The 57,671-nt window shown below is 43.2% G+C and carries 55 protein-coding genes (2 of these 55 running past the window's edge); 29 read left to right on the top strand and 26 right to left on the bottom strand.

Annotated features, from left to right (window positions below; translation table 11 throughout):
• From ACTUJY_RS08220 to ACTUJY_RS08235, 4 genes are all read left to right on the top strand, one after another.
• Window positions 1-1,349, top strand: the 3' portion of a protein-coding gene (locus tag ACTUJY_RS08220; RefSeq protein ID WP_463615595.1) for an FAD-dependent oxidoreductase. 445 nt of this gene lie to the left of the window's left edge; only the last 1,349 of its 1,794 coding nucleotides appear in the window; its start codon lies off the left edge, out of view; it ends in the stop codon at window positions 1,347-1,349.
• Window positions 1,346-3,190, top strand: coding sequence for a 2-oxoacid:acceptor oxidoreductase subunit alpha (locus ACTUJY_RS08225; protein WP_463615596.1), 1,845 nt, complete (start codon window positions 1,346-1,348; stop codon window positions 3,188-3,190). The genes ACTUJY_RS08220 and ACTUJY_RS08225 overlap by 4 nt, the downstream gene beginning before the upstream one ends.
• Window positions 3,191-3,195: 5 nt before the next feature.
• Complete coding sequence (locus ACTUJY_RS08230; RefSeq protein ID WP_463615597.1) at window positions 3,196-4,248, top strand: 2-oxoacid:ferredoxin oxidoreductase subunit beta; 1,053 nt, start codon at window positions 3,196-3,198, stop codon at window positions 4,246-4,248.
• Window positions 4,249-4,436: 188 nt separating this feature from the next.
• Window positions 4,437-5,666, top strand: a complete 1,230-nt coding sequence (locus tag ACTUJY_RS08235; protein ID WP_463615598.1) for a NupC/NupG family nucleoside CNT transporter — start codon at window positions 4,437-4,439, stop codon at window positions 5,664-5,666.
• Window positions 5,667-5,716: 50 nt separating this feature from the next.
• Here ACTUJY_RS08235 and ACTUJY_RS08240 read toward each other — a convergent pair whose 3' ends face one another.
• On the bottom strand, window positions 5,717-6,553 hold the full coding sequence (locus tag ACTUJY_RS08240; RefSeq protein WP_463615599.1) for an isopenicillin N synthase family dioxygenase: 837 nt from the start codon (window positions 6,551-6,553) through the stop codon (window positions 5,717-5,719).
• 124 nt (window positions 6,554-6,677) lie between these two features.
• Here ACTUJY_RS08240 and ACTUJY_RS08245 point away from each other — a divergent pair, with 124 nt between their 5' ends.
• Entirely contained in the window at window positions 6,678-7,268 is a 591-nt protein-coding gene (locus ACTUJY_RS08245; RefSeq protein WP_463615600.1) for a thymidine kinase, read from the top strand.
• A 332-nt stretch (window positions 7,269-7,600) separates the two neighbouring features.
• Window positions 7,601-9,148, top strand: coding sequence for a phosphoenolpyruvate carboxykinase (locus ACTUJY_RS08250; protein WP_463615601.1), 1,548 nt, complete (start codon window positions 7,601-7,603; stop codon window positions 9,146-9,148).
• A gap of 96 nt (window positions 9,149-9,244) precedes the next feature.
• Here the strand turns inward: ACTUJY_RS08250 and ACTUJY_RS08255 are convergent, their stop codons facing one another.
• The 4 genes from ACTUJY_RS08255 to speE all read right to left on the bottom strand — a co-directional run bounded on the left by ACTUJY_RS08255 (window position 9,245) and on the right by speE (window position 13,759).
• Window positions 9,245-10,081, bottom strand: a complete 837-nt coding sequence (locus tag ACTUJY_RS08255) for an HDOD domain-containing protein (protein WP_463615602.1) — start codon at window positions 10,079-10,081, stop codon at window positions 9,245-9,247.
• Between the two features lie 142 nt (window positions 10,082-10,223).
• The gene (locus ACTUJY_RS08260) at window positions 10,224-11,078 is read right to left on the bottom strand and encodes a TolB family protein (RefSeq protein WP_463615603.1); all 855 of its coding nucleotides are present in this window, start codon (window positions 11,076-11,078) and stop codon (window positions 10,224-10,226) included.
• An 84-nt stretch (window positions 11,079-11,162) separates the two neighbouring features.
• Window positions 11,163-12,887, bottom strand: a complete 1,725-nt coding sequence (locus ACTUJY_RS08265) for a pentapeptide repeat-containing protein (RefSeq protein ID WP_463615604.1) — start codon at window positions 12,885-12,887, stop codon at window positions 11,163-11,165.
• Between the two features lie 11 nt (window positions 12,888-12,898).
• On the bottom strand, window positions 12,899-13,759 hold the full coding sequence (gene speE / locus ACTUJY_RS08270) for a polyamine aminopropyltransferase (protein WP_463615605.1): 861 nt from the start codon (window positions 13,757-13,759) through the stop codon (window positions 12,899-12,901).
• A 365-nt stretch (window positions 13,760-14,124) separates the two neighbouring features.
• Here speE and ACTUJY_RS08275 point away from each other — a divergent pair, with 365 nt between their 5' ends.
• Window positions 14,125-14,913, top strand: a complete 789-nt coding sequence (locus tag ACTUJY_RS08275; RefSeq protein WP_463615606.1) for a TIGR00266 family protein — start codon at window positions 14,125-14,127, stop codon at window positions 14,911-14,913.
• Between the two features lie 71 nt (window positions 14,914-14,984).
• Here the strand turns inward: ACTUJY_RS08275 and ACTUJY_RS08280 are convergent, their stop codons facing one another.
• From ACTUJY_RS08280 to ACTUJY_RS08290, 3 genes are read right to left on the bottom strand one after another with little or no spacing between them, the layout of a single operon-like run.
• Entirely contained in the window at window positions 14,985-15,404 is a 420-nt protein-coding gene (locus tag ACTUJY_RS08280; RefSeq protein WP_463615607.1) for an excinuclease ATPase subunit, read from the bottom strand.
• A gap of 42 nt (window positions 15,405-15,446) precedes the next feature.
• The gene (aguB, locus tag ACTUJY_RS08285; RefSeq protein ID WP_463615608.1) at window positions 15,447-16,304 is read right to left on the bottom strand and encodes an N-carbamoylputrescine amidase; all 858 of its coding nucleotides are present in this window, start codon (window positions 16,302-16,304) and stop codon (window positions 15,447-15,449) included.
• Window positions 16,305-16,316: 12 nt separating this feature from the next.
• Window positions 16,317-17,327: an agmatine deiminase family protein gene (locus ACTUJY_RS08290; protein WP_463615609.1), complete on the bottom strand. Its 1,011-nt coding sequence runs from the start codon at window positions 17,325-17,327 to the stop codon at window positions 16,317-16,319.
• Between the two features lie 165 nt (window positions 17,328-17,492).
• On the opposite strand from ACTUJY_RS08290, the gene ACTUJY_RS08295 reads away from it, so the two are divergent.
• Window positions 17,493-17,852 (top strand): carboxymuconolactone decarboxylase family protein, encoded by a 360-nt coding sequence (locus ACTUJY_RS08295; protein ID WP_463615610.1) that lies wholly within the window; start codon window positions 17,493-17,495, stop codon window positions 17,850-17,852.
• 7 nt (window positions 17,853-17,859) lie between these two features.
• Here the strand turns inward: ACTUJY_RS08295 and ACTUJY_RS08300 are convergent, their stop codons facing one another.
• The 6 genes from ACTUJY_RS08300 to ACTUJY_RS08325 form a co-directional block, all read right to left on the bottom strand.
• Window positions 17,860-18,090, bottom strand: a complete 231-nt coding sequence (locus tag ACTUJY_RS08300; protein ID WP_463615611.1) for an acetyltransferase — start codon at window positions 18,088-18,090, stop codon at window positions 17,860-17,862.
• 103 nt (window positions 18,091-18,193) lie between these two features.
• Window positions 18,194-18,874 carry a DnaA regulatory inactivator Hda gene (gene hda, locus ACTUJY_RS08305; protein ID WP_463615612.1) on the bottom strand — a complete coding sequence of 227 codons (681 nt, stop codon included), beginning with the start codon at window positions 18,872-18,874 and terminating at the stop codon, window positions 18,194-18,196.
• 2 nt (window positions 18,875-18,876) lie between these two features.
• Complete coding sequence (locus ACTUJY_RS08310; protein WP_463615613.1) at window positions 18,877-20,058, bottom strand: AI-2E family transporter; 1,182 nt, start codon at window positions 20,056-20,058, stop codon at window positions 18,877-18,879.
• Complete coding sequence (locus ACTUJY_RS08315) at window positions 20,051-20,617, bottom strand: CDP-alcohol phosphatidyltransferase family protein (protein WP_463615614.1); 567 nt, start codon at window positions 20,615-20,617, stop codon at window positions 20,051-20,053. The genes ACTUJY_RS08310 and ACTUJY_RS08315 overlap by 8 nt, the downstream gene beginning before the upstream one ends.
• Complete coding sequence (locus tag ACTUJY_RS08320; RefSeq protein ID WP_463615615.1) at window positions 20,617-21,852, bottom strand: DUF2066 domain-containing protein; 1,236 nt, start codon at window positions 21,850-21,852, stop codon at window positions 20,617-20,619. The genes ACTUJY_RS08315 and ACTUJY_RS08320 overlap by 1 nt, the downstream gene beginning before the upstream one ends.
• A gap of 382 nt (window positions 21,853-22,234) precedes the next feature.
• Window positions 22,235-23,569 carry a substrate-binding domain-containing protein gene (locus ACTUJY_RS08325; protein ID WP_463615616.1) on the bottom strand — a complete coding sequence of 445 codons (1,335 nt, stop codon included), beginning with the start codon at window positions 23,567-23,569 and terminating at the stop codon, window positions 22,235-22,237.
• A gap of 385 nt (window positions 23,570-23,954) precedes the next feature.
• Between ACTUJY_RS08325 and purM the strand changes: the two genes are divergently transcribed.
• The 3 genes from purM to ACTUJY_RS08340 are packed head-to-tail and all read left to right on the top strand — an operon-like array spanning window position 23,955 to window position 26,445.
• Window positions 23,955-24,998, top strand: a complete 1,044-nt coding sequence (gene purM, locus ACTUJY_RS08330) for a phosphoribosylformylglycinamidine cyclo-ligase (protein ID WP_463615617.1) — start codon at window positions 23,955-23,957, stop codon at window positions 24,996-24,998.
• Window positions 24,999-25,034: 36 nt separating this feature from the next.
• Window positions 25,035-25,679, top strand: a complete 645-nt coding sequence (purN, locus tag ACTUJY_RS08335) for a phosphoribosylglycinamide formyltransferase (protein ID WP_463615618.1) — start codon at window positions 25,035-25,037, stop codon at window positions 25,677-25,679.
• 10 nt (window positions 25,680-25,689) lie between these two features.
• The gene (locus ACTUJY_RS08340; protein ID WP_463615619.1) at window positions 25,690-26,445 is read left to right on the top strand and encodes a DUF3108 domain-containing protein; all 756 of its coding nucleotides are present in this window, start codon (window positions 25,690-25,692) and stop codon (window positions 26,443-26,445) included.
• Here the strand turns inward: ACTUJY_RS08340 and ACTUJY_RS08345 are convergent.
• From ACTUJY_RS08345 to ACTUJY_RS08355, 3 genes are all read right to left on the bottom strand, one after another.
• Complete coding sequence (locus ACTUJY_RS08345; RefSeq protein WP_463615620.1) at window positions 26,388-27,479, bottom strand: NAD(P)-dependent oxidoreductase; 1,092 nt, start codon at window positions 27,477-27,479, stop codon at window positions 26,388-26,390. The genes ACTUJY_RS08340 and ACTUJY_RS08345 overlap by 58 nt on opposite strands.
• The gene (locus tag ACTUJY_RS08350; protein ID WP_463615621.1) at window positions 27,479-28,684 is read right to left on the bottom strand and encodes a carboxylate--amine ligase; all 1,206 of its coding nucleotides are present in this window, start codon (window positions 28,682-28,684) and stop codon (window positions 27,479-27,481) included. The genes ACTUJY_RS08345 and ACTUJY_RS08350 overlap by 1 nt, the downstream gene beginning before the upstream one ends.
• A gap of 75 nt (window positions 28,685-28,759) precedes the next feature.
• Window positions 28,760-29,320, bottom strand: coding sequence for a TorF family putative porin (locus tag ACTUJY_RS08355; protein ID WP_463615622.1), 561 nt, complete (start codon window positions 29,318-29,320; stop codon window positions 28,760-28,762).
• 282 nt (window positions 29,321-29,602) lie between these two features.
• Here ACTUJY_RS08355 and ACTUJY_RS08360 point away from each other — a divergent pair, with 282 nt between their 5' ends.
• Both ACTUJY_RS08360 and ACTUJY_RS08365 read left to right on the top strand, forming a co-directional pair.
• Window positions 29,603-30,319, top strand: coding sequence for a YebC/PmpR family DNA-binding transcriptional regulator (locus ACTUJY_RS08360; protein ID WP_463615623.1), 717 nt, complete (start codon window positions 29,603-29,605; stop codon window positions 30,317-30,319).
• 77 nt (window positions 30,320-30,396) lie between these two features.
• Window positions 30,397-31,002: an outer membrane beta-barrel protein gene (locus ACTUJY_RS08365; RefSeq protein WP_463615624.1), complete on the top strand. Its 606-nt coding sequence runs from the start codon at window positions 30,397-30,399 to the stop codon at window positions 31,000-31,002.
• Window positions 31,003-31,106: 104 nt separating this feature from the next.
• Here ACTUJY_RS08365 and ACTUJY_RS08370 read toward each other — a convergent pair whose 3' ends face one another.
• Together ACTUJY_RS08370 and ACTUJY_RS08375 are read right to left on the bottom strand one after the other, a co-directional pair.
• Window positions 31,107-31,598, bottom strand: coding sequence for a hypothetical protein (locus ACTUJY_RS08370; RefSeq protein WP_463615625.1), 492 nt, complete (start codon window positions 31,596-31,598; stop codon window positions 31,107-31,109).
• A gap of 319 nt (window positions 31,599-31,917) precedes the next feature.
• The gene (locus ACTUJY_RS08375) at window positions 31,918-32,355 is read right to left on the bottom strand and encodes a hypothetical protein (RefSeq protein ID WP_463615626.1); all 438 of its coding nucleotides are present in this window, start codon (window positions 32,353-32,355) and stop codon (window positions 31,918-31,920) included.
• A 629-nt stretch (window positions 32,356-32,984) separates the two neighbouring features.
• Here ACTUJY_RS08375 and ACTUJY_RS08380 point away from each other — a divergent pair.
• Together ACTUJY_RS08380 and ACTUJY_RS08385 are read left to right on the top strand one after the other, a co-directional pair.
• Entirely contained in the window at window positions 32,985-33,527 is a 543-nt protein-coding gene (locus tag ACTUJY_RS08380) for an RNA polymerase sigma factor (protein WP_463615627.1), read from the top strand.
• Between the two features lie 118 nt (window positions 33,528-33,645).
• Entirely contained in the window at window positions 33,646-33,837 is a 192-nt protein-coding gene (locus tag ACTUJY_RS08385) for a YgaP family membrane protein (RefSeq protein ID WP_463615628.1), read from the top strand.
• Between the two features lie 687 nt (window positions 33,838-34,524).
• Here the strand turns inward: ACTUJY_RS08385 and phhA are convergent.
• On the bottom strand, window positions 34,525-35,433 hold the full coding sequence (gene phhA / locus ACTUJY_RS08390; protein WP_463615629.1) for a phenylalanine 4-monooxygenase: 909 nt from the start codon (window positions 35,431-35,433) through the stop codon (window positions 34,525-34,527).
• Between the two features lie 28 nt (window positions 35,434-35,461).
• Window positions 35,462-37,393 carry an ATP-binding cassette domain-containing protein gene (locus tag ACTUJY_RS08395; RefSeq protein WP_463615630.1) on the bottom strand — a complete coding sequence of 644 codons (1,932 nt, stop codon included), beginning with the start codon at window positions 37,391-37,393 and terminating at the stop codon, window positions 35,462-35,464.
• 214 nt (window positions 37,394-37,607) lie between these two features.
• On the opposite strand from ACTUJY_RS08395, the gene ACTUJY_RS08400 reads away from it, so the two are divergent.
• A complete protein-coding gene (locus ACTUJY_RS08400) occupies window positions 37,608-39,602 on the top strand; it encodes a transglycosylase SLT domain-containing protein (protein WP_463615631.1) in 1,995 nt (664 codons plus the stop codon).
• Window positions 39,603-39,791: 189 nt separating this feature from the next.
• Here the strand turns inward: ACTUJY_RS08400 and ACTUJY_RS08405 are convergent, their stop codons facing one another.
• Complete coding sequence (locus ACTUJY_RS08405; protein ID WP_463615632.1) at window positions 39,792-40,991, bottom strand: hypothetical protein; 1,200 nt, start codon at window positions 40,989-40,991, stop codon at window positions 39,792-39,794.
• Window positions 40,992-41,138: 147 nt separating this feature from the next.
• On the opposite strand from ACTUJY_RS08405, the gene ACTUJY_RS08410 reads away from it, so the two are divergent.
• The 4 genes from ACTUJY_RS08410 (at window position 41,139) to ACTUJY_RS08425 (ending at window position 45,240) form a co-directional block, all read left to right on the top strand.
• Window positions 41,139-41,453 carry a DUF6763 family protein gene (locus ACTUJY_RS08410; RefSeq protein WP_463615633.1) on the top strand — a complete coding sequence of 105 codons (315 nt, stop codon included), beginning with the start codon at window positions 41,139-41,141 and terminating at the stop codon, window positions 41,451-41,453.
• 90 nt (window positions 41,454-41,543) lie between these two features.
• Window positions 41,544-42,221, top strand: a complete 678-nt coding sequence (ung, locus tag ACTUJY_RS08415; protein WP_463615634.1) for a uracil-DNA glycosylase — start codon at window positions 41,544-41,546, stop codon at window positions 42,219-42,221.
• 162 nt (window positions 42,222-42,383) lie between these two features.
• Window positions 42,384-43,313: an ABC transporter substrate binding protein gene (locus ACTUJY_RS08420; protein WP_463615635.1), complete on the top strand. Its 930-nt coding sequence runs from the start codon at window positions 42,384-42,386 to the stop codon at window positions 43,311-43,313.
• On the top strand, window positions 43,306-45,240 hold the full coding sequence (locus ACTUJY_RS08425; protein WP_463615636.1) for an ATP-binding protein: 1,935 nt from the start codon (window positions 43,306-43,308) through the stop codon (window positions 45,238-45,240). Before ACTUJY_RS08420 ends, ACTUJY_RS08425 begins: the two co-directional genes overlap by 8 nt.
• Before the next feature lie 122 nt (window positions 45,241-45,362).
• Here the strand turns inward: ACTUJY_RS08425 and ACTUJY_RS08430 are convergent, their stop codons facing one another.
• Window positions 45,363-46,724 carry a formimidoylglutamate deiminase gene (locus ACTUJY_RS08430; RefSeq protein WP_463615637.1) on the bottom strand — a complete coding sequence of 454 codons (1,362 nt, stop codon included), beginning with the start codon at window positions 46,722-46,724 and terminating at the stop codon, window positions 45,363-45,365.
• A 71-nt stretch (window positions 46,725-46,795) separates the two neighbouring features.
• Here ACTUJY_RS08430 and hutI point away from each other — a divergent pair, with 71 nt between their 5' ends.
• The 5 genes from hutI to ACTUJY_RS08455 all read left to right on the top strand — a co-directional run bounded on the left by hutI (window position 46,796) and on the right by ACTUJY_RS08455 (window position 52,106).
• Window positions 46,796-48,049 (top strand): imidazolonepropionase, encoded by a 1,254-nt coding sequence (gene hutI / locus ACTUJY_RS08435; protein WP_463615638.1) that lies wholly within the window; start codon window positions 46,796-46,798, stop codon window positions 48,047-48,049.
• Entirely contained in the window at window positions 48,049-48,684 is a 636-nt protein-coding gene (gene nth, locus ACTUJY_RS08440; protein ID WP_463615639.1) for an endonuclease III, read from the top strand. The genes hutI and nth overlap by 1 nt, the downstream gene beginning before the upstream one ends.
• 8 nt (window positions 48,685-48,692) lie before the next feature.
• Complete coding sequence (locus ACTUJY_RS08445) at window positions 48,693-49,136, top strand: DUF1841 family protein (protein WP_463615640.1); 444 nt, start codon at window positions 48,693-48,695, stop codon at window positions 49,134-49,136.
• Between the two features lie 138 nt (window positions 49,137-49,274).
• On the top strand, window positions 49,275-50,714 hold the full coding sequence (locus ACTUJY_RS08450; protein WP_463615641.1) for an alpha/beta hydrolase: 1,440 nt from the start codon (window positions 49,275-49,277) through the stop codon (window positions 50,712-50,714).
• A gap of 15 nt (window positions 50,715-50,729) precedes the next feature.
• On the top strand, window positions 50,730-52,106 hold the full coding sequence (locus ACTUJY_RS08455; protein ID WP_463615642.1) for a metallophosphoesterase: 1,377 nt from the start codon (window positions 50,730-50,732) through the stop codon (window positions 52,104-52,106).
• Between the two features lie 99 nt (window positions 52,107-52,205).
• Here ACTUJY_RS08455 and ACTUJY_RS08460 read toward each other — a convergent pair whose 3' ends face one another.
• Window positions 52,206-53,177 carry a PKD domain-containing protein gene (locus ACTUJY_RS08460; protein WP_463615643.1) on the bottom strand — a complete coding sequence of 324 codons (972 nt, stop codon included), beginning with the start codon at window positions 53,175-53,177 and terminating at the stop codon, window positions 52,206-52,208.
• 370 nt (window positions 53,178-53,547) lie between these two features.
• Here ACTUJY_RS08460 and ACTUJY_RS08465 point away from each other — a divergent pair, with 370 nt between their 5' ends.
• The 4 genes from ACTUJY_RS08465 to ACTUJY_RS08480 all read left to right on the top strand — a co-directional run bounded on the left by ACTUJY_RS08465 (window position 53,548) and on the right by ACTUJY_RS08480 (window position 55,936).
• Complete coding sequence (locus ACTUJY_RS08465) at window positions 53,548-54,390, top strand: hypothetical protein (protein ID WP_463615644.1); 843 nt, start codon at window positions 53,548-53,550, stop codon at window positions 54,388-54,390.
• A 436-nt stretch (window positions 54,391-54,826) separates the two neighbouring features.
• On the top strand, window positions 54,827-54,967 hold the full coding sequence (locus ACTUJY_RS08470) for a hypothetical protein (protein ID WP_463615645.1): 141 nt from the start codon (window positions 54,827-54,829) through the stop codon (window positions 54,965-54,967).
• A gap of 47 nt (window positions 54,968-55,014) precedes the next feature.
• Window positions 55,015-55,506, top strand: a complete 492-nt coding sequence (locus ACTUJY_RS08475) for a transcription factor IIS helical bundle-like domain-containing protein (RefSeq protein ID WP_463615646.1) — start codon at window positions 55,015-55,017, stop codon at window positions 55,504-55,506.
• On the top strand, window positions 55,493-55,936 hold the full coding sequence (locus ACTUJY_RS08480; RefSeq protein WP_463615647.1) for a hypothetical protein: 444 nt from the start codon (window positions 55,493-55,495) through the stop codon (window positions 55,934-55,936). The genes ACTUJY_RS08475 and ACTUJY_RS08480 overlap by 14 nt, the downstream gene beginning before the upstream one ends.
• 348 nt (window positions 55,937-56,284) lie before the next feature.
• Here the strand turns inward: ACTUJY_RS08480 and ACTUJY_RS08485 are convergent, their stop codons facing one another.
• Both ACTUJY_RS08485 and ACTUJY_RS08490 read right to left on the bottom strand, forming a co-directional pair.
• A complete protein-coding gene (locus ACTUJY_RS08485) occupies window positions 56,285-56,737 on the bottom strand; it encodes a hypothetical protein (protein ID WP_463615648.1) in 453 nt (150 codons plus the stop codon).
• Window positions 56,725-57,671, bottom strand: the 3' portion of a protein-coding gene (locus ACTUJY_RS08490) for an RHS repeat-associated core domain-containing protein (RefSeq protein ID WP_463615649.1). Its footprint extends 4,312 nt past the window's final position; 947 of the gene's 5,259 nt are visible here — the last part of the coding sequence; its start codon lies off the right edge, out of view; its stop codon occupies window positions 56,725-56,727. Before ACTUJY_RS08490 ends, ACTUJY_RS08485 begins: the two co-directional genes overlap by 13 nt.

Here is a 57,671-nt window from a genome sequence, read left to right on the forward strand (position 1 = left end):
GCCAAATCCCATCCTTCCGGCTTCCTGAAACTGTGCTCGATGAAGAAGTCAATTACATTCTCGATATGGGCATTTCCACTCATTTCGATACCTATGTTTCCAGCCTGAAAGAAATTCTAGATAAAAAATACGATGCCATTTTTGTTGGCACTGGAGCACCACGTGGGCGTGACTTGAAAAAGCTTCCCGGTCGCGACGAAGGCAGCGCCAACATTCATGTCGGAATTGAGTGGCTGGCGAATGTCGCTTTTGAACACACCAAGAGTATCGGTGAAAAAGTGCTGGTACTTGGCGGCGGTAATACGGCGATGGACTGTTGCCGAACCTCCAAGCGTATAGGTGGTAAAGATGTGCGCGTTGTGGTTCGTAGTCCTAAATCCGATATGAAGGCATCGCCTTGGGAAATCGAAGACGCCGAGCATGAAGACATCCCCATTTATGAAAACCACGCTCCTAAAGCGTTTGTCGTTGAAAAAGGCAAATTGGTCGGCATGAACTTCGAAAAAGTAGAAGCCGTTTACGATGAAAATGGAAAACGATCTTTGGTACCGACCGGAGAAATCGTATTTATGGAGTGCGATGATGTATTAATGGCAATTGGTCAAGAAAACGCATTTCCGTGGATAGAACGAGATATCGACATAGAGTTTGGTGAATGGGACATGCCAAAAGTAGACAAAGTCACTTTCCAATCCACCAACCCAAAAGTTTTCTTTGGTGGTGATGCAGCTTTTGGTCCGGAAAACGTCATTACAGCAGTCGCACATGGCCATCAAGCAGCTCTGTCCATCGACATGATGCTCAATGGTCTCAATATTAAAGAACGTCCAGCACCTGGGACAAACTTGATTACTCAAAAAATGGGTTTTCACGAGTGGATTTATGACAATGATGTCTCTAATGACGATCGGTTCATCGTTCCTTTAGCGGACAAAGCCAAAGCGTTATCGGATCGAAAAATGGAAGTGGAATTAGGTTTCGATCTGGAACAAGCGTTTAACGAAGCAGAGCGTTGCCTCAACTGCGACGTTCAAACCGTATTTACTGCGGAAAAATGCATTGAGTGCGATGCCTGTATCGATATTTGCCCTACCGATTGCATTAACTTCACCCAAAATGGCGACGAGTCGGATCTTCGCTCTCGGCTGAAAGCTCCAGCCAACAATATGGAACAAGATCTTTACGTATCGACCGACCTAAAAACAGGGCGTGTCATGGTGAAGGATGAAAATGTTTGTTTGCACTGCGGACTTTGCTCCGAGCGATGCCCAACCTCGGCTTGGGATATGCAAAAGTTTTTATATTCAGTGACTAAAGCCGGACAAACCACAGAGGCTAAAGCAAAATGAGCAAAATAGAAGCAGTTAATGATTTTGTAATCAAATTTGCCAACATTAATGGTACCGGCTCCGCCAGCGCGAACAACATGTTTGCAAAATCGATTTTTCGATCCGGTATTCCGGTCAGCCCGAAAAATATTTTTCCTTCCAATATTCAGGGCTTACCCACTTGGTACGAAGTTCGTGTCAGTGAAAAAGGATACCTTGGGCGTCGAGGAGGTGTCGACTTTATGGTGGCGACTAACGGCCAGACGCTCAAACAAGATTTTGAAGAAGTCTTACCGGGAGGCTATTTTCTTTACGATAACACCAAACCTCTGCCACCCGCTTTAAAGCGCAGTGATATTCATCTGATTGGCATTCCCTTGACGGAAATCTGCATTGCTGAATATTCTGATCCTCGCCAGCGTCAATTATTCAAAAACATTATTTATGTGGGCGCCCTTTCTTATTTGTTAAAGATTGATTTTGAAGTGTTTCAACAGCTGGTAAAAGATCAGTTTCGTGGAAAGGAGAAGCTCATTACACCCAATATTCATGCGTTGGAGTTGGGTTATCGTTATGCACAAGAACACTTCACCGATACTTGCGGCTTAAAAGTAGAAAAGCGTGATTTAAATCAAGGCAAAATTCTGGTTGATGGTAATACCGGATCGGCACTCGGAGCGATTTACGCTGGTGCAACGGTTGCGGGTTGGTACCCCATCACTCCATCAACGTCGGTTGTCGATGCTTACGAAAAATATTGCAAGCGACTGCGCATTGATCCTGCAACAGGAAAGAAAAATTACGCTATTGTCCAAGCAGAAGATGAGCTTGCCGCCATGGGCATGGTCATCGGAGCTTGTTGGAATGGTGCCCGCGCTTTTACCGCAACGTCAGGTCCTGGCGTTTCCTTAATGGCAGAGTTTTTAGGACTCGCCTATTTTGCGGAAGTGCCTGCCGTATTAATTGACGTACAGCGTACTGGCCCTTCGACGGGTATGCCCACTCGAACCCAACAGTCCGATATTATGCCTGCCGCTTACGCCTCTCATGGCGATACCAAACAAGTTTGTTTGTATCCAGCAAATCCGAAAGATTGTTTCGATATGTCATTTCAAGCTTTTGAACTGGCCGAGCAATTGCAAACGCCGGTGATCATTTTGAGCGATTTGGATTTGGGCATGAACGATAACATTTGTGATTCCTTTGAGTGGGACGACGCCACCGTTTACAATCGCGGCAAGGTGCTTTCCAAAGAACAACTCGACAATATGTCTGAACGCTGGGGACGTTACCTGGACGTAGATGGTGATGGCATAGGCTATCGAACCATTCCTGGTACGCACCCAACCAAAGGCAGCTTCTTTACCCGCGGTTCGTCGCACGATGAGTACGCAGCTTATACCGAAAGTTCCGCTGCGTATGTTCGTTCTATGGAGCGACTGGAAAAGAAATGGGAAACCGCAAAGAAGCTGGTCCCCGCTCCTATCGAATTCAAAGCCGAGAAAAAGTCGCATGTGGGCGCCATCTTCTTTGGTACATCGACCGATGCATCATTAGAAGCCATCGAACAATTGAAGCTCGAAGAACAAGCCATTGATGCATTGCAAATTCGTGCATTTCCATTTAATGACGATGTTAAACGCTTCATCGACAATCACGATTTTGTTTTTGTTATTGAACAAAATCGGGACGCGCAAATGAAGTCGTTACTGGTCAATGAGCTAGGAGTCAACCCTGCAAACTTGGTTTCCATACTCAATTACGATGGAATGCCAATCACTGCGACCTTTATCCAACAGCACATTGTCAATGTTTTGGATCAGGCTAAAGTTACGCCGCTGCAACAGGCTGAGCGAGGTTAATTGTTATGAGTTTTATTCGCCCTACTATTCGACACCCTCAACTCGCCGTTAATGAAATCGGTTATACACGCGCCGATTACGAAGGCGCACTTTCCACTTTATGTGCGGGTTGCGGCCACGACTCGATTAGCGCTTCGATTTTACAAGCCTGTTTTGAGCTATCCATTGAGCCACATCGCGTAGCAAAAATGTCCGGCATCGGTTGTTCATCGAAAACGCCCGCCTATTTTTTAGGTAATTCTCACGGCTTCAACTCGGTACACGGCCGCATGCCATCGGTGGCGACCGGCGCTAATATGGCTAATCGTGATCTGGTGTATATTGGTGTTTCCGGTGATGGCGATACGGCATCCATTGGTATGGGACAGTTTGCGCATGTCGTACGTCGAAACCTGAACATGGTCTACATCGTTATGAATAACGGATGCTATGGCCTTACCAAAGGGCAAGACTCGGCTACCGCCGATCGTGGATCGGCTGGTAAAAAAGGCGTTCCCAATCCTTACTCCGGTATTGATTTGTGTGAAACAGCCATTCAGTTAGGAGCAGGTTATGTCGCTCGCTCCTTTTCGGGCGATAAAGAACAACTGATCCCTCTGATAAAGGCAGCTGTCTCTCACCGCGGTTTTGCATTAATTGACGTCGTCTCACCCTGCGTGACATTCAATAACACCACGTCCTCTACCAAAAGTTATGATTACGTTCGCGATCATATGAACGCCACCGGCACATTTGACTTCGTTCCACTCAAGCAAGAAATTACCACTGAATACGAGCCCGGCCAAACCGAAGAAATCACCCTTCACGACGGTTCGGCGGTTCGACTTCACAAAGCCTCTCCCGATCTGAACTTTTCCAGCCCCCGTTCAGCCATGAACGAAATTGAGAAACACAAAGAAAAAGGAGAAATCCTGACCGGGTTGCTGTATTTAAATCCACAAACACCCGATACTCACGAGTTAATGGGTACCACCGATAAGCCTTTGAATTCGTTAACGGAATCAGAGCTTTGCCCCGGTACTAAGGTGCTCGAAACCATTAACGACAGCTTTCGTTAACGGCATTTGTCAAAGTGCCCCCTTATTGATATCGACTCGATAAGGGGTGTATTCGTTCGAACTCATGTCAATTTTCACACAGCTTTAGAGTTTTTGGTCATTTAAGGGTATCATGCGGCTCTTTTTTAGCTGAACAGTCAGCTGTTAACAATATCGGCATCACCAGCGAAACAGAAAAAGTAAATCCTATGGAACAAATACTTCGTGGCATTCTGGCCATTGGCTTCATATTTTTAGTTGGCTATTGTCTTTCAAGCAAGCGGAAAAATATTAATTGGCGTACGGTTTCTGGCGCCTTAGGATTGCAGTTGGCGCTTGGAGCCTTCGCACTGTATGTTCCTTTTGGAAAAGACTTATTGGTTTCGTTTTCCGATGCGTTTAACAGCTTGCTGTCTTACACCGCAAACAGCATTAATTTTCTATTTGGTAGCTTGGCCGATAAAAAAAGCATGGGGTTTATTTTTGCTCTCCATGTGTTGCCTGTCATTGTCTTTTTCTCTTCCTTAATTGCTGTTTTGTACCACCTAAAAATTATGGATATTGTGATCCGCGTGCTCGGTGGCGGGCTGCGTAAAGTGCTGAAAACCAGTCGCCCGGAATCATTGTGCGCCACAGCCAATATTTTCGTTGGGCAAACGGAAGCGCCGCTGGTCGTTCGTCCTTTTATATCTCGAATGACACGCTCGGAGCTTTTTGCGGTAATGGTTTGTGGAATGGGCTCCATTGCGGGCTCCATTCTTGCCGGATACGTTGGTATCGGTATCGAACTGAAATACCTCATTGCGGCAAGCTTTATGTCAGCCCCCGGGGGCCTTTTAATGGCCAAACTCATCATGCCAGAAACTGAACAGCCTAAAAATGATGTCGAAGAAATGGCTAAAACGGCTGTTGAAAAGAAAACCAATGCAATTGATGCCGCAGCCGATGGTGCGATTAAAGGAGCGCAACTGGCCTTAAACGTTGGCGCTATGTTAATTGCCTTCGTTGCTTTTATCGATTTAATTAATGGTAGTTTGAGTCATCTCGGGAGCTTTGTTGGCGTTGAAAACTTAACGCTGCAAATGTTACTGGGATATGTCTTCCAGCCCGTTGCCTGGATGATGGGTGTATCTTGGGAAGAAGCCCATCTCGCCGGTAGCTTTTTGGGGCAAAAGATTATTATTAATGAATTCGTTGCTTACTTGGATTTTGTGAACCATCAGGGAGGACTTAGCTTACATACTCAGGTTATCGTCACTTTTGCATTGTGTGGTTTTGCCAACCTTTCCTCAATCGCCATCTTACTGGGTGGTGTCGGCTCTATGGCGCCAGAGCGTCGCGGCGAAATTGCGTCTATGGGTTTCAAGGCATTGCTGGCTGCAACGCTAGCCAATTTAATGAGCGCCTCTATCGCGGGCCTATTTATTTCAATTGCATAAAGTAAAAAAGCGCCAACGTTAAGTTGGCGCTTTGCAAAAACGAAAAACCTTTAGCTTTTAACCCCGAGCTCTCTCAAACGCTCCAATAAATAACTCGCCTGAGTATATCGTTCAGACAACACAACCTCAGATCTCGGATGTAAAAACAGCGGCAATGAAATTCGCGAACGCTTCGCTTCTTCACCTTTCGGGTTGATCACACGATGACTGGTTGATGGAAAGTAGCCACCCGAAGCCTCCTGCAACATGTCACCAATATTAATAATTAAGTTGCCAAAATTACAGGGCACATCCATCCAGCTGCCGTCAGTCTTTTTAACTTGTAACCCTGGTGCATTGGCCGCTGGCAAAATAGTAATTAAATTGATGTCTTCATGAGGCGCAGCGCGTACAGCACCTTCTCGCTCTTGTCCAGACATGGGAGGATAATGCAAAACGCGTAATAACGTGTTGGGGGTATTCTCAATCATTTTGGACAAGGGTTCGGAATATTTTTCAGAAACCTCTTTCGGACTGTGTTGCTCAATCCAGCCCAATAATTCTGCAGCGAAAGCCGAGGTACGATGATAATATTCCATGATTTCGTCGCTTAAGTCAGACGGTATCCGTCCCCAAGGATAGACATGGTAAAACTCTTTCAGATCAGGAATTTCGTGACCTTTTGCAACTTCTGATGTTTCAAAAGGAAAAAATCCATCTTGCTTTTCCTCGTCAAATAAGTATTCATTTTTTTCTTTACCATCGAAGAATTTTTGCCAGTTTTGGTAAATCGAATTAAGTAAACTTTGCTCGATCGGATGGTTTTCCAATACCCCAAACCCAGTTTCACGAAGGGATTCCACAAAAAGTTTCGGTGCATCGGCACTTTTGTAATCGACTATTTGCATAATATTCTATTTCGTTTTGTTCATGGTCTGTTGACCATTGGCGTTTAATCTCTGATCACTGCTTGCATCAAGCAGGGCAAAAGATATAATTCTTGGCCCTGTTTCGTACCACTTGGCTCATCGTATGGCACAACTTTACTTTTACTACTCATCAATGAATGCGGGCAAGTCTACATACCTTTTGCAAAGCGCATTTAACTACAGTGAACGCGGAATGACGGTGGCATTATACTCGCCTGAGTTCGATAATCGCTACGGTAAAAATGTGGTTGCATCTCGAACTGGATTAAGCCAAGACGCATACCCATTCAATAGTGACTTTAATTTTCTTAAACATTTGGATCAATTGGAACATGACGTTCATTGTGTCTTAATCGATGAAGCGCAGTTTTTAACCAAAACACAAGTCTTTGAACTTTCCGAAATTGTCGATAAATGGAATATTCCCGTGCTGACTTTTGGGATCCGTACCGACTTTCTTGCGGAAACATTTGAAGGCAGTGCGGCATTGCTTGCCTGGGCAGACAAATTGATTGAGCTAAAAACCATTTGCCACTGCGGGAAAAAAGCCAACTTTATTGCCAAAGTAGACGCCGAAGGAACACCTATTACCAGTGGCGAACAAATTGAAATCGGTGGCAACGAAAAATACATTTCATTGTGTCGAAAGCATTACAAACATCTAACGGGAACGAGCCACTGGCATGTAAAGTGAACATAAGTAACATTTTTGTAATAAATTTACAGAAATTACCTTTAATTCACCGCCATTTTGTAATAGAAAGATCATTTTTATCCATCTCACATATCCATTAATTGCTTTAAATAGAAGAGGTTAACCAAAAACTTCGGGATATTAACTTCCTTTAACCAGAGTACAAGCCTGTTTCTATTGAAAAATACTGTAAATAAATTACAACATTAAAATCACTAAGCTACTGTTTTAAATGGATTTTTCGGGTAAAAGTCCTCGATCTGCCCCACCTCATCTGCTACAATCGCGCGCACTTTTTAGCCATATGTTTTAAACGTCCCGAGGAAGTCTCAATGTCACAAGCTAAGGTGCATTTAAATCTTTCCACTGATGAGTTAGTTCAAAAAGCAGTGGAACGCGGAGAAGGTCAAATTGCCAGCAATGGAGCCCTCTCTGTAGAAACTGGAGTAAGAACCGGTCGATCACCCAAAGATCGATTCATCGTTAAGGAAGACACCACCGAGCAAGAAATCGACTGGGGTAATGTAAATCGCCCTTTCGAAGAAGATAAATTCAATGCTCTATGGGATCGTGTTGAAACGCACCTCCATACAAAAGACGAGTACTTCCAATCGACTCTACATGTCGGTGCAGGTGATAAATACTTTTTACCGGTAAACGTAAGAACCGAAACAGCTTGGCAAAACCTGTTCGCACGCAACCTGTTTATTCGTGTAACGAATTACAACCCAGATAACCGTGGTGAATGGCAAATTCTTAATGCAGCGGGCTTCCAGTGCGATCCTGACCGAGACGGCACCAACAGCGATGGCTGTGTGATTATTAACTTTAAACAACGTAAAGTGTTGATTGCCGGTATGCGTTATGCGGGTGAAATGAAAAAAGCCATGTTCTCTGTGCAAAACTTCCTGTTGCCAGCGGAAGATGTTTTACCCATGCACTGCTCAGCGAACACTGATGGTAAAGGTGATGTTACCTTATTTTTCGGCTTATCGGGCACGGGTAAAACCACATTGTCTGCCGACCCTTCTCGTTTTTTAATTGGTGACGACGAGCACGGCTGGGGTGAAGGTACCGTTTTCAATATCGAAGGTGGCTGTTACGCCAAATGCATCGATTTGAGTGAAAAAAATGAACCCGTAATTTGGAAAGCAATTCGTCACGGCACCATTATTGAAAACGTTGTGTTAAATGAGCAAGGCACTCCAGACTACACCGACGTTTCTTTAACGCAAAACTCTCGTGCTGGATATCCGCGCGATCACATTGAGCTTAAAGTGGACGAAAATGCGGCGGGGGAACCTAACGCGATAATCTTTTTAACCTGTGATTTAACGGGTGTTTTACCACCGGTTTCTATCTTGAGTAAAGAAGCGGCAGCTTATCACTTCCTTAGCGGTTACACTGCGAAAGTCGGATCTACTGAAATCGGTTCAACGGCCGCGATTGAGTCGACTTTCTCTACCTGTTTCGGAGCACCGTTCTTCCCGCGTCCTGCAGGTGTTTACGCAGAGCTTCTGATGAAGCGTATCGAAGCGAATAATGCAAAAGTTTACCTAGTAAATACCGGTTGGACTGGTGGCCCCTATGGTGATGGCGGTAAACGCTTTAGTATTCCAACCACGCGTGCTGTCATTACGGCAATTCAATCTGGGACATTAAGAGATGTTGAAACCCGCTCTATTCCATTTCTGAACCTGGAAGCCCCAGTTGCTGTTGAAGGAGTCGAAAGCTCATTGTTGGATCCAAAGTCCACTTGGGAAAATCCAGAAAATTACGATACCGAAGCGAAGAAACTGGCTCAACTATTCATCGACAATTTCAAAAAGTTTGATGTGCCAGAAGAGATTGTAAATGCTGGACCTACTTTGCAGCACTAGGAAATAAAGTAAAGCTTTAACAAGGTGCGCATAGCGCACCTTTTTTTACTCCTGCGTGAACTCGATATACTCATAACGGAATATATCATTTTTCAGTCATCGAATTGTCTGAATGACTTTCACCATATCTGCTAAAATCTCTTCCTTTTCAAGTAAAACGTCATCCACATCAATCGCAAACAGAGCCAAAGATGTCAGAGGCGGATCTTCTATGGTTTTCGTGGACCGAAACAAACGACTGACCCAACGCGATATTTCAACCAAATGAACATAAGTATTGTCATCATCGTGTGTTTCCAGCTGTGCTTCGCCAGCTTCGATTACTCGCTTTAAGCTGTCCGGTATTCGCCACTGTTCTACGACCCGTTTGGAAAATTGGTACTGTCCAGTTACCACCAACGCCTTTTGCTCTTTCGTACTTAACTCGTTATTCGGATTTTGTGCTAGCCAACTGATTATGACCAACGCGCCAACGTTGTGAAACAAACCCGCCAGCAAACCTAAGCTACTGTCGCCAATCTCATAGCGCTTGGATAACACATAATTTAACCCCGCAATTTCAAGGCTGCGATTGCGAACAAAAGTCGCAACTTCTTCAATGCGCTTAAATCGGCGATCAGCAAACAGTTGAGCCAAACAATGATTGTAGATAGCCGTGCGGACCATATTCATTCCCAGTTTTTGCATCACCGACAATAATGTCATTTCATCGGTTTTCAAAGCGTAAACTGACGAGTTTGCGATGGAATAAATTCGGTTAGCCAGTACCGGATCAGTATGTACCAATTGCGCCAATTTGCGAACGGAAGTATCTGGATCGTTCAATGCCTGTCGAATTTTTATCAAATTTTCAGGAAAGGAAGGCAAACGAATGCGGCCATCATCGATAGACTTATGGATAGATTCAATGATTTTGTTGTAATTAAGGCTCAATGACTTGTCCTGTGACCTATGAACAAACAATTGCTAACAAGCGTTCTTATCTTTTTATATGGTATTAAAGATAGTCCACAAATCACTAATTGGACAGAATGTTAACAGGGCTCAGTCATTCACATTTTGTGTTGGATAAGGTTTAAAGATCTTGATGAACGACTGCCAACCACTGGCCATCAGGACTTATCGCCATACGTGATATTTCTCTTAAATCAGGCGCATCACTAACACTCGCCGAAAGCCAGCTTGAATAAGGGTTCGGAGACCAGAAAAAACGCTTTCCATCACTGTGGATTAATCCAATACGTTGATGCCATGCAAAATCTTCACTGCCTTTTTTTAGGGTAAGAACAGGCTCCGAACGATTGATATTGCTGGTATGAAGCATGATTGTTTTCTGTTCTTCCTCATTTTGAACGAAAAAAAACTGATGGTTATTAGCAAGAGAAACCAGGCAGCGACCGATATCTTTAGCTATCACCTTTTGTTGTTTTTTTTCTTGATCAAACAATACCAACTCATGCGGCTCGGCCAATCGAAACAACGCTAATAAGCTATCTGAAACCCAGGTGTGATACCCTACGGGTTCTATCGTGTCACTAAGCAACTTTGAGTGCTTGCCGCTTTCCAATAACCATAATGTCTGCTTACCTTGATACTCAATCACCGCGGATAAGCCACTTGAAAGTGGTGTTGGCGAATATTCACTTTCAACGGTTTGTGTGACAGCTTTCTCACGACCGCCATTTAAAGAAACTTCCCAGACATCCGTCGCTTTATCTTCCATGCGTGTATAAAACAAACGCTTCGAATCTTTCGAAAAAGCAGGCTGATTGTCGTAGCCTTTGCGCTTAATTAACGTTTTTTCCCATCGTAAAGTCAGCTTCTGATCGTTCTTTAAAATTTTAAACAGTGAAATATCGGTTCCTGGAATTGCGTGAACCATCGTTACAAAACTGCACAAGATGGTTAAAATTAAAAATCGACTTTTCATTTTAGTTCTCTTTATTATCAATTATAAGCTCAACTTAAAGTAACGCTCTTTAGCTAAGAGAGCTAGCTTTCGCCAAAACGCTAATTAAACCAACGTTTTTTTCATATTGACCCGATAACAGTGTACTTTTTCACCAGCTCTCAAATTACCAACGCCCTTACTTAATCGAATAGACCGTGGCTCTAACGTAAAATACTCTTCCTGTTGACGAACGAAATGCCAAACCCGCTCTGAAACCAAAACTTCACCCGCTTCACAATGCGTTTCCAAACGAGCTGCAAAATTCACAGCCTCACCAGACAAATCGGTTTGATCCGTTACCTCATTATGTTGCAAATAGACCTCACCCAAATCGATCCCAATACGACAAGGAAAACCAGCAGCCTCCAACACATTTTTAATCATACAAGCACAAGCAACTCCTGTTGCGGCATTCTGAAAACTAGCTCTTAATGAGTCACCCTCCATATTTGGATGACTGGCATTCCAGCGTTTTAAAATGGGTTTAATTAAGCCTCGAAATAAGTTGAGCTTTTCTTGTAACTCTTCCCCTTTCCAACGAGAAAATCCTTTGAGATCCATCAGCATTACGGTAAAAGTACGAATTTGTCCTAACTCGCTTTCTGCTGCCAACTCCAACAATTGGGGCCAAAAGTGATTTTTTAATTGTGCAATGGATTCTCGATATTCGGTTAACAATCGCCGATCACGCCGCATGGCAAATTGGGCAGCTAATAACCGACTGGACTCTTCCTTTAGTTCTTGCTCAAGCTTTTCCGGATTATGCCCGCCCGTATCTTGAACAACGATTTTTACGCGACTGCCACCAGGCCCTTCTTCAATACTTTTTACGCGCAGTTTAATTCCCCAGTGGCATGCTTCTAAATGCTCAACAAAAATCGGCAATGAAGCCAATTCATGTGGCGCCAAATATTTTTCATACCTCAGTTCAATAACAATCGCTGCAGAATAAAGTTTCTCAAACTCACTGCTTCGATAGCGAGATTGAACCACACCCTCTCCATCCCAGTAGGCGTTTTCACAACGAACGTTTTTTATTGACCAAGCAGAATTACGAACATTAAATAGCTTCGAGCCCGTCAAATTTGCATTGTTTAAGCACGCATTTTCTAAACTACAATGACGTAAATCACACTCCTGTAAATTAGCACCACTTAAGTTAGCGTTGTTTAGCACTTTTCCGGATAGATTGGTAAAAGACAAGTCAACGTCTTTAAGCTGAGCTCCAGTCAAAACACAGTCATCTAACAGAGCTCTCGTCAAATTCGCCCCTTGTAAATTACAATCTTCCAGTGTTGCACCCGTGAGATCCGCTTGAGAGAGATCCGCTTCGGCAAAGTCTATTCCACTTAAATCTTGACCGCGCAAGTTTGTGCCACAGAGTTTTGATTGTCGAAAGTCCATTCCCTGCAAGCAATGCCCAGAAAAGTCCACATAAGAAAAATTCGTTCCAATCAGTTGAGCAGTTAAAAATTTTGCGCCTTTCAATTTTGCAGAGGTTAAATTAGCATTCGAAAGCTCTGCAGCAATAAAGTTCGCTTGTTCTAAATTACAGGAACTTAAGTTGGCATGCTCTAAATTTACCGATATAAAGTTAACATTACTTAGGTTTGCTTTGTTAAAGTTGCAATATGACAAGTCTGCCTGAGAAAAATCATAGCCGGAAAGATCCGTTCTTGAAAAATCACACCCAGATAAATTAACGTCGGTAATAGAGTTTTTCTCACGCCACTGGTTCCACGCATCCTTGCCTTGATGAATAATACTAATTAACGCTTTCTGCTCCATTCCATCCTGCCCTATTGTTTGGCTTGTTCGATTGTTTCTTGGAGGTATTGTGGTAATGCGAAGCAACCTATGTGTATATGGGGATTGTAGTATCGAGTTTTTATTCGACTCTTATTAAAGCGCTCCGCAATAACCGATATAGGTTGTTGGCGCAAAGCAGTATCATCCGTAGCCCACGCTAAAGTCATGATACCGCCAATATAAGTTGGTACGGGCGACGTATAAAATGTTTGATCGTTATACAAAGGCCCCATTCTTTTACAAGTATTAACGACTTCATCCATTTGCATAAAACACACGCCGTTTTGAGTCACCATAATCCCACCAGTATTCAAACAATTTTTCGCGAAGCGGTAGAAATCATTTGTAAACAAAACTTCACCAGGGCCTATAGGGTCGGTCGAGTCAGAAATGATAATGTCGAATTTCTCTGAAGCATTTTTGACAAACTCCATACCATCAGCAATAACAATTTCTGCGCGTTTATCTTCAAACGCACCAGCAGAATGGCCCGGAAAGTATTGCTTGCACATATCGATAACAGCTTGATCAATTTCTACCTGAACAACACGCTCGATATTTTTATGTTTTAAAGTTTCTCGAAGTATACCGCCATCGCCACCACCAATAATTAAAACCGATTTAGGTTCAGGATGTGCAAACAGTGCGACGTGGGTAAGCATTTCGTGATAAATGAACTCGTCTTTTTCCGTAGTTTGAATAATACCATCGAGCGCCATCACGTTACCAAACTGCTCATTTTTAAAAATAATTAAATGTTGATGCTCAGTTTTATTTTCAAACAAAATTTCGTCAACTTTAAAATATTGACCGTAGCTAGGATATAAGAGCTCCAGAAAATTGTCCGACACTGTGTATTCCTCAATCAACAATAACAATTCAGAGGTTTTAATAGCAGATCATTAAAACCAATTACAGTCGACTATTGTAATGCAGATTAAAGATATTGAATAGGCAAGTTCCATGGTAAACAATCGAATGCACAGCGCTCACCCCTATTTAATAGTTGAGAAGATAAGCTCATTAAACTTGGCACGGTCGGTTCGTACAGCTCGCCTGTTCACGTATTGTATTCAACATTACAATATAGTCTTAATTCTCAATATATTATACCCAATCAACCACTATACAACTGATTCATTTCATTTTTTCAGTAATAAGTTGCTTTCAAAAGCGACTGAAAATAACGATTGACTCATTTATTAAGGAGAACACTATGGTATGCCATAAAGTCGACTACGAAATCATCGGACATGATATGCAACTTGTCGAAGTCGAACTGGATCCTGGAGAAACGGTCATTGCAGAAGCAGGCGCAATGAATTACATGGAGCAGAACATTCACTTCCAAGCCAAAATGGGAGACGGGGCAACCCCCGACGAAGGGGTAATGAGCAAACTCTTTTCCGCCGCGAAGCGAAAACTTACCGGTGAATCTATATTCACCACGCACTTTACAAATCAGGGAGGGACGCCTTCCAAAGTCGCATTTTCCGCTCCTTATCCCGGAAGTATTATTCCAGTCGATATGTCTACCGTTAACGGCAAACTCATTTGTCAAAAAGACTCTTTTCTCGCAGCAGCTTTAGGTACAAAGGTGAGTATTTCATTCAATCGACGATTGGGCGCAGGTTTTTTCGGCGGTGAAGGCTTTATTCTTCAAAAGCTAGAAGGTGACGGCATGGCCTTTATTCATGCAGGTGGCACCTTGATTAAAAAGGAGCTGAACGGGGAAATGTTGCGAGTCGATACCGGTTGCCTAGTGGCTTTTACCGACGGTATAGAATACGACATTCAACGTGCGGGTAATCTTAAGTCGATGTTGTTTGGTGGTGAAGGACTGTTTCTCGCAACTCTTCAAGGGCATGGTACCGTTTGGCTGCAAAGCCTGCCATTTTCAAGATTAGCGGATCGCATTTTTCAAAGTGCGCCTTCTTATGGAGGATCCGATAAAGGAGAAGGTTCTGTATTAGGTGGGCTTGGCCGTTTAATTGACGGCGACTAAGCCCCAGCATTACAAGAAAGTAAAACTCACCGGTAGCGCGTTAAAAGTTATCGGTGAGCGTTTAAAAATACCTATAAATTCACCATACGACCGCGAAGTGCGACACCTGCCATAAGCGCACCGGCATGACACTCATACTGTTCGCTACTGGCAAACACATTTTTTTTGTAATAACTTTCAATATCAATCACTGCATTAGCCCCTTCTCTACGAGCTCTTTTTTGCAACGACAAAAGTGCCGATAAAAACGACCAACGACAGGCTTCCTCATCGGACTTGTTAAATGCATTGGTTTTTTTATTGCTCACAAACTGTGGCAGTTTTTCTTTTACCGGCGGATGTTTCTGGCCAGAAAAGTAAAGTTTAATGGAAGGGTCCAGTTTCGACTTAAAGTCGGCTGTGTTCATCGCTTCTTCTATTGGCAGTAGCAACTTAGTGTCACGTGCAGACACGCTGACGGTAAAACTGATAATAAAAAAATGTGTAAGCACCTCTGCATTTCTTACCCCCCTTTAACGATGGTGAACCGGCTATTACAGTTTAAGCAAGCGCTGATACAAATCAGGACGGCGATCTCGAAACACCCCCCAGCTGCGACGTTGTTCGGCCAGAGCTTTCAGATCCAGTGTAGCCAAAATACAGCTTTCTTCGGTTTGGTTAGCTTCAATGATTTTAGCTCCCGTGCCATCGGTAATAAAAGACGAGCCGTAAAATGTAATTTCACAGCTATCCCCCTGCTCCGTTCCAATACGATTAGAAGCTACCACTGGTGTAAGGTTGGCACCAGCGTGTCCTTGCATCACTCGCTGCCAATGTTCTCGAGAGTTAAGGTTAGGATCTTGCGGCTCACTGCCTATGGCCGTTGGATAAAACAACACTTCAGCCCCTGCTAGAGCCATTGCACGGGCCGCCTCCGGAAACCACTGATCCCAACATATCGCAACGCCAATTTTAGCGTAGCGTGTTTGCCAAGCTTTAAAGCCTGTGTCTCCCGGGGAAAAATAAAACTTTTCCTGATAACCGTGACCATCCGGAATATGAGATTTGCGATAGTTTTCCAAAATCGAACCGTCAGCATCAATTACCGCTAAAGAATTGAAAAAAGCTTGTGTATCTTTTTCAAAGTAGCTAATGGGTAATACGACCTCCAGCTCTTTTGCCAATTCACTGAATCGCTGCAAAATGGAGTTACCTTCGTAGGTTTCTGCAAGATCAAAGTGTTTTCCATCTTGGTCTTTGCAAAAATAGGGTGCCGCAAAAAGCTCCTGAATTAAAATGATTTGAGCGCCTTGCTTATGCGCTTCACGCACCAACTTTTCGGCATTCGCCAAGTTTTGCTCGATATCCCAGCTACAGGCAAACTGGGTGGCAGCAACGGTTACATGCGACATAAAATACTCCAATTAATCATCAAACCAAGGTTGTTGCTGGGTGATGCAATGAATGCCACCACCGCCTTCAAAAATTTCCAAAGCAGGAATTTGTATTATCCTTCGATCAGGGTAAACCGACTCAATAACAGCTTTAGCGGCGCGATCGTAATCGGTTTGATTAAACTCAGCCATGATGACACCATCATTGGGCAAATAGAAATTCATGTAAGAAAGCGACATTCGACTGCCATCGTCAAGGTATCGCGCCTCGGGCTGCTCTATGGTACGCACTTTTAATGTTCGTCCTTTAGAGTCGATGGCTTCAGACAACACAGTATAGTTGTCTTGCAGTGTCTTGTAGTTGGCATCTGTTGTATCTGAGGTTATTAATGTGAGAACTTCCCCAGGAGCGTTAAAACAGGACAACTCGTCAATGTGACCATCGGTATGATCATCAAGCAACCCTTGGTCGAGCCAAATGGTTTTCTCCACACCTAAAAGACGCTGCAACTCCCTTTCCACTTGCGCTTCGCTCCATCCTGGGTTTCGATTGGCGTTCAATAAGCATTGTCGTGTCGTCAGCGCTGTCCCCTCGCCATCAACATGAATTGCCCCACCTTCGGCCACCAGCTCCGAAGTTAATACCGGTAATTTCAATCGGTTCGCAACACGATGTACAAATTGAGCGTCTTGATCAAAAGGAACAAACTTTTCCCCCCAGCCATTAAATCGCCAATCCACTAATAAAGGTGACTGACTCTCATCAAAGACAAAAATAGGACCAGAATCTCGCGTCCATGAATCGTTAATTGGCCATGCAATGACTTCTGCACAATGTCCAACCAGAGCCTGGCAAGACGACTCGTCTTCTGGTCGACAAACCATCTTAACCGGTTCAAATTGACTGATGGCTTCAGCAATAGTTCGGTATGCGTTTTGCGCTTTACCCAGATCCGGCCATAAGTCGAGTCGACATGGCCAAGCCATCCAGCATGCAGCATGCTTTTCCCATTCGGCGGGCATGCGATATTTTAACGTCATAAAGAATATCACCTAAAACAACACGGAAAAAACAGCCTTTATTATCGCGTAAATTTTTTAAAACACCTAAACAAAAAATACAAACATCTATTCATTGGAAACACGAATACCGATACTATAAAGCCCATACTTTTAAACACTCTATTGAGCTACAGGACAACCAAAATGACACACCCTTTCGAAGACTTTCGTAAAAAGCGCCTTGAAGGAAATGAAAAAGCACTCGAAACCAAAAACCTGCTAACCAAGCGTTTTTTCTCGCTCGATAAACAAGCTTACGGTGAAGGTGCGCTCCCCGCCTCCACCAAAGAATTGCTTGGGCTGGTCGCTTCGATGGTACTGCGTTGTAACGACTGCATCGACTACCATTTAGAAGGTGCGGTTAAGGCCGGATTTAGTAAAGAAGAAATAGACGAAGCAATGGGTGTCGCTATGTTGGTAGGCGGTTCCATTGTTATCCCACACCTCAGGCATGCAGCTAACAGTTTAGAGTTTCTCTTTGCAGAGCAACAAAAGGAAAAATAAACACCGTTTACGCGTGTTTATGCTTTAGTTCATGATCGCGATAATGTGGGTTGGTCCAACAATCTGGTAAAGGTTCTCCCGATGGGAAAATCAGTTCGGCTTTGCTGTAGTCTTCGGGATCTTGCTTTTCTTCTCCGTAGTCAGAGCACGCTTTTACGGTCTTTTCGTAAGGATTGCACAGCTCAATCAGGTCATCGACTTCTAACAAATGTCCATTTTTTCTTTCCTTTAACAACATAAATGCCTCCAGAAAGTCAGGTTCGCTAACGTTAAGGATAGTTCAGATTACCTGTATTTTCAGTAAGAAAGTCACGAATATGAGGAATGACGTTGCTTAAGCTTTACAGACCCAAAACTTCTTTGACAAACGGTACCGTAATGCGTCGCTGCTCAATCAGAGAGGCTTTATCGAGTTTGTCCAAAGAGTCCATCAGGCAACGCAAATCGCGAGAGCTGCGTGTGAGCATAAATTGCGCCACTTCATCGGCCAAAGAAAAACCTTTTGCTGCTGCTTTTTGTTGCAGCAACACTTGTTTATCGTTATCGGAAAGAGGCTGAATTTTAAAAACCGTCATCGCAGACAAGCGAGATTGTAAATCAGCCAACTTAACGGACAGTTCTAAAGGCGGCCGATTGGCTGTGATCAACAAATTATGCCCTTGATCTTTGAGTTTATTATAAAGGTGAAACAACGCTTCTTCCCATTGAGTATGGCCAGCCACAATATCCACATCGTCGATCACCACCCAGTGAAACTGCTCCAACCCATGCAACATTTCGGGTGCTAGCCCAACTTCTGATAACGGCAAATACATAGGAGAGATATCAGCCCACCGATTCGCCAAAGCTTGCAGTAAATGCGATTTACCGCAGCCATTGTCGCCCCAAAGATAAACCAACTCAGCAGCGCTGTTCACCGACAGTTGTTTAAGATATTCCAGTAACACCTGATTTTTACCAACCAGAAAAGAGTCAAATGTGACCTCTTGATCCAGTCGGATATTTAGCGGCAATTGCTGCATGGTTAGTCCCGTTCTGATGCTTCAGAGGACGATGGCTCACGCTCTGCCGCTTTAACGCTTTCCACGTCTGCTGTTTGCGGGACAGCACTATCTTCGTCGGTAACAACCGCTCCATCGGTGCCAAATAAAGGCGCATCGCCGTACAATACGCTATTCACGTATTTATCATGCACATGCCTGAGCATGACCATAATCACCGCCGCTGCAGGCAACGCAACCAGTACACCGGTAAAGCCAAACAATTGCCCTCCAGCTAAAATCGCAAAAATAACCGCGACCGGGTGCAAGCCAATTTTATCACCAACCATAAGAGGGGTAAGCACCATCCCTTCTAGCACTTGCCCAATAGCAAACACAAGACCAATCCAAATTAATACCTGGGGATCACCAAACTGAATCAGCCCAGCAATAACCGCAAACACAATTCCGATAATAAAACCGAGATAAGGTACGATGCTGGCAAGCCCTGCAATCATACCAACCAACAGCGCCAAATCGAGCCCCACTATCCACAAGCCAACTGCGTAAATGGTGCCAAGCGCTAACATCACCAAAAGCTGACCGCGCACAAAAGCACTGAGTACTTCATTACACTCCAGCGCCAGTTTGCTAACGACCGGCTCAACACGCCTGGGGAATAACGCAGATATTTTTGCAACCAAAATATCCCAATCTCGAAGCAAATAAAACGTGACGACCGGGATCAGAACCAGGTTACCGACCCAAGCAAATAAGGCGAGGCCAGAAGAGGTAATGGAAGACATGATAGAAGCAATGACGCCCGAACTGCCGGTTAATTGCTCACGAATTTGCCCTCCCATCGCTTCGAGATCAAAGACACCAGACTCACGTCCTAATTTTTCACTGAGCCAAGGGTAGATTTCCACTTTTAGGTAATCGATCACGACTGGTGTTTTTTCGGCTAACAGTTCTACCTGTTGTTTCATCAATGGAATCATCATCAATAAAAACAGCACACCAAGCAAAGTAAAAAGAATAAAAGCAATCACGACAGATAGAGTCCGATTTAAACCTTTCGCTTCTAACCAGTCCACCACCGGGTCGCCCAAGTACGCTAATGTGGCCGCAATAAAAAATGGCATTAAAATTGGGCTTAAAGCGTACAAAAGCCCGCATAAAACAATAACAACACCTAACCACCACCAGCGCTTGAGTTCACTCATCCGATATTCCTTTTAATGGTCGATTGCGCCGGTACCGTCCGCCCCAAAGAATAATGTAATGCAGCCCACTAATAACCGTTGTGCAATAAACCGTAATGGTAACAGCCATCAGATACCACATGGGTAACGGATAAAGCCCAAGGCTGATCAAAATGGAAACCACCAGCAGAATTTGAAAAAAAGTATTGGCTTTGGAAGCGCGCGAAGGTTGCATTTCATAAGGCCCGAGTGCTTTATGGTAAATCCAGGCACCACCAACTATAATCAGATCGCGTAAAGTGACCAACCCGAAAAGCCACCAACTCAATTGTTGGTTAAGGCTTAACAATAACAGGGTACTGACCAACAACAACTTGTCGGCGATAGGGTCCAGTATTGCACCAAACCGAGACTTCCAATTAAAGCGCTTCGCTAAAAACCCATCAACTCCATCTGACAGCCCCGCGATAAAAAAGACCCAGAGAGCATGGTAATAATCTTCCGTCGCCAGTAAATAAATCAGCGGACCTATCAACAAAATCCGAAATACAGTAATGATGTTCGGCAATTGTTTTATCATTAGGGCCGCCAGTAATATACCAGTAAATTTTGCAACGACGCTTCAATCGGTTTCGATAAAGGTTGTTGCGTCGCATTTAAATCGCCTGAAACGGAAATGGGGTTATCATCGTTGCTCTCAACTGTGGCAACGTCCTCTTCCACCTGAGGAAGGCCATCAGTCATTGTTAACGGAACTTCGCTCTTCTTTTGATTAATAAACTCCAGCGCCTTAATGATTTTTTCGACGTTATTTTCCGGAATCAGTTTTTTATCGAGATTTATCGCTTGTATTAATGAGTCAACATTGCCAACCAAGTCAACCGATACCAACAAGCTCCGCTCTTTGGTTTGGGCCACCTCAACCTTACGAATGGCCGACAACTTCTCTAGATAATCCATTAACTTTCGATAAGAATAAAAGCTACCGACATCCTGGATTAACAAACGCCATTGGTTCACATCGAAAGACTCGGTGACACAATAAACCTTACACAAGCTTTCACCTAACCAATCAGCCAGTTGTTGAGTCAAAAAGCCTTCATTTTCCGCTTCAAAGTCTTGGTAGCGACGTTCTCCATTAATCGTCAGTAAAAAACGCCCTATCCAGCTGTCGCTTTGTTGAACGATTCGTCCGGCGAGAACGGCTTCACCGCCATAACGTTGCGATGCTGCCATCACAGGCTCAGGAAATCGCCCCCAAACATCGCTGGCAGAAATCTGCAACTCGTCCTCCAAATCCATCAGAGGCAATACACTCGGTAAACCACGGCGCTGAAACTGCTCCAGTAACTGACGCTTGATTGGCTGCTCCAGAGTTGTTCCGGTGTTGACGACCTTTTGCTCAAAATTATCTTCGTAAGCCACCCACATTAAAGTGACCGGACGACTCCCACTCCACATGGGTACCGCCGCATCTTGCAATAAACGTTTCACAGCACTTCCATCAAAGTTAAACACCAACTGTAACTGTGATTTATTCGGCTCATCTTCACTCGGAACCTGTTGGTATTCAAAAGTTCGAATAAAAGACGCCAACTTTTTATAACTTTCCTGAACGTAAAACGCCTCGAGCGCCTGCCTAGTACCACTGGCACGCACGACCACCTCTTTAAATGCCGCCAATAAGGCTTGCTGTTGCGCACGTTGTGAGCGATCCGGTACCGGCCATTCAACGCGGTACAAGTCTGCTTCCTGGGCGAATAACGGTGAAAGCCCCAAAAACAAACACAGTACGCTTAATATTCTCAAATTCATTAAGTACCTGGAAAAATTACGTTAAAAATAATGGCTTATGATAATCGAAGCCCGCAAATTTACCAAATTAAGCCAACGCAAATTGCGGTGAACGGCTCACATTTTTTGCAACTATTACTAGGCTCCACTTATCATTCACTTGAATTTATTGCTGAGCAACAAATCCGACAAACTTTCCAAATCTGGTTAAAATTCGATCAGGTGTCAATTTAAAGCATGCCGGGTGATGATAAAGGTGCGGTATTTAATGAAAGGATAACTCAAGTGAGTGAGATAGCTTACAACTTAAGAGCACTTTTACTTAATGGGCTCAACCGTATCAGTCTTGTTAAGGTTGCAGCCACATTTCAAACGATAAACGGCTGCACTTCGGAGTAACAGTTTATAACACCCAAACTTCAATTCGCCGATTGATCGCACGTCCCGTTTCAATGGCATTGTTTTCGATGGGTAAATAGCCACCCTCTACCTTCCAGGGCTTTATACGATTGGCGTTTAACTCTTGCTCGACGATTTCCATCCAACGTCCTAATTTACTTCGACTTGATTTTGACTTTTTAGGATCGTCCCAAAATCCGGCGAGCACTAATCGGCTGTGAGGGTTTTGTTCATGAAAACTCACAATGCGCTCCAAATCACGTTTGGCTTTCGCGTCGAGTTGGTCATTATTGAGCCGTAACATGATCGACAAACGGCGACCAAACATGGCCAAGTTTGCGTATTTTTTCTCCAGATCCACACCTTTGAATGTTGGCCTACTGCTGGTGGGGAAAAACGATATGAGATCAGCTTGTTTCGCTAACTTTTGCCCTTTTTCATGAATCGCAAAACTCACAAACTCCTGCGCTAAAGGCTGTTGAACTTCTTTCGGTAAGTAAAGGTAAAGCTTTCGAGATAAAGGGTAATCTTCTGTGCCAATGGTAAATTGATTTGGAACAGTGCCTTTTGCACCGACCTCTTTCGCTACGGCCAAAACTTTACTCGTTCCAGTATAAGAAATACCCACAAAACCAATCGCATTTTTATTATTAAGTACCTGCTCCGTCATCGCGTACGAAGATTCAAAACGCTTTGAATTTGGAGCAAGTTGACGTTCGTATTTATTAAGCACAAGGCTTTTAAACGTATCAAACGTTCCCGAGTTATCGTCTCGAGACAATACTTCGATGGGACCCGCATCTCCTCCTAATTGTGACCAATCGCTCACCTCCCCGGAAAAAACGTCAGCAATTTGCTCCAAGCTTAAAGCCGAAATAGGGTTATTGGGATTGACCATAATCGCAAGCGCGTCATACGCAATAATATGCTCTACCTGATTAATATCATTCATGGAAGAATATTGACTTTGCAGACTGCTAATTTCTGAATCTCTTATTTTTCGAGAAGACATGGCGATATCGGTTGCTTTAGCCGCTAAGTCTTTAAATCCAGTGCTGGAACCGTGGGCATGCAGCTCGACAACAACCGAATTTTTGGAATTCGGATCGCGTGCAACGATACGACGCTCTACCTCAACACGGCCTTGCTCTATCTCAATCAGTGAATAACCTTTTTCTTTTAAAAACTCTTCGATCAGCAAAGGAGCAAACTTTTCACCGACGGTGTTTGAGCCGTGTAGTTTAAGCAGCGTTTGATTCCTTTCTTGTGAATAAGCCTGCAAACAAATTACGGCAACAAGGGGAACAATAAGCTGGCCTATTCTCCGAAACTTAATCATTGTGACTCCCGTAAGTCTTTTTAAAGAACGTTATCGTAGAAAGGCGGCAACTATATGAATAAAATATTTCAGTTTCAAGGCAGAACCATAATACTTAATTCTGTTTGAGATGAGTCTGTGATCAGTGACTCGTTTTAGTTCCTCAGAATCCCTTATTTGAGACATTTAGCTTACTTTTATACCCATTTATTCTTTCGACAATAATTAAGGTACCTAAACCCAAGCAAAAGTACGCTCAGCGATTGACGGTTAAATCGACAAGCGCTTCCTGCTTTCCGAGCCTCGCAACTTTCTTTCCCTGCTCGTCTATAATCAGCTAACATGTTAAAATTGCGCAGAATTTATCATTTCCATGCTTACTTTTTAGTCAAAGAGAGTTTCAAACGTGTCTGAAAATACCCATAAACCTTCCTTAAGTTATAAAGATGCTGGAGTCGATATCGATGCAGGTAACGCTTTGGTTGAACGTATTAAAGGGGTAGCTAAGCGCACTCGTCGTCCGGAAGTACTCACCGGATTGGGTGGCTTTGGTGCATTGTTTGAAATTCCAAAAGGTTACCAAGAGCCGGTATTGGTTTCTGGTACTGACGGTGTAGGCACCAAGCTAAGACTAGCGATGGACGCGGGAATTCACGATACCATTGGCATTGACCTAGTCGCCATGTGTGTTAACGACCTGGTTGTTGGCGGCGCTGAACCTTTATTTTTCCTAGATTACTACGCAACCGGCAAACTTGATGTTGATATTGCCGCATCGGTAGTGAATGGGATTGGTCAAGGCTGCGAGCTCTCCGGCTGTGCACTTGTCGGTGGAGAGACCGCGGAAATGCCCGGAATGTACGAAGGGAGTGACTACGATTTGGCCGGCTTTTGCGTCGGTATTGTGGAAAAAAGCAAGATCATTGACGGCTCCAAAGTAAAGGCAGGCGATCACATCGTCGCTTTGACTTCAAGTGGTCCTCACTCGAATGGCTATTCATTAATAAGAAAAATCATTGATGTAAATAAAGCCGACTTGAATCAACCTTTCGAGGGATCCACTTTAGGTAAAGCGCTATTGGAGCCTACACGCATTTACGTAAAGCCATTGTTGGAAGCGTTCAAACAATTTGACGTGCACGCACTAGCGCATATTACCGGCGGTGGTTTTCTGGAAAATATTCCACGAGTGCTTCCGGAAAACACTCGAGCAAACATCAACACACAAAGCTGGGAACTTCCTCCCGTTTTCCAATGGTTACAACAAAATGGCAACGTTGACTTAACCGAAATGTACCGAACGTTCAACTGTGGTGTGGGTATGATTGTTATTGTGTCTTCTGATCAAAGTCACCCGCTTATCGAGTTTTTAAATACTCAAGGTGAACAAAGTTGGCTGTTAGGTGAAATCACCGAACACAGCGGCGAACCTAAAGTTGTAATGGGTTAACTTGAGATTCAGCTTTATGCGAGATAATCGTTGTCTATGAGTGTGCCTAAGTGCCGAGTGGTGGTATTGATATCTGGCAATGGTTCCAATTTGCAAGCATTAATTGATGCTCAACACCATAATCAACTTAACATCGAAATCGTTGCTGTAGTAAGTAACCGCCCAAGTGCCTTAGGTTTAACACGCGCTAAAAATGCCGATATTTTAACGTGTGTCGTTGATCATACGCTTTTTCCTAGCCGAGCGGATTACGATCAAGAGTTGTGCCAGACCCTGTTGCAATATCAACCGGATCTCGTCGTTTTGGCTGGATACATGCGAATAATGACATCGCAGCTGGTAAAAACGTTTGAAGGGCAAATGTTAAATATTCACCCTTCACTTTTACCCAAGTATCCGGGATTGCATACGCATCGGCGCGCTTTGGAAAATCACGATAAAATACACGGCTCATCCGTTCACTTTGTAACTGAAGAATTAGATGCCGGTCCCGTTATTGCGCAAGCGCACATCAATATTCACAGTGAAGATAATGAACAGACGCTGACGGATCGCATCAAACAAGTTGAGCACCAGCTTTATCCAAAAGTCATTCAGTGGTATGCCGAGGGTAGGTTGAAGTTCAAAAATAATCGAACGTATCTTGATGGGGAAAAGTTAGAGTCACCTATCATTATGTAAAGGAGTAGCTATGAAAAACAGGACTGATTGCTTTGCGAAACTCATTCGTCATTTCAGTTGTGTTTTCATAAGCAGTTGGATAACACTTCTCTATAGTGCCCCTCTTAATGAAAGCCTTGCATCCGAAATAACACTGAAACCTTTTGACGCCCAATACGACATCATCGATGGAAAGAAATCCGTCGGTACAGCAGTTCGAAAACTATACTGGCAAGACAACCGCTGGAACTTGGAAATGTCAACAAAAATCGAACGCTGGTATTATAAGTACTACTATATCGAAAGCTCACAATTCACCCTATTTGAAGGTTTACCAAAGTCTTCATTTTATCAATCGCTAACAAAACGTTCCTTTAAAAAAGATCGACTGATTGAAAGCCAGTTTAATTGGGACTCTAACCAAGAATTGGGGCACCGAAATGGCTCCAAATGGACATTACCCTTGAATAATATAGTGTTTGATCACGTTAACTTTCAAGTTGCTTTGCAATTGCGCGCACCAGAAAACAATCGACAAGAAAAGTTTCGAGTCAGCTACAAAGGCGCTATTCGCACTTATCAGTTTATTAATGAAGGAGAAGAAGTTGTTCAAACACCTATTGGCGATATAAAAGCTCAAGTTTGGACACAAATTAAAGACGACAAAGATAAATATATGGTGCTTTGGTTAGCACCAGAGCTGAACTACGAACTTGTTCAAATGGCGCATTACGATGAAGAAGAACTGACGGGTATTGTTCGCATCAAGTCACTGGATTGGTTGTGATCCAATACTACCCGATTATTGATTTCTTCACCTTTGTACCACTGCGTTAATGCACATAAAAACTGCTTAAGCGCCAACTCACTTTTTTCTTGTAAGTGTGCATCGGAATAAAAAGTTTGATGAAGTCGCCCAGTCATAAGTACTTTTATTCGCTGCCAGTAAGAAATGTTTCGAAGACCAGAAACACTTACTCGCGCTTGAGAGTTAGTATCCAACCAACGTAACATGGCTTTCTCATCCGCGACTTCTGGACGTGATAGGTTAATAAAGGTCGCATTTTTCTTAAACCATGAAAACTTACGCCCGTCAAAAAAGTGTCGCGTTTCCTTTGTTAAAGGTACGGTTGGCACAATTAAGTCCGCTTGTTTTAACGCTTTTTCTGTCTCGTTTAACGCGTACACAGCGCAATAATGAGTATCCAAGACTACTTTGCTTTTATCGCGAACTAATAAGCTGACACGATAGCCCAACGATTGCGCCATTTTAGCAACTTCGGTACCGATTCGACCCAAACCAAAAATCAACATCGTTTGTTGGGTAATATCTCGACACAATACCGATGACTTTATCCATCGTTGCTTCAACCGACTGTGATTTTGAATTTTTTTCGAGTGGGCTAAAGCGCACGCAATTATCATTTGTGCTACCCATTTCGAAACCAAATCACCCGTATTCACTAAAGTTACACGAGCCTGTCGAAAAATATCCAAAGCAAGGTGGTCAACGCCAGACCGCTGGCTGTAAAACAATTTAAGCTTTGGTAAGTCCAACAAGCATTGTTGTGTTTCTTCGCGACTCAAAACTAAGCTCGCATCCGCCCAAATCGCTTCCACTTGAGCAAGATACTCATGGTCGTTTTCTACGACCAGTCGACTTTGCCAATTTATATTTTTTTGCCCCAAAACTTTATTGTTGAGTCGCTGTAACAACGTCGGCTCTTGAAATCGATAAAACAATGGGTAATACGTTTCAGGAAGCTGTTCAACAAAGCGCTTAGCCTGCGCAGGAATCAACACGTAACTACGATGAGACATTACCCTTCCTGTTTTGCAAAAAGTCGATTTCGAACACCATTAATTAAAGTATTAACGATCAATAAGAATTGAAATACGCCCGGCCCCGGATCAGTAAATTTCCAATACGCAAAACTCCGGCATTTAACCAACGACCAAACCCACTCTTTAAAGGTAATTTGCTGATTGGCCTTTTTCAGTCGATAACTCCAAAGGTCGCGGTAAAAATCGATCCACAATTTATAGCGCAACGGTCGAATGAGCTCTTTTTTCGGGCTCAAACCGGTTAACTCGTAATAAGCAATGAGAGGTAGGTTAACGCCGCATCGTGTTAAGTGTCCTACGGTTGAAAAAGGACGTGCGTTAAAGTCGAGTAAATAAAACTTTCCAGTCTCACGATCCATCAACCACTCAATTCCAAAAATACCGTGATATCCTGTTTTAGCAATCACTTGCCGCGTGCTTTCAACTATGTCGGCAGTCATTTCATCACTGATGCGAGCAGGTATTTCCCCTAAGGTGGTCGCACCAAAGTCCGGTGCGTTTTGCCGAAATCGGCGGTGCGTAGAGGTCGTAACAATATGACCCTGGGCATCCACATAGCCGTAACAGTCAAATATATAGCCGTCTCCACCTTTCAATAATCGCTGTACAACCAAGGCATCTGCAGAATGATGATTAAAAAATTCAACCAGCTCTTCTGCCGTATCAAAACGAACATTTTTGGTTTTAACTGCGCTTTTTTCAGTGCCTTGATAATCTGGCTTGACGATAAACGGTCCAGCGTGAGACTCCAACCACTCTTGCAGTGTTGATAGATCGGGTTGTTCCAGGTACGGAATGGTGTTTACGGAAGTTTCCGATGCCGCTTTATAGAGCTCTCCCTTATGAATAATATTCAATAACGACTGATAACTGTTGTTCCAAAGAAAATAGTAAGGCAACAAACGATCCGCATACTTTGCAATAAACAAAGCAAACTTATCTGAGGAAGGAAATAATACCGTTTTAAGCGGTTGCAGCTCTCCACGTCGACAAAGCCAATCCACTAACGCCACTTCGTCATCATCAAGTTCGGGCTTAATCTCAACCTTGCAATGACGAGAGTATCGAATCGGTTCATTCTTATCAAATATCAAAGCCGTAACCTTAATATTTGCCTGAGCAATACCTCGTAAAATACCTAACCCAGTGCCCGCGGCATTTAAAATGAGTACTTCGGGCATTAGGTTTAAACTTTTCAATGTTAAATTACCATGTTAATAAATTATGACTTTAAAGCTTTGTACAAAAAACATTCATCATAATCGATAAGTAGCACCGACTAATGCAAAATCATCCAACTCATTATGCGAACCCCAAGTGACAAACAGCTTCAAGTCATCATACAGGTGGTAAGAAGCGGTTATTCCATAATCATCACTGGTTTCATCAAGATAGTTGGGTTTTGCAATTCCGTAATGAAAGTCTAACTGTAGTTTATCATTCCATTGCCAGAGATAGCCATATTCAAAATATTGTTTATCGAGTTCTTCGTCTCGATGATAAACCGCGCGGGCGTTAAAAGCCTCTAACCCGAAATGCCATTCTGATGAGTGATGATCTTCTGACTCAAAGCCGTAGTATTTTATCCCCACCAGAACATGAAAAAATCGATCGACTTTTCCTTTATAACTCAAGGAAAACTCAGCACGACCATCGGTATCTCCATTCACATCGTAAGAGCTTCCAAAAAAGCGGTAAGTCCACCCTTTGTCATTACTGGCATTAAAGCCGGCTTGCAACGCTGCGCCATCATCGCTCAATGTTTGACCACGAAAAATGTAATTGCTGACTAGCGAAACATCGGTTGAATAGCTCATTTTTTGTGCACTAACGAAGGTACTTCCTGCACATATTAGAAAGAAAACTAAAGCTTTTTTCATTATCTTGAATGTATCCATATGCGTTATAAACCAAAAATCTGGCGGCAAATTATACGTTATTCTCTAAAACGAATACATTGAGATTTTGGGTTCGGTAATCATTACTTGAAGCTCAATAGTTTCAGCTCTTTGTAAATAACTCATTTACAAGCAAGCTTTTCTAAAAAACAGCTACAGGTTAAAATCTGCCCCCACATCAACTTTTATTCGAGTAACACTATGGGTCGCGCGTTTCAAAATCGAAAAGAGTCTATGGCAAAAACATCCGATGCCAATGCCAAGGTTTACAGCAAATTTAGCCGAGAAATCTTTGTCTGTGCGAAGTCGGGCGGGATTGACCCAGAGGGTAATTTAGCACTCCGTAGCTTATTGGATCGTGCAAAACGTAGCCAAGTACCTGCCCACGTGATTGAAAAAGCGTTGGATAAAGCCAAAGGCGGTGCGGGCGAAGATTTCGCCGTTGCTCGGTACGAAGGCTTTGGTCCCGGTAACTGCATGGTTATAGTGGATTGTCTGACGGATAACCCCAACCGTACATTTGGTGATGTGCGCCTTTGTTTCACAAAAACCAAGTGCAAAATTGGCACTCAAGGCAGTGTTAGCCACATGTTCGATCACTGCGCCATATTCGTATTTAAAAGCAGTGAAGAAGAAGCCGTACTGGACGCTCTAATGGAAGCAGATGTGGATGTTATGGATATCGAAAACGAAAATGGAACCCTTTCCGTTTTCGCTCCCCATACTGAATACTTTAAAGCGAAACAAGCCATAGTCGATGCGTTAGGTGAACTCGAGTTTGAAGTGGATGAAATTCAATTCGTTCCGCAAACGTCTACGCCGATTTCAAAGGATGACAGAGAAATGTTCGATAAGTTTCTAGACATGCTGAATGATTTGGATGATGTTCAAAATGTTTATCATAATGCTGAAGTATGAACACTTTAGGATGACTCGTAAACTAACGAGCTATTCGCTTTGAACATCCCATTAATTGAATTTGAATAAGAGTATTTATGAAGTCGTTTTTTACTCTCGCGTTAGTCACTTTGACAATAAACATTGCAAAAGCCCAAGATAATTCTTATCTAAAAGGATGGTATGCTGGTCTCGATTTTAGCAGCACAAACTACGATAATCCTAATATCATTGAGCGCTACGAAGATACTTCCTCTGGATTTAAAGTCTTCGGTGGCTATCGCTTTAATCCTTACTTAGAAGCGCTCTTTACTCATATCAACCTCGGAAACTACGAAGTGACCGATCAGTCAGAATTCAAACGCGGTGAAGTTGACATAATGGCTTCCACGGTAGGAGTTGTTGGTAACATACCCTTTGCAACATCAGGGTTAGCACTTTTCGGTGAGTTTTCCGTGGGTAGAGTATCGGTGGAATATGAGGATGAAATGTTTGTCTTTCTTTTTGGCAACTCCGAGTCTTCTGAAGTCGTTAAAAAAGCGCTAGGGTTTCGGTATCAACTGCCCTTTTTTAAGCGATTAAGCGTTCATTTGAGTACCGAGCAGTACCGCTACGAAACTTCGCAAGTAACCATTCTTGAAAATAACAATCATGATGCCAGCACAATCAAGACCATCAATTTGGGTGTGCGTTACAATTTTTAAATAATTAAAATGTTTTTTATTCAAAAAACGGGTAATGACCGCTAAAACCATAGCGCGTCTGATCAAAAATGGGCAAACACTACCTTGCCCATTTTTGATTGCTGTTAAAAAGGAAAAAGACTGTCGGCTTTATCTTCAACATCTTTTTGCTCTTTGTTATCACCGTATTGATCCCACAGCACCATTTTACAAGCGCTATTCACAGTAACAATCGCGTGTTCGTGCTGATGAAACGTGTCTCCATCGTTGAACGTTACAGTTTCTATATAACGAAGGCTCACCTGATTGTCTGCAATCGGAACGATATGATCAAAATCCAATGTAAAGTCAAGCATATAAAATGCACCTAACCAGAAAAAATAACCTGGGGCGCTTGTTTCAGTATCCACCGTGTTATGCAGCTTAACGAAATTTGAAGCGTACCCTGATGCAGCACAAAACGCTTTTTCATCCTCAATACACGACATAATTCTCAGAACCGCCGACACTGGATCATCACACGTCTGTGCGGTTTGCGGTTCATTCGCCATGGTAGAGTAACTCCAAAAACAATAAAAAATGATAAATAACCACTTGGGCTTGTACTTATTAAACATTTTATTAACCTCATATTGATAGTTATCAGAAATACACGAAGGCTTAATTCAGTCACATAAAATAAAGTTAGCGTATTGAATGAATTAAACTTTTGAGTAATGCCACTACCGAGTAACCTCGTGTAAGTCACTCATTGGCAGTTTAACCTTGAGGTAAGAATAGAATGCGTTGAGAAGTCGCAAATTGTTGATTAAAAATACCAAATTAAAAGCAACGACAAAATTCAATTTCACACAGAGATATGAAGAGCAATTGACAAAGGGCGCAGTTCTGCACCCCTTCATATTAAAATAACCGACAACGAGTGGAAACTACCGACTAAAAAATAACGAAGCTGTGTTCATTCTCTACTTTGCCATAGCCCAAAATTTTCACATTTTGGTTATCCGCAGAAATAATATTCTTTGCGCTTTCTTTATACGCGACATGCCATTCCAATTGCTCGTTTCGGGCCACTTCAACTTCCAACAGTTTGGTAACATCCAGTCGTTCACCAATCAACTGCTTTCGAGACTCTGTTAGCGGCTTGGTTATACCTGTAGCGTTTAGCTCAAATGGTATACCTTCATCATTACCCAAAACGACAATAAATGTCGCATTTTTATAAGTATTCATTCGTTCTAAATACTGGCTAGGTTGCTGTACCAATTTACTTGTATCGGAAAACGCCTCCACTAAAACATTCACGGAATCATCAGCAAGCGATATGGAAGAAAATAATACAGCAGCAACAATACTTTTACTTTTTTTGTTCATAATCAACTTTTCCATTTAAAATGTTATAAAAACTTCATATTTCCAATGAAGGCAGGCAGAATAACAAACTCTCGATGCCGACTCAATGTTAACGTGCCGCACTTGCAATGAAGCAACCAGAAAAGCTCTAGTTTTCGATTCACACTTTATTGATCGGCTATTTGTATTATATTTAGAGTAGTAAATCGATCCGATAATTATTAAAAATACGGCCGATGAAATCATGGCTACTTGATGTTGATTAAGCTCAAGGAGGCTTAAATCAGTAACTGATTGATTACCTGATCATCTACAACAGGCATAATCGATTTTAATGCGCTTCTGAGAAATGCTAGTGCAGTTAGCCAAATAATTAGCACTTTAAAACCAAAGTTTTTCATTTTTAATTCCTGACAGATATAAAATTCAATCCTTTAGTATATGGATGTCCCGACTTAACCACCTTAGGTAAACTTTTACAAAACCGAACCTTTTTAATGATTTTTACCCTCTTGTACCAATACTGCCATTCTTTTCGTTTTCCTCAACTGTGACTTACGAACAAAGGTAACTCAATAAGTCTATAGTATATATGGTGAGAATGGTCTTCCAAAAACGATGTAATGAAAGTTTAATTTAAGGAACTCTTAATGACGAATTCACGCCTAAAAATAGACCCCGTCATATTTGAGCAAGCCAAATCAGGTAGTGAACATGCGCTTAATTTGTTGCTTGAATCAACTCATCCCGATATTCGACGGTATGCAAAACGGACTTGCCGTTCGACTGATATAGATGATGCTGTACAAGAGACGCTTTTGTTACTGTATCGTAGGGTAGGAACTGTAAAGTTTATTGGTGCTTTACCATCGTGGTTATTTACCGTTGTGAAAAGAGAGTGCATGCGAATGATGCAAAGCCAGCTGAAACATGAAAATGAAGATATCGAGGATTACCAAGATGACTTCCAAATAGCGACTAAATCAGAAGAGGCACTTAGGCTAGATCTCACACATGCCATTCACCGTCTGCCAGAGCATTACCGGCACGTCATTTTATTGAGGGATATGGCTGGCATGAGTGTCGAAGAAATCGCCGATAATTTAAAAATATCTAGAGGTAGCGCAAAGGCTCAGCTTCATCGAGCGAGAATTCAGATCCGAGAGCTCTTAATCATGTATCAAAAAAAATGAGTGTATAGTGATGTACAGTTTTTTAAAGTTTTTTTATTATTCTGCGGGCCAAACTTTAATCCTTCACCCTCTTATTAAGTAGGCACACTTATTATCCTAGTTTATTAGAGAGAGCATTATGTTTTATAGAAAAAACCTATCTAATTGGAAGAGAATTGTTCGAGTTTTAGCTGGAGTGATTATGATCGGCTGTGGCTTATTGGGCCTACCTGGACTTGCACTAGGGTATTTAGTTGCAGGGGTTGGAGCGGTAACATCTATTACTGGTGTAGTGGGGTACTGCCCAATGTGTGCAAATGCCTTCAGATAAAATCAGCCCAACAACAAATAACGATTAGATAGTAAGGAGGCGCAGCCTCCCAGCAGTTTAAAGTTTAGTGAGAGTATATATGAAAGGTAAGTCACAATTTTCTAGCCATACCCTGTTAGAACATATTCTGAGAGGCGCTTCTGGTACTATATTATTAATTTGGGCTATCAATATTGCCAGTACAAACCCAATAGGCTCACTAATTTTGGGAGTGTTAATGATATTTGCATTTCGTGGTTGCCCTATGTGCTGGCTCATTGGCTTATTCGAGACACTTTATGCAACATTGAGTCGTTACAATATTAAGATGTTGCAATGACGACTCTGAAAAGAAGCTATATAAGTGAACATTGGGGTCACCTATTAGCCAGCCGGTGTCAAGTGCACGTAATCTCTTTACGTTGGTTTGCGTAGATTTAACGCACCAGTCCCCCATCTGGTTTAATCCCAGAAAGCTCTCAGTTCCGAGCCTTGGTCCCCAGGCTCATTCAGAACCTGTGGTTTTCTCAAAGAACACCCAACCCGTTGCTGACTCACAGGTTCGGGCGTTAAAAGCTTTAATAGCGGTGATGTCGGCGTCTAATCATATTTATGGTTCAAGCAACGTTTTGACAATCAAAAACCAACCCCACCAACAAACCAAAACAAAAAAGGCGCCATTGGCGCCTTCGAAAAAGACAATAACTTCTAACTCGCTTTCTTTTCTTCTTTAGGAGGATAAGTGGGCTCAAACAGTCCGAGTTGTTTCGCCTCTTTGACGTGACTCATGATGTCCATATGCGCAATATCGAACAACTGCTTCATACTGTCGATAACATAATAAATCGGTTGCATAATATCGATACGATATGGGGTTCGTAACACGGTCATAATATCGAATGGTCGATGCTCCGGTTCATTCGAAAGCGCATACTGTGACTCACCAATCGAAGATAAAATACCGCCACCGTAAATGCGCTGACCGTTTGGTGAATTGATTAACCCGAACTCAACGGTAAACCAATAAAGGCGAGCCAGCCAAACGTGATACTGTTTATCGGCTGCTGCTCCTAACCGACCATAGGTGTGAGTAAACTCGGCAAAATAAGGGTTGGTGAGCATGGCGCAATGACCGAATATCTCATGGAAAACATCCGGCTCTTGCAGGTAGTCCATTTCCTCTCGAGTCCGAATAAATGTTGCGCAAGGAAACTTTTTGTTTGCAAGCAAATTAAAGAACTTTTCGAATGAGATCAGCGCTGGAACCCAGGCCACTTCCCAGCCGGTTTCCTTACGTAAAATTTTACTGACATCCTCGAGTTGCGGGATCCCGTCTGCGGATAAGCCGAGTTTATCGATACCTTCCATGTATTCATCACACGCTTTACCGTCAATCAACTTAATTTGTCGATTGTATAGCTCATTCCAAATTTGATGTTCTTCATCCGTATAATGGATAAAGCCATCTTCATCGGCTTCGCGAGCCTTGTATTTGGTACCCTTACCCATGATTGAAATACCTCTTTGTCTGTACTTTGTAGGACTTTGCCCTAATTTATTATAGCGTTGTAATGGCCTTATTATCTCGCGTTTACCGGCAGAGCCGCAAGCGAGCAACCGAGATTTCTAGCCTTAAGACATCGGATCAGTTGATGTTTTTCATGGCTTCCAGCTCTTCCCAACGGTCCATCTTTTGTTCCAATTGTTCTTGTAAATCAGCCAGTTGCTGAAAGTGTGCCTGCATTTTTTCTGGACTGGCCTGCTGAAACTCGTTGCTTTGGCTGTGTGTTTCCAGAGCGTCGATGTCGGCTTCGAGTTGCTCCAGTTCGGCGGGTAACAACTCCAGCTCACGCTGAAACTTGTAGGATAATTTCACCTGTTTATTGCTTGGCTTTTGCGTGTTTGTTACTTCGCGCGCGGCTTTTTGCTCACTGTCGCTTTTTTTAGATTTTATCGATTGCGCTTGAAGTTTTTGCTGTCGATAACGTTGATAGTCGCTGAATCCGCCTTCAATTTCGATAATCGTTGCCGCTGGTTGCCCTTCCGCTGCATCATCATTGGTTTCAAACACCAAAAGAGCCTGAGCCACGTTATCGAGAAAGCGACGGTCATGACTGATCACAATCACGGTACCTTTAAACTCCACCAGCTGACTCTCAAGCAGTTCCAACGTTTCAATGTCAAGGTCATTGGTTGGCTCATCGAGAATTAACAGATTAGCCGAGCGGGTAAACAGTTTGGCCAATACCAAACGACTGACTTCGCCACCCGATAAACTACTCGCCGGAGTACGCATACGTTCAGGGCCAAATCCATAATCAGCCAAATAACTGATCACATGCTTTTTCTCGCCATTCACTTCGAGAAAATCGCGTCCTTCGCCCACATTATCGAATATGGTCAAATCTGGATTAACGGTGGATCGCATCTGATCAAAATAGGCAATTTCCAATTGTGTGCCAAGCTCAACCAAACCGCTATCGGCGTTTAGCTCTCCCAATATCATTTTGATCAACGAGCTTTTACCGCTGCCGTTAGCACCTAAAATACCCAGCTTGTCGCCTTTTAAAATAGTGGTAGAAAAATGCTCAAACAAACGTTTGTCGCCACGGCTTAAGGCAACATCTTCCAATACGGCAACCCGCTTGCCGGAAGTACCCCCACTTTTTACATCCAGTTTGGCTGTATTCTGTTGCACTCGCCTTTCGGCTCGTTCCCGACGCATTTTTTTGAGTGCACGCACGCGACCTTCATTACGGGTGCGACGCGCTTTAATACCCTGGCGGATCCACTTCTCTTCGTTCGCCAATTTTTTATCAAACTCGGCATTGGTTTTGGCTTCATCGGCCAATTGCTTTTCTTTCGCCTCGACGTAAGCGTCGTAAGGCGCCGGAAACTCATTGAGGTGACCACGATCCACCTCCCAGACTTTTTCCACGATGGCATCGATAAACTGACGATCATGCGAAATTAACAGTAAGGCGCCTTTAAACTGTTGCAACGACTGCTCTAACCATTCAATGGTATCGAGATCGAGATGATTGGTCGGCTCATCCAGTAGTAATAAATCCGGCTCGGATGCTAAACATTCAGCCAATGAAACACGGCGTCGCCAGCCGCCCGACAGCGCAGACAGTTTGACCGAACCATCTAATTGTAAACGCGTTAAAACACGTTCTACTTTTTGTTGCCAATGCCATCCATCGGTACGATCCAAAAAGTCGTGCAACTGATTCACTTCAGACTCACTGCCCCCCCGCTCCAACAACTGTTGGTATTCTTCAAGTGCCTGTTTAATGTCTTCAACACCGCGCGAAACATAATCAAAAATGGTGTGCTCGGTCGATTCCGGCAACGATTGCGCAAGGTATCTCACTCTTAGAGATTTTTGCCGCTGGATCTCGCCAGAGTCGGGTACATTGATCTGGGCAATCAGTTTTAATAATGAAGACTTACCGGCGCCGTTACGGCCGACAATTGCGATTTTTTCGCCAGCATCCAGCGAAAAGCGGGCGTTATCTAACAACACATGTGTGCCATAATTAAGGCACACTTTATCGCCACGTAATATTGCCATTGATGGGTTATTCCTGACTGAACTATTCGATTTTAAGAGCGTGGACTATAGTATAGAAAGGAACTTCAGGGGAAGTAGGAAGTCCAGAATGTAGGCCCTTTTACCTTGTCAAAGGTGGAGTATTTGATTTTTTTGCTTAAGAATCAGGCGATTTGCCGATAACCTATTTAAAGCGTCATTATCTACAAGTGTCGAAACGAGCCGTTGAGTTACGATGAAAAGAAAGTGGTTTACTCTTGCATTGTTGTTGTCTTTTCCGCTGATGGCGGACGATAAAACCACACCTTTATCCTTTCATTCGCATCAACTCACCGAACAAGAAACTCAATCGGATTTACCCACTCAAACAAAATCGCTCGAATTTCGCGAGCAGTTTCAACAAGCCATTAAAGCATTGCGTCGTGGCAATCGCTCCGACTTTCAACGCCTTAAACATTCATTAACCGATTATGTGCTTTATCCTTACCTAGAACAAATTGAGTTGCTTGACAACATCAACCTGAATCACCGCGATACGATCCGTTCCTTCCTAGAGCGTTACGGTACTGATCCAGTAACCATTCCGGTACGATATCGATTTCTTCACTTACTTGCTCGCAAAAATCAAACCCATCTATTTTTAAGTTATTATCGCCCCAGTAGTGACGTTTCTTTACAGTGCCACTGGCTCAGGTTTCGCCTGAAAACCGACGAAAGGCGACAAGATATATTTGATCAAGCCGAGCGTCTTTGGCTTTATGGAAAATCACGACCCGAAGCGTGCAACCCAGTATTTAAAGCGATGCAAAAAGAAGGTCGACTCACGGCTTCTTTAATTTGGGAGCGACTTTTACTGGCATTAGAAAAGCGACAGACATCACTCATACACTATTTGCAACAACAATTACCAGAACATGAACAACCCATCGCGCAATTTGCGTTACAGGCTTTACATAACCCCGAGCGATTAACAAAACCACCGTCAAAACAGTTGGATCGTGAAAAGCTCGCAGACGTAGCCGCTATTTTATTACGTAAACAAATTTGGCGTGATCCAGATAAAGGACTGTTACTGATTGAAAAGGTAGCACCGTACCTTCCGCTCAGTTACAACCAGCGCAAAGTGTTGGCGCAAAATATTGCATTAGCACTCGCCTCAAGTAACCACCCGCGAGCCAATGAATGGCTCAACAACATCCCCGTGAAGGAGCAAAACGAGCTGCTTTTACGCTGGAAACTGGCGTTTGAATTACGGCAGCAAAACTGGCAGGAAGTGAACCAATGGTTGTCTCGAACACCAGCGCCTGAAGATTCGGAAAATGACTGGCTGTATTGGCAGGCTCGTTCAGAACAACAATTGGGTCGTGATCAGCGTGCTTTTGAAATGTTTAATACCTTATCAGAGCGTCGCAGTTACTATGGCTTCTTAGCAAGTGCTCTGTTAGGCAAACCGCCCAATTTGCAGCAGAAAAACTATACCTTTTCGCCGTTGCTTATCGAGCAACTGCAACAGCATGACGGCGTAAAACGAGCTTATGAGTTATGGCAACTCAACCGACACTACTCTGCCAGACGCGAGTGGAATCAGGTAAAAGCCGAAGTCAGTGAAAGTGAGCGCAGGCATCTTGCTGCTGTAGCCCATCAATGGGGTTGGCACGATCAGGTGATCTACTCTCTTTCCGAAAATGGCATGTATGACGCGGTCGATATGCGCTTTCCCATTGCTTTTGAATCGTTAATGAAACAAGCTTCAAATGAAGTCAACCTAGACTTAACACTCAGCTTGGCCGTTACTCGAAAAGAAAGCGCCTTTATGCCCGATGCTCGATCATCGGTCGGAGCACAAGGGTTAATGCAACTGATGCCTTACACCGCACGTTATGTTGCAAAGAAAAACAAACTACCGTCACGCTACTCGCGAAACCTAACCAATCCAAAGTCCAATATCGCCTTAGGTACACGCTATTTGAGGCAACTTTTGGATGAGTACGAAGGCAATGCCGTCTTAGCAACGGCATCCTATAACGCAGGTAAACATAAAGTCATCAAGTGGCTACCCGATGAAGGCAACTTGCCAGCGGATATTTGGATCGAAGTGGTCCCCTATAAAGAAACACGCTCTTATATTAAGAACGTACTCGCCTACCAACAAATTTATCGCTCGTTGCTCGGTCACACAGAAAACTACTTTGAGCAACTGGTAACCATGCATATTGAAAAAGCGCCTTAGGAAGTTCTAAGTTCTAAGTTCTAAGTTCTAAGTTCTAAGTTCTAAGTTCTAAAAAGATTGTTTTGGACTAACCACCATGCCAACTTTATTTCTCATAACTTATCACTTATTACTTATCACTTATTACTTATCACTTAGTGCTTAGTGCTTAGTGCTTAGTGCTTAGTGCTTAGTGCTTAGTGCCTAATATCAAAAATACTTATCCAAAGTAATCTGAATAAAGTCGTCTTTACGATACGAATAAAACAGAGTTTGATCTGGCGCATTTTCATCAATACCGGTAAACACTCGTCCTTCAATGCTCAACTTCATATCATCCCCAATCCGTCTTGCACCTTCAATGGAAAAAAACTGCGCATCGTTATCGGTTTCCATTCCAAAACCCACCAATAACTCAGACGATTGCACATCGTTAAATGCGAAGCGTGCTCCAGCGACGACCACGTCAGACAGTTCAACAGAAAACAATTGATTTCCAAAGCGGTCGCGTTCGTCATATTGGTATTCGAGAATCCAGCCGAGATCGACCAACGAATCGAAAATTGCATAGGTGGAATACTCAAACCCGGCAACCGCTGCAACATAATCTTCATTACCAAAATCGGTGCGATAAATCATTTCAAGTTTCAATAACCAATCTTCCAAAGTGGCTTGAGCATCGATGCTGCTCTGAGTGATTTGTGGGTAATAAGGTATTAAAGAGCCATTCATCAGGTTGAGCTCAAATAAAGGATCACGACTGGTACCACGAAAGTGCGCCAACCCTACGTCCCAATCGCCCAATGTTTTGGTGTATCGAACAGCAACATCAACGTGTTTTTCTTCAGCTCCCGATTCGTATCGAGCGTTATCGGCATCTACCGGAAACTCAAGACGCAGCCGACCATCGCGCCCGGCAAACGTACGCTCACGAAAGCCAGGAAGCACAAAAAAACCTAAGGTGCCCCATCGACGCTCCAGATTAAAATTAATCATGGGTTGGCCAAGTTTGTCTTCACCGTCTACATTTTCGACAAAATCGGTTTGATTAATGATATCGACCAGATGTTGAGTTTCTGCCACCCCCCAGAAGACTTTGTTCATCCCGACATTAAGCGACCAGCCGTCACCTACAGTTTCCCAATAGGCTTCGCGAATATCAAAATGGCTCCGCTCACTGTCCATGGTATCGATACGAGCAAAAGGCTTGAAGGTGAAGCTAGCGTCATCCCAGCTCATGTACCACTCCGGCTCTAGATACAACGACAAGGACTGATCCTCCTGTCCTTGCGTTGCTTCTTCGGTAAACAGCCGTATTTCAGCACCAACAACACCAGAAAACCGTGTATCGGCCAACGTTAAAAGGGGTAAAAAAAGAACAATTTTCAAAAGGTTAGATATTTTAAGCACAGTAGTTACCTTTACTTACAGACCAGTTGGTCTGTATTATAGAGATTCCAGCCGCTTATAAAAAGAGGTTTGTTTAAAAAACAATAATCTGAGTGAAGGGTGTGTTACTTCTTATAATGTAAACAAAGGACATGGAAAAGGACTCATATGATGAATCAGGTAGAAATTGGTCATTGGTACCGCATAAATTTTGCGCCGGACCCGGTTGAAGTCGTTTCAATTGATGACGATATTCAGGTCGTCGAGTTCCAACACTTTGACGGTGAAATCGAAGCACTGGATCTGACCGACTGGCAATCGTTAATGCCACTCGAAGTCGAAGCACCCGAAGACTGGAGTGGACCGTTCGAACTTGACCGGCAAGACATCAACCCCGATCAGTTATTTGTTGAATACAACCGAAGTGATGCCCTTGCGGCACTCGAAAGTTTCGAGCCCTCACCCTACGACACCGCAGAATAACATTCTAATTAGAGTTACCAGGTAAAAGTTGCGCGTTCCGTTAGCAGTGGTTAGTATCTCGCACACCAACCACCAACCCAAAAGAGCGCCATGCCAGAAACCTGGTCTGATGTACTTGCCGAAGAAAAGCAAAAAGATTACTTCATAAACGTAATGGATTTTGTTCATCAACAACGCGATACAGGTAAAACCGTTTTCCCACCACAGTCGCAGGTTTTTTCGACATTAAAATTAACACCCTATGCTGATGTGAAAGTGGTGATTTTAGGACAAGATCCTTATCATGGGCCGAATCAGGCCAATGGTTTAGCCTTTAGTGTGAATAAAGGCATTCAATTACCGCCCAGTTTGCGCAACATTTATAAAGAAATTGAAAGCGACCTTGGTGCAACTTGCGCGTCCCATGGTGACCTCACTCATTGGGCAGAGCAAGGCGTCTTGTTACTCAACACCGTTTTAACCGTTGAAGCGGGAAAAGCGCATTCCCATAAAAATATAGGTTGGGAAACGTTTACCGATCGCGTCATCGCTTGTTTAAATAACGCACCACAACACTTAGTGTTTCTGCTTTGGGGATCTCACGCTCAGAAAAAGCAAGCCCTGATTGATACCACCAAGCATACGGTACTTAAGGCCCCTCACCCATCGCCTTTGTCTGCACACCGAGGCTTTTTTGGTTGCCGTCATTTTAGTCGCACCAATCAGGCGCTCACCACACACGGACAATCTACCATCGACTGGATTATTCCAGAACATACCGCGCAATAAACAGACTCGTTCACACTTTTACTCGCACATTCATAAGGTTAAGAGGTAGTTTCGCCATAATATGATAAACTTGTTGCAAGACGAGAGAATAAAGAGGCTCGGACAGCCAACCGCGGTCTGAACTGAATGGGTTATTTTTTATATCGGATTACGATAATTTTATTGCTTTTACAGCCCCTGTCATTGGTGTTGGCAACAGCCAATCAAACACCAATGGTTCGCGTTCAACTGCTGCAAAACAAAGACGATAAACTGTCAGCCGCTTTTGCCTCCCATCTCAAATCTCATATTAGTACACGTAATTCAACTGTCGAAGTCGGCATTGTTAATATTGAAAGACCGTTACCGACACTCGATGCTCCCTTAGTGATCGCCTTGGGAAGTGAAGCATTCGAAGCTGCCTTACAATCCAACTACCAGGGTCATTTGTTGGCATGCCTTGTTTCATTAGTAGACTATGAGCGTTTAATTCAAGATCACCAACAAACTAACTTCAAACAAATTTCGGCGGTATTTCACCAGGCGCCGATTATTCGCCAAATGTTGTTATTTAAAGAGTTGAATCCGGCGGGAAAACGATTAGGACTGCTTATTTCACCTCACGAAAAAGAACCGATAGATGCATTAAAACGTACGGCTTATCAATTAAACTTGATACTGGAATACGAAATCATAGAAAGCACCGATGATTTATCTCGCAGTTTAATCAAATTGATCAATCGTACCGATGCTGTTATCGCTACACAAAATGAAGCCATTTATAATCGCTCAACCATTAAATCCATTTTGCTAACGCTTTATCGACATAATAAGTTTTTAATTGGTGCCGATAAAAAATTTATCCGCCCCGGTAGCGTTGCAACAACGTACACCTCAATGCAACAACTGCTTGATGAATTAGTGGACGAAATCAATCATTTTTTTCGAAATAACCAGCAATTGCACTCGGCTTATTTTAGCAAGCGGTTCAGTGTTGCTTTTAACGCCGACGTGGCCCGCTCATTAAACCTGACGATAAAATCCGACAGTCATTACATTGATGCAATCCAGGCGACAGAAATCAGCCTCGGAGAAAAGGATTTGTATGAATAAATGGTCCATCTTCAAAAGAACCATGTTTCTGGGGCTCGCCCCAGCGCTGTTTATGTTTTTTGCACTCACGGCCTATTTTATTCAGGACAAGTTTACGGTTTTACAGTCGCGCTTAACCAATAAAGGCGAGCTTTTGGTGCAACAGTTGGCACCAGCCAGTGAGTATGCCGTATTCATCAAAAACCCAACATTATTGGAAGACATTGTCACCCCCATTTTAAAAGAAAATGATGTCGCTTTTGTTGAAATTCACGATCGTGATAATGAGCTGTTATTGTCTCGACGAAACCTCGCATTACTGGACACCGACAGCCGACAAATTCGCTCATTCAGCTCCGATATTGTGTTACAGGATGTACCTCTGGAATCGAGCGACTTTGACTTGGGGATCCAGCTTGATAGCGATCAGACGGACTCAAAAATCATTGGAAAAATCACCATTGGTTTAACAACGCAAAAGTTACAAAAAGAACAGCAGGAGGCAATGATAGGCGGCATACTTATCGGACTTGCCAGTTTATTATTTGCGACCATTTTCGCTCTGTTTATCGCACAAACGATTGCTCGACCGGTTCGCTCACTTTCAGAAACGGTCAAACTGTTTAAGTCAGGAATGCTATCTGCACGAGTCGACGAGCACTCAGGTGGTGAGTTAGGTGTATTAGAATCAAACCTGAATGCAATGGCCATTAACCTGGAGCAAGCCAAGCGTAAAGAGCTGGAACATGCGATGGCTTTGGAGCAGGCACGTGCCGATGCACTCGCCGCAAGCAAAGCGAAAAGTAAATTTCTGGCGCGTATGAGCTACGAATTACGCAGCCCGATGAATGGCGCAATCGGAAACTTACAGCTACTCGAAGCATCCCGTTTAAGCCCCGATCAACGAGAGTACGTGGAACGAACCATAGGCTCCACCAGCGAACTGTTAACGTTACTCGATGATATTCTTGATTATTCGAGACTCGAAAATCAATCGATGCCGCAAAACCCTGAGTACTTTGATCCAATTCGACTGGTTAAACGAAGCTTAACGCCCTTTATTCAAATGTGTGCGCAAAAACACATTGACGCTAATACCTTTTTTGAAGGTAAAGAACAAAACATTTTAATTAAAACGGATGAAAAGTTACTTCAAAAAACCATTTACCACCTGCTCAACAATGCGGTGCTCATGACTGATCAAGGGTTTATAGATATTAAAATGGACTGGCATCCCACCGAAAACAATGATGACCTCTATTTAAAACTGGAAATTTCCGACACGGGTAAAGGATTCAGTGCCGAACAGCAAGCGGTATTGTTTAATACGTTTGCGTTTGCCGACGACCAAGAGCAGGAACAACAACCAAATCTCAGTTTAGGACTGGCGATCGCCAAAAAACTGACACAGCTCATGGGAGGAACGATCAACGTCAACAGTGCTCCTGGCAAAGGCACCCAATTTCATTTGGAATTTGTGTTTCCTTATAAAATCAAACACGAACAAAAGCAGGAAGAAAAAACTGTCGCAAACGAATCTCGCTCACTACGCGGCCGGGTGCTGGTCATCGATAGCAGCAGTATCGATCAATTACTCACTAAAGAAATGTTAAATAAATTTGGTGCGACCGTCGACACCGCCATGAGCTCACACATAGCACTCGAAAAACTACGACAGTTTCAATACCAACTGGTCATTCTCGACTCCAACGTGGTCGACGTAAAAATCCTCGAAATGATTCAGAAAATTCGTGCTTTCGAGCGCGCTAAAAATATCCGGATTCCACTTTTGATCACCACGGCCGACATTATGATCGAGCATTGGCGCGAACTACTGGAAGTCGGCGCTGATGACTTTATTACCAAACCCATTGATATGCAGCTCTTATGGCAAAAGTCGGCGAATTTGATTTTACCCTTCGACTCGCCAATTCAGCAGACGAGTTGAGCGAAAGTTTCGAGTTTCGAGTTTCGAGTTTCGAGTTTCGACAAAACTTTGGGCTTGCAACTCGTAACTATCAACTAGTCACCGCTTTCTCTTATCGTTCCTCGAACCACCCTCCCCACTTCTCATGTTTTCTCTTTCAAAACACGCAAATAACGCGCTTTCGCCTCTGCCATTTTCGAATGATGCCGATCGTTGACTTGCCAAACGCCATTGACCATCACATCTTTTACCGGATTTTCATTCGCCGAAAAAATAGCCGCATCCAGCAAAAATTCGGGTTCAACAGCATACAGCTCGCTGATGCTTCGATCCAAAACGACCCAGTCGGCGCGCTTACCGACACTCAGTTCTCCGGTCGATCGGTTGACAACCTTCGCTCCGAATTTCGTGGCATGTTGCCATAAAAATTGACCGACGTGAGGCATTTGATCCGTACACAGTCGATTGCGTTTTTGATGCTTCAACCGCTGGCTGTATTCGAATAACTTCAACTCTTGCCAGGGTGAAATCGTGATATGACTGTCGGATCCAATCCCAAATCGCCCGCCTTGCTCTAAATATTCCACACCATTAAAAATACCATCGCCCAAATTCGCTTCGGTTTCTGGACAAATGCCAGCAATGGCACCACTTTGTGCCAGCAATTGCGTTTCCTGCTCATCAAGGTGGGTCGCATGTACCAGACACCAGTTTTCATCCAGCGATAAGTTATTCAGCAGCCATTGCACCGGCCGTTGTTGGTAATGTGCAAGGCAGTCGTTCACCTCCTGCACCTGTTCGGCAATGTGAATGTGAAAGGGGCCCTTTGCCGGATGTTGTCGCCACCAACTCTCCAGTTCTTTCATTTGCGGTGCGGAAACAGCACGTAGTGAATGCGGAGCAATGCCCAAAGTGACATTATCATCGTGATGATATTCTTGGTGTAACGTGTCGAGCAGGTTATAAAAATCACTCAGTGTATGGAGAAAAGGTTTTTGCCCAGAGTTTGCGGCTTGCTCGCCAAAACCACTGTAATGATAAAACACAGGACAATGACAAATCGCCATACCGGCCGCACGCGCTGCCTCAATCACCATGATCGAATTAATAGCCGGTTGCTGATAACGCTGGCCATTCGCCTGATGATGCAGGTAATGAAACTCGGCACAACTGGTATACCCTTGTGTCAGCATTTCGCAATAGAGATATTCGGCAATGATGTTTAAATCATCAGGCGTCAGCTTTTGCAATAAACGGTACATGGAATCACGCCAGCTCCAGAAAGAATCCTCTTTATTTGCCTGAAACTCCGTTAAACCAACAAAAGCCTTTTGAAACGCATGCGAATGCAAATTGACCATTCCAGGAATCACCGGCCCATCGAGCACATGTGCATCCGGCAACAAACCGGTGTCGATAGCCGTAATCATTCCTTGCTCTACTGTGAGCGTTTTATCGCGTTGCCAACCATCACTTAGTAAAACTTCTTTGGCGTAATACTTCATTGAACCTTTCCCATTGATGCCAGTCGCGCTAACATACTGCCTCACTTTTCAATTAGCAAGTATCGTTTGTTATGACACCTGAAAAATCAATTCAAGCCGACAACCTCTGGTACAATGTTCACTTAATAACCCTTGAAGGTGATGCGCCCTATGGGTTAATGGAAAATGCGGCGATCGGCGTTAAAGACGGAAAAATCAGCTTTATTGGCGAATTGTCTGAGCAAGATGTACAAAAATTGTATCTGGATGGTTGTAATACTTACGACCTTCAAGGCAAATTTTTGTCTCCAGGCTTGATCGACTGCCACACACATATCGTTTTTGGCGGCAATCGCAGTAAAGAGTTTGAACAGCGTTTAACCGGTGTCAGTTATGAAGAAATCGCTCGCCAGGGTGGCGGCATACTTTCAACGGTAAAAGCCACACGCGCTGCAAGCCCGGAGCAATTAGAAGAGTCAGCCATTACACGTATCGAACATCTGTTGCAGGAAGGCGTAACCACCATTGAAATTAAATCCGGTTACGGGTTGGATGTCGAAAGTGAATTGAAAATGTTACAAGTTGCGAAAGGATTAAATCATCGTTTACCGGTTGATATATTTACTACCTTTTTAGGTGCCCACGCCCTTCCCCCAGAATACGAAAATCGAGCCGACGACTACATTGCCCTGGTGTGCGATGAAATGTTACCCAAAGTAAAAGAAGAAAAGCTGGCTTCAACGGTTGATGCGTTTTGCGAAAACATCGGCTTCAGTCCCGAGCAGGTAGAAAAAGTTTTTCAAACAGCGAAACAATTGGACTTAAAGGTTAAGCTGCATGCCGAACAATTAACCGATCAAGGTGGCGCACAATTGGCTGCAAAATACGATGCGTTATCGGTAGATCATTTGGAATACGTGAGTGAAGACGGTGTTAAAGCGATGGCAAAGAGTGGCTGCATTGCCGTGCTTTTACCGGGCGCCTTTTATTATTTGCGCGAGGCGCAATTACCCCCTATCGAAATGTTCCGAAAATACAATGTACCTATCGCACTAGCAACCGACTGCAACCCCGGTAGTTCTCCCTGCACGTCATTGTTACTTATGTTAAACATGGCCTGCACACTGTTTCGGATGACGCCAGAAGAAGCCTTTCGCGGCGTCACTCAATACGCCGCTCAGGCATTAGATATCAACCAAACGACCGGAACTCTCGCTCTCGGTAAAAAAGCAGACTTTGCAATTTGGAACATTGAGTCTCCCGCTGAGTTAGCCTATGCCTTTGGTCACAACCCTTGTGTGGGTGTTGTTAAAGACGGTGTCACTGTAGTAGAACGGTTGAGTTAATGAATAAAGCCAAACGCGAACAAATCTTTCAACGCTTTAAAGCCAACAACCCCAAACCCACTACTGAGCTCGAATACAACTCACCGTTCGAATTGTTGATCGCGGTGATTTTATCGGCGCAGGCTACTGATGTCGGTGTGAATAAAGCCACTCGAAAACTGTATCCGGTGGCGAATACCCCCGAAAAAATTTACGCGCTCGGTGTTGAAGGCTTAAAAGAGTACATAAAAACCATTGGACTCTATAACGCTAAAGCCGAAAACGTGATTAAAACCTGTAAAGCATTGATTGATTTACACGGCTCCGAAGTGCCAAGCGACCGGGAGTCGCTAGAAGCTCTGCCCGGTGTGGGCCGTAAAACCGCTAACGTGGTGCTCAATACTGCCTTTGGGCAACCTACTATGGCGGTCGATACGCATATATATCGCGTGTCTAATCGAACCAAAATTGCACCGGGTAAAAATGTTTTAGAAGTAGAAAAAAAACTGCTTAAATTTGTACCGAAAGACTATTTGTACGACGCGCATCATTGGTTGATCTTACACGGTCGTTACACCTGTGTTGCCCGCAAGCCACGTTGTGGCTCCTGTATTATTGAAGATTTGTGCGAGTTTAAAGATAAAACCGAGGTGTGAATTAAACCATGTTTTTTGGTGACGACCGTCAACAATTGCGCCAACTCTATTTCGATGTTTGGCAAAAGATGCAGCAGAACGCGACTTTGGCACCTTTGGAACAACAAATTGCTGCCGTAATCGAACAACACGCCGAATACCATCACTGTTTTGCCGATCCGGATCAACTCGATAAAGACTACTCACCCGAGCTCGGTGAATCGAATCCCTTTTTACACATGGCCTTACACCTGGCCATTCGTGAGCAGGTCCAAACCAATCGACCGAAAGGTATCGCACAACTGTTTCAACGAGCTCAACACGCATTTGCCGATCCATTAGAAGCCGAGCATTTGTTAATGGAAGCGTTGGCAGAATGCCTTTGGCAAATGCAAAAATCACAACAACCCTATTCGGATAGTAATTATTTAAAGCTCCTTAAAAAACAGCTGAAAAAGCAGAATATTCGATAAACATTAATTTAACGTTATTACCGACAACGCTTACATCTTACCTTGCGATGAAGTCGTAAAATAGTGTGCAAAGCATCTGGCATTTTCTAACTTTTTTGCTACACCTAAAGGGAGTTTCTATGCAAAAATGGACTATTTATGAAAATCTCTACGTTAGGATTTTTTACCCTTTGTTTCCTGTGCGGATGCAGCCTGCTCGACACCGAAGAGCAATGGCAGGAAGATTTGAAAGAATACATTCGCGAAAGTGCCATTTGTAACGCCAGCGAACTGTTGCTACTTCCAGTCAATCATCATCCCATTTACCAAAAAGGCGAACGTTGCACAGAAGTTGATACGAATGAAATCAAACATTCTACGGAATTGTTTTTGGACTCGACCTGCCAACACCCCGTACTGTTTACTCCAACATCAACACACCAGTTTTGTAATGAACTTCTAGCGCCAGAGCACGACTTGCTCGGCAATGCAGCCAGTTGGTACTGGCAACCGCCCGACTGGACACTCATGCCTTCCACTCGACTCGATTTCGCCGTTGCATCCAATCGAGATAATTTACAGCCGTTTATGCAACGTGTTCTTTACAAACGCGTTAACGTTTTTAATCACTACACGCTGGACAACGGTACCGAACAAACGCAATTGCGAGGACTCGGACATTGCGATTTGGAAATGCGTGTTTACAAGCAAGATATTCAGCAACAACATTTAAAATCAATGATTTTATTTCATGGCGGCGGTTGGTCTTTCCGAGGCACCGGTTTTGCCGCGGTTGAAAGTGTGGTTTCTCACTTTACCAGTCGCGGTTATGTGGTGTTTGTTCCTTTCTATCGATTAGCGGCTCATTACAGTGGTAACTACGAATGCAATGAAAGTGAATGGCAAGACATTGTCGCCGATGCAGAAGACGCATTGCGATGGGTTAAACAACACGCGATACACTATGGAGCATCGGCTGAAGGCGTGGATGTGATTGGCGGTTCAGCCGGCGCGCATTTAGCAACTTGGTTATCGGTTTATCATTCGAAAGACATACGTAAAGCAGCCGTATTATACGGCCCCACCGACTTTAAATATTTTGCCGAACAGGCCATACAAAACCCAGGGGAGTTGAAAGGTGAAAAGGTAATGCGTCGATTTTTAAATCAAGACATTCAGGCCATTTCACTCGACGACCCCGGAATTGTTAAAAACACGTTCAGTGAAATCATTGCACAAAATCCGAAAAATTATCCGCACTTTTTTATTCTCCATGGGGTGAGCGATGACTTAGTACCTTCGGATCAATCGGTACGTTTGTGTAATTCGCTCACAGGCGACCCAAACCAAGGACCTGCTATTAATGACGGCGGCGACCCCGAAGCAGGCAGTTATCGAAAAACTTACCCATGTGGCAACAACAATTATCTCCACTTGTTTGCAGAAGCCAATCACACGCTCGACTTTTGCATTTCCGAACGCTATTGCGGTGCGGGCTCGAAACCTAGCCAAGCGGCGATTCGTAAATCCATGTTGGAATTGTTTCAATGGTTTAGCTCTGACATCAATACCGCATCGGTTGATTCCGGTGTGCAGTAATAAGTGAGTTTTAAAATGAACATTAAAAAGCACTATGGACTACTTTTCGTCACTTTTATGATCTATGGTTGCTCGACATTACCCGAGTATGTTCAATTACTTTCAACGCCACCCACATTAGCCCCACTTGAGCATCCGCAGGCAATACTCGAACGCCACTATATTTACGCCGAAACGGGTGAAAGTGTCACCCTGAATGCTGCGAACAGTTTGGCTCCAGAAGGTCATCAGCTCAACTACACTTGGCAGCTGTTGAAAAAGCCTCAAAACAGTAATGCCGCGCTTAACTCACTCTCTGGTGACAGTATCCAACTGCTCATCGACCAAGCCGGTTTTTATAAAGTTGGACTCACCGTTACCGACGAACAGCAACAAACCAGCGTGACGTTTGCGTCAATCTCAACCGATGAATCACAACTTCCCATTACTCGTTTTATTGCCTTAGGCGACTATGGCAAAGGCAACGATAAGCAATTTGCCGTTGCACAAGCAATGGTTGCCGTTTGCGAAACGGAAGGGTGTGATTTTATTGTTGGGTTGGGAGATAACATTTACCCGAAAGGCGTGGAAACACGTAACGATGAACAGTTTGCAAGTAAGTTTGAAGATCCGTTTAAAGACATACATCTGCCCTTTTATCAAGTACTGGGCAATCATGATACATCGGGTATATTACGAGAAGGCAGTGGTGCATTAAATTACCGCGGCGATTTGCAAATTGCCTACGCGCGTCGTCCGCAACGCGAAAATATACGCTGGCAAATGCCCGCACGATATTACGCGTTTGAGCACCCATTCAATCAGCCGTTATCGCCACCATTAACGGAATTTTTTGCGCTGGACTCGGCGATTCTCACCTCACCCATCGACCTTGAGCGGCGATACAGTGCCAGTGAAATGCGAGATAAACAAAGTTACTGGTTAAAGCAGCGATTTGAACGCTCGCAAGCCACCTGGAAAATTGTTTTTGCACATCACCCCTATCGCTCCAATGGTGAGCATGGTAATGCCGGTAACTATGAAAACTACGACTTGGAAGAAAACCTAACTGGCGCTAATGGTCTTGATCGTGTATTAGGAAAATGGTGGGAAGAGTTTATTGAAAGTAATGTATGTAATCGTGCCGATCTATTACTCGCTGGACACGAGCATAATTTGCAATATTTAAAAAGCCCCAATAACTGCTCACAAACTACGTTATTGGTTTCTGGCGCTGGTGCGCATACCACACCGTTAAAGAATGATCGCGGAAACGACTTCGTTTGGCAAAATGATCAGCTGCCAGGTTTTTTTCATATCACTCTCATCGGAAATCATGCCCGAATTGCCGCTTATACTGTAAGTATCGATGGTAAATTTGAAAAACACCCGATCGTTACTTTTAGGAAATAACACGTTTTACCAGAACTTAAAATCTATTTTAGGCTCAAGATAATCAGCCAAACGGATAGAACAGAATGATCCATCCGTTTAACGATGCAGCTGATAGAATTATCGCTCCTTACAAATATTGCGACCACACGTATTGTCATACACAGCAGGAATACCAACAACGTGTGAAGTCACATTCTTTTTACCTTCGTTGTCTGTTACATATAAGTAAAAAGTAAATACGCTGGTTTGGTGAAGACCTGCGGCGACTTTAAACGTTACTTGCTGACCTTCTTTCAACGTTTCACCAGCCAAATGCCATTGATAGCTTGCGATATTGCCGTCCGGATCGTAAGAGTGATTCGCATTTAAAACGATATCCACCATGACTTGCGTGCCTATGCGTTGAGCACTTTGTACAGTAATTCGAGGTACGGGTGGTTTGTTCGATTGATAGTCATAAATATAACTGGGCAAAGCACTTCGCCATGCTCCAGGATCCGCACCGTCATTATGATTATCAAGTTTTATCATAAGTTCTAGCGCTTCAAAGTGTGAAGGTTCGCGATGCAGCAAACTCACAAATTTATCTTTCATATAATTCAATGAGTAGTCATTGAAAACGTTGAGCTCTTCCACAGGTAATGCACATTTCGATTGGTTTGCTTGAGAAAGTACAGCTTTGGCATGATTAAGTGGACTGTATTTAGCGTTTTCATAATAGCGCTCTCCTTCCAGATATACCGCTTGATACATGTGATCAGCCGTATCTTTACACAGCGAGTTAAGGCTAGGAGAAACATACCACGGAAACTTGCTGTTACAACGCTTTCTTAGGTCAACTAAAAAATCGGTATCGCATTGTGATTGTGACTCTCCAACCTTTTGATAACACCGATCGTGAGTATTACACTGACTTTTAAACACGTGCTTTGCCTCATCCCATATCGCTAACGATGCCTCTAAAACTTCATCGGGAATGGAGCATCCATCAACCGTTGGTGTATAAGCTTTACAAGTATTAGCGGATACCAAGCTATGCGAAGCCAATAACACAGCGCTTAATGCGGTGGTTCGAATCGTTTTTAACATTATCATCACTCTCTATAATTGATATAACTAAAGCTTAATAAGTAGTCATGAAGACTAAGCTTTTGTGGTCACTAAGTGCTTCCAAATTTACGACAGATTCATTAATTTTTTCGACATCACTTTGTTCGACAGTCAACCACTAAACGTCTGACATGTGTTCTATTCATAAACATTTAGACTCACATGCAACAAAAATCATATTCTCCCAAAATCAAAAGCCTTTGTCGGAATATTTAAAGCACACTATCAAGACTTCAGTAACACTTAAGTCTTCAGATTAATTAATCACAAACAATCTGAACGTTACCTTGCACAGAGGTAATGCACTGATATTTTGGGACTTAAATTTTATTACTAATAGGTAGAATAAATGTTAAAGAATATGTTTTTTAAACTGACTGGCATTATTTTAATAATGCTAAACGTCTACAGCTCCGATCTAAACGCGTTTGAATCGGAAAAATTAATAATATGCGATGACTGCTCCTACTCAAGCATGCGCCATATCGCCAAAAACTACCCTTTTAGGGGTTCCGGCTTATACAACGTAGTCGTAGCGTCAACCACCAACGTTTACCATTATGGTTTTCACGTACATGTTGAAGATGAGGGCATGATTCAGTTTAAGAACTCAAAAAGCAAATCTGCACCTTCTACTCAAAAGAACTGGGGTAACATGCGAATTTCTGTAATTGTTGGGCAGCATCAGGTTGAAGGTTTAAATGAAACAATTGAATCATTAAAAGTTGTTCAAGCTGAAATTGAATTGAACGATGGTCACATTAATGCACCTACTGAAATTTGTGGTTCTTCATCCAGTTGTTCAGACTCCAGTGCCGATTTCGCAACTTGGGTGTTATTTGATGCTTGGATCACCAGCTACTTTAATTTATCGATGAAAAACGCGACACTTTGGCAAAAATTGATGAGTGCGTTATTTGACTCAAATGCTGTTTGGGTTTGCTTTGGAGATGGAATCTGTAAAGAATACAAGCCGAACCCTTCAGGTAGTGCTCTTGGAATTATTGCTACCGGAAACGTGATTAACAGAAACCCTCAAACCGGCAGGTCTGGTGGTGGTGGCGCTGGTGAAGGCTACCCAACTTACAGTAACGGAGGCTCTTTCAACCTTTGGTGCTCACAGTGGACCGACTATTATTCAAATGGTATTTATCAGTTCAGTACGTGTGACCGCTGGATATCGATGCCTTAACAATTAGTTAAATCACGGGCTATTTGTTCATTTTAATATTCTGAACATTAGCCCGTTTTTATCTTTTTGAGGGATTAGAATTACATAGAACAATTATCGATAAGGATTAAGTTAAAAATAAACTGGTTGTTCGTTGAGTAGTAGAAACACACTAATCGGCTTAATTCCTATCTCCATTTCGTTAAATCTTACTATCATCAACTATGGCTTACGAGTACCTCCATCATCCCGATGGTGATGCCTTTCTGTACCCGATTTCAAAGCGAACACCTCTTTTCATCGTTTTTCACTCAATGATTACTAATATTCTTAACGAAAACTCAACTAATGGACACCCACAGCTCAAAACCAATAATCACAGATTTCACCTTGACCAACAAGTGCAAATTGATTAAGTTACGTTCAGGACTTAAGTGAAATATACGGACATAACTTCATGACACGCGCCAGAAATACGCTCATCGATTTAAATCAAACCACCTATTATCATTGCATCGCCCGTTGTGTTCGACGCGCTTTTCTCTGTGGTGGCAGAAAATTGCGTCCTGCATTTTCTGCATACATTACTTCCATGTAAATAAAGATTCCGTTACCGGCAAAAGCATTAAGCACCGTAAAACTTGGGTGGTGGAACGGTTAAACTATCTGGCCAAAACCTTCGCCATTGAAGTGGCCAGTTATGCGGTTATGTCCAATCATTATCACGTTGTTCTACGTGTCGATGTTGAAAAAGCAAGAGATTGGAGTGAAGCCAACGTTGTTCGCCGCTGGAAGCGCGTTTGTAAAATTCCACTTCTCGTACAGCGGTATCTAAAAAAAGAAACCACACCCGCCCTATCTAAAATGGCTCAGGACATCATCGAAAACTGGCGTCAAAGACTGATGGATATTTCCTGGTTTATGCGGTTGTTAAATGAGCACTTGGCTCGCGAAGCGAATAAGGAAGACAACTGTACTGGCCGCTTTTATTCGCGCAGTCCATTGCGCTCACCCTTCGGGCCATCGTCGTTCCTTCGATGTTCAAATTCGGTTCCAGACCAATTTGTGGGAAGGACGTTTCAAGTCTCAAGCTTTGCTCGACGAGGCCGCGGTCTTAACCGCCATGGCTTATGTTGATTTAAATCCCATTCGTGCCGATATGGCAAAAACACCAGAAAAATCGGACTTCACTTCCATTCAGCAACGCATCAAACAAAAGAAGAGCCTGCCGCTTGAAAACAAAGTAAAGCTTATGCCACTCACACAATCGAAGCACCCAGTGCATCAACATGGCTTTTCATTTTCAACTCAAGATTATTTTGATTTGGTCGATACCACCGGTCGTATTATCCGAGACGACAAACGCGGTTATATTCCAAGCAACTTGCCTCCCATTTTAGAACGTCTCAATCTCGAGCCTGACGGCTTCTTAAAACTGATGCGCCGTAAGGATGACATTGCCGGTTTAAATGTTGTGGGCTCACCTTCTTCCTTAACGCACTACATCGAAAGCATTGAGCAGAAGTTTATTAAGGGTATTGGGATTAGCCGAAAGCTTTACACCTAAAACGAACTCAATACAAAATTTTACTTCCATCGGCCCGATGCTGATGCCTTCCTGCATCCGAGTTCAGAGCGAAATTCTCATTTCATCGTCCTTCACTCAATTATTACTAAATTTTCTTCACGAAAGTTAACCGATTAACGACTGCTGAATAATTTTTACTGCCTGACTGATATAAATCTTCAACCTTTAAGGTATGGGTGTGCTGATTCTCTCTGTAAAAACAAAAAAGCACTCAATAGGAATATTAAGTGCTTAATTTTAGGTTTTAAGTTACGTTCATCCTAACTTGCTTTCCAATTCCTCCCGTTCCCTCCCACTAAGACATATATGCCTGATTCACTTTCTTCCTTAAGGATATCCAGAAAAGTGCTTGATCAAATCTTCTAGTGACTCAAAACTGTCCAGCAACTCTTCAATAGAATTAAATCCTTCCATTCTGCGACTAAACCAACCATTATGAGCATTAACTAAATCCGAAACCTTTTCCTTAACTTCCAAAAAACCAATTTTTAAAGGACTGGATGTTTGAAACTCTATCCATGTACCCAGTTGGTCACTTTCGCGAAGAAAAAAGTCAAAGACTAAATCGATTACATTGCTTATAATTACATTAATTGGATATGAGTTTGAGTAACTAATTACCCTAAATATATTGCCCCTTGAATCTATAATCTCAGCATTATCAAATATTTTGGCTTTATAGCTACCAATTGTTCGAACACTTAACTGCTTGGGCGAAAATATTCGCCCTTGAACAAAGTGCTTACCTAGTAATAAAACAGGGTAATTTAAGAACTGCATTCACAACCTCCACCTCCTCCAGATGCATTACTAGCAACTCCACCGACAATACCACCTCCTACTTGACCTTGCTTATACCATGAAGGAGTACCATACCACCATCGTTGCGCAGCGTTAAATCGTTTCTGTCCGTTCCAAGAGCCGTGAATTCTTCTATGCACATCCTTTGGTAAAGGATTTAAATTTAGTGGATGATTCCTCCAAGACTGCGCGTTTCGTTTAACTGGTGATAACCCAAATGCCCAATGATGCGGCTCCCACTGGCCTTTGGGTGCGCTACCATTTTGGTTATGATAACGTTTATATCTTGGAGCAACTGCATTATATGACTTTGATGATTTTGACCACTTTAACCCTTTAACAGAATGCTTAAAAGCTCCTGTCATAGAAGCTCGCCCCAAACTACCTAGACCTCCAGTTACCGCGCCAAGCGCCGCAGATGAAAAAACTTGCCCCCAACTTACACATCCAAAATCTCCTCCATTCTGAGCAAGTTGAAGTCCTAAATCTACAACCCCCCCAATAAATGCACCAACAACACCGAATTCACCAGTCGGGTCAGAATAAGAAACTGGATTTCCATAAACGTATGAATACGTATTTGGCCCATCATACAACCCCAACGGATCACTAGTAATATACCGCCCCAACTCAGCATCATAATAACGATGCCAATTATAATGCAACCCTGATTCAACATCGAAATACTGCCCAGGAAAACGAACATTATTTTCGATTGTAGACTTCAATACGTTAACTTTACCAAATGGGCTATAAGCACCTTCCCAAACAACATTTCGACTGGCGTCAGCAATCATTACAGGCGCACTGATATGATTTGTATAAACATAATACGTAGAGGAAGTCGAAGTTTTAGAAGAGTTGGCTACTTTAATGCCTTTGAACATTACGGCTTGTGAAATACCTTGTATTC

This window comes from Pleionea sp. WD8-19 (assembly GCF_055326765.1).

Bases quoted from the DNA above. Each gene is read 5' to 3' on its own strand.
- ACTUJY_RS08225 (WP_463615596.1), top strand. From the start codon at position 1,346: ATGAGCAAAATAGAAGCAGTTAATGATTTTGTAATCAAATTTGCCAAC.
- ACTUJY_RS08230 (WP_463615597.1), top strand. From the start codon at position 3,196: ATGAGTTTTATTCGCCCTACTATTCGACACCCTCAACTCGCCGTTAAT.
- ACTUJY_RS08235 (WP_463615598.1), top strand. From the start codon at position 4,437: ATGGAACAAATACTTCGTGGCATTCTGGCCATTGGCTTCATATTTTTA.
- ACTUJY_RS08240 (WP_463615599.1), bottom strand. From the start codon at position 6,553: ATGCAAATAGTCGATTACAAAAGTGCCGATGCACCGAAACTTTTTGTG.
- ACTUJY_RS08245 (WP_463615600.1), top strand. From the start codon at position 6,678: ATGGCACAACTTTACTTTTACTACTCATCAATGAATGCGGGCAAGTCT.
- ACTUJY_RS08250 (WP_463615601.1), top strand. From the start codon at position 7,601: ATGTCACAAGCTAAGGTGCATTTAAATCTTTCCACTGATGAGTTAGTT.
- ACTUJY_RS08260 (WP_463615603.1), bottom strand. From the start codon at position 11,078: ATGAAAAGTCGATTTTTAATTTTAACCATCTTGTGCAGTTTTGTAACG.
- ACTUJY_RS08265 (WP_463615604.1), bottom strand. From the start codon at position 12,887: ATGGAGCAGAAAGCGTTAATTAGTATTATTCATCAAGGCAAGGATGCG.
- ACTUJY_RS08275 (WP_463615606.1), top strand. From the start codon at position 14,125: ATGGTATGCCATAAAGTCGACTACGAAATCATCGGACATGATATGCAA.
- aguB (WP_463615608.1), bottom strand. From the start codon at position 16,304: ATGTCGCATGTAACCGTTGCTGCCACCCAGTTTGCCTGTAGCTGGGAT.
- ACTUJY_RS08290 (WP_463615609.1), bottom strand. From the start codon at position 17,327: ATGACGTTAAAATATCGCATGCCCGCCGAATGGGAAAAGCATGCTGCA.
- ACTUJY_RS08295 (WP_463615610.1), top strand. From the start codon at position 17,493: ATGACACACCCTTTCGAAGACTTTCGTAAAAAGCGCCTTGAAGGAAAT.
- ACTUJY_RS08300 (WP_463615611.1), bottom strand. From the start codon at position 18,090: ATGTTGTTAAAGGAAAGAAAAAATGGACATTTGTTAGAAGTCGATGAC.
- hda (WP_463615612.1), bottom strand. From the start codon at position 18,874: ATGCAGCAATTGCCGCTAAATATCCGACTGGATCAAGAGGTCACATTT.
- ACTUJY_RS08310 (WP_463615613.1), bottom strand. From the start codon at position 20,058: ATGAGTGAACTCAAGCGCTGGTGGTGGTTAGGTGTTGTTATTGTTTTA.
- ACTUJY_RS08315 (WP_463615614.1), bottom strand. From the start codon at position 20,617: ATGATAAAACAATTGCCGAACATCATTACTGTATTTCGGATTTTGTTG.
- ACTUJY_RS08320 (WP_463615615.1), bottom strand. From the start codon at position 21,852: ATGAATTTGAGAATATTAAGCGTACTGTGTTTGTTTTTGGGGCTTTCA.
- ACTUJY_RS08325 (WP_463615616.1), bottom strand. From the start codon at position 23,569: ATGATTAAGTTTCGGAGAATAGGCCAGCTTATTGTTCCCCTTGTTGCC.
- purN (WP_463615618.1), top strand. From the start codon at position 25,035: ATGAGTGTGCCTAAGTGCCGAGTGGTGGTATTGATATCTGGCAATGGT.
- ACTUJY_RS08340 (WP_463615619.1), top strand. From the start codon at position 25,690: ATGAAAAACAGGACTGATTGCTTTGCGAAACTCATTCGTCATTTCAGT.
- ACTUJY_RS08345 (WP_463615620.1), bottom strand. From the start codon at position 27,479: ATGTCTCATCGTAGTTACGTGTTGATTCCTGCGCAGGCTAAGCGCTTT.
- ACTUJY_RS08350 (WP_463615621.1), bottom strand. From the start codon at position 28,684: ATGCCCGAAGTACTCATTTTAAATGCCGCGGGCACTGGGTTAGGTATT.
- ACTUJY_RS08355 (WP_463615622.1), bottom strand. From the start codon at position 29,320: ATGAGCTATTCAACCGATGTTTCGCTAGTCAGCAATTACATTTTTCGT.
- ACTUJY_RS08360 (WP_463615623.1), top strand. From the start codon at position 29,603: ATGGGTCGCGCGTTTCAAAATCGAAAAGAGTCTATGGCAAAAACATCC.
- ACTUJY_RS08365 (WP_463615624.1), top strand. From the start codon at position 30,397: ATGAAGTCGTTTTTTACTCTCGCGTTAGTCACTTTGACAATAAACATT.
- ACTUJY_RS08370 (WP_463615625.1), bottom strand. From the start codon at position 31,598: ATGTTTAATAAGTACAAGCCCAAGTGGTTATTTATCATTTTTTATTGT.
- ACTUJY_RS08375 (WP_463615626.1), bottom strand. From the start codon at position 32,355: ATGAACAAAAAAAGTAAAAGTATTGTTGCTGCTGTATTATTTTCTTCC.
- ACTUJY_RS08380 (WP_463615627.1), top strand. From the start codon at position 32,985: ATGACGAATTCACGCCTAAAAATAGACCCCGTCATATTTGAGCAAGCC.
- ACTUJY_RS08385 (WP_463615628.1), top strand. From the start codon at position 33,646: ATGTTTTATAGAAAAAACCTATCTAATTGGAAGAGAATTGTTCGAGTT.
- ACTUJY_RS08395 (WP_463615630.1), bottom strand. From the start codon at position 37,393: ATGGCAATATTACGTGGCGATAAAGTGTGCCTTAATTATGGCACACAT.
- ACTUJY_RS08400 (WP_463615631.1), top strand. From the start codon at position 37,608: ATGAAAAGAAAGTGGTTTACTCTTGCATTGTTGTTGTCTTTTCCGCTG.
- ACTUJY_RS08410 (WP_463615633.1), top strand. From the start codon at position 41,139: ATGATGAATCAGGTAGAAATTGGTCATTGGTACCGCATAAATTTTGCG.
- ung (WP_463615634.1), top strand. From the start codon at position 41,544: ATGCCAGAAACCTGGTCTGATGTACTTGCCGAAGAAAAGCAAAAAGAT.
- ACTUJY_RS08425 (WP_463615636.1), top strand. From the start codon at position 43,306: ATGAATAAATGGTCCATCTTCAAAAGAACCATGTTTCTGGGGCTCGCC.
- ACTUJY_RS08430 (WP_463615637.1), bottom strand. From the start codon at position 46,724: ATGAAGTATTACGCCAAAGAAGTTTTACTAAGTGATGGTTGGCAACGC.
- hutI (WP_463615638.1), top strand. From the start codon at position 46,796: ATGACACCTGAAAAATCAATTCAAGCCGACAACCTCTGGTACAATGTT.
- nth (WP_463615639.1), top strand. From the start codon at position 48,049: ATGAATAAAGCCAAACGCGAACAAATCTTTCAACGCTTTAAAGCCAAC.
- ACTUJY_RS08445 (WP_463615640.1), top strand. From the start codon at position 48,693: ATGTTTTTTGGTGACGACCGTCAACAATTGCGCCAACTCTATTTCGAT.
- ACTUJY_RS08450 (WP_463615641.1), top strand. From the start codon at position 49,275: ATGAAAATCTCTACGTTAGGATTTTTTACCCTTTGTTTCCTGTGCGGA.
- ACTUJY_RS08455 (WP_463615642.1), top strand. From the start codon at position 50,730: ATGAACATTAAAAAGCACTATGGACTACTTTTCGTCACTTTTATGATC.
- ACTUJY_RS08460 (WP_463615643.1), bottom strand. From the start codon at position 53,177: ATGTTAAAAACGATTCGAACCACCGCATTAAGCGCTGTGTTATTGGCT.
- ACTUJY_RS08465 (WP_463615644.1), top strand. From the start codon at position 53,548: ATGTTAAAGAATATGTTTTTTAAACTGACTGGCATTATTTTAATAATG.
- ACTUJY_RS08470 (WP_463615645.1), top strand. From the start codon at position 54,827: ATGACACGCGCCAGAAATACGCTCATCGATTTAAATCAAACCACCTAT.
- ACTUJY_RS08480 (WP_463615647.1), top strand. From the start codon at position 55,493: ATGGCTTATGTTGATTTAAATCCCATTCGTGCCGATATGGCAAAAACA.
- ACTUJY_RS08485 (WP_463615648.1), bottom strand. From the start codon at position 56,737: ATGCAGTTCTTAAATTACCCTGTTTTATTACTAGGTAAGCACTTTGTT.